Here is a 57,671-nt window from a genome sequence, read left to right as displayed (position 1 = left end):
GGTCCTCCAGGAGGACGATCGGCAGCTCGGGGGCCTTGGCGTGGCGGACGAACTCCTTCCAGGAGCGCTCGCCGCGCAGTGCGTTGGACTCCTTGATGGCCGTGCGGAAGGAGAAGGTCTCGGCGGTGATCGCGAAGACCAGCACGCCGACCGGCCAGTACCAGTGCTTCAGTTCGTGCGGGTGCGCGATCTTCTCGTAGCCCTCGTAGAGGGCGAACAGGCCGCCGACCGAGAACAGCACGATGGAGACGAGGAAGGCGTAGATGTAGCGCTCGCGACCGTAGCCGAAGGGGTGTTGCGGGGTGGCCAGCCGCTGGGCCCGCTTGCCGCCGACCAGCAGCAGGGCCTGGTTGCCGGAGTCGGCGACGGAGTGCACGGATTCGGCGAGCATCGATGAGGAACCGCTGAAGAGGAACGCCACGAACTTCGCTATCGCGATCGCGGCGTTGGCGGCGAGTGCCGCAACGATCGCCTTGGTTCCGCCTGACGCGCTCATGTGTCCGCGTTGTCCCTTCGTCCACCGTGCACGGGCCCGGGTCGGCGCCTTCGTACGCCGCCCGGGCGTTGACCGTGCTGTAACGGGGGGACATTGTTGCAGCACGGTCGGGCTGCGGTGGGCCGGATCGTCGTCACCGGGTGGTCAGGCGACGACCGTTGCCCTGAACAGTGTTCCGGTACCGGATACTTCGGCCTTTTCGCCTGCGGGGACGAACACGGAGGTGCCCGGGGACAGCTGGTGCTCGCCCGCGCGTACGGAGCCGGCCGTGCAGAGCAGGATCTGGGGGGCGGCCAGGGTGAGGTCGCGGGTGGTGCCGCCGGCGGGCAGGACGTAGCGGGAGAGCCGGAACTCGTCGGTGGGGGTGTCGTAGAGCTCCTCGCCGTCCGGTGCGGCCTCCGGGCGCAGCACGCCGGGGTCGCCGGCCTCGAAGCGGACGATGCGCAGGAGTTCGGGGACGTCGACGTGCTTGGGGGTCAGTCCGCAGCGCAGGACGTTGTCGGAGTTGGCCATGATCTCGACGCCGAGACCGTTCAGGTAGGCGTGCGGGACGCCGGCGCCGAGGTAGAGGGCCTCGCCGGGCTGGAGCCGGACGTGGTTGAGGAGCATGGCGGCGATGACGCCGGGGTCGCCCGGGTAGTGGTGGGCGATGTCGGCGTACGGGGCGTGTTCGCCGCCGAGGCGGTCGCAGGCGGCGGCCGCTTCCGTGACGGTGCGGGCCATCTCGTCGCGGTCGGCGGTGAGGATCGCGGTGAGGACCTCGCGCAGGGCCGCTTCCTCGGGGTGGGCGTGCAGCAGGTCGACGTACGGCTTGAGGGAGTCCACGCCGAGGGCATCGAGCAGTTCGGCGGCGCGCAGCGGGGCGCGGAAGCCGCAGAGGCCGTCGAAGTCGGTGAGGGCGCAGACCAGTTCGGGCTTGTGGTTGGCGTCCTTGTAGGTGCGGTGCGCGGCGTCGGCGGGGACGCCACGTCGTTCCTCGTCCGCGTAGCCGGCCTTCGCCTGGTCCAGGTCGGGGTGGACCTGGAGGGACAGCGGCGCGCCGGCGGCGAGGAGCTTGAGGAGGAAGGGCAGGCGCGGACCGAACTTCGCGACCGAGGCCGCGCCGAGTTCCCGCTCCGGGTCGGCGTCGATGACCTCGGCGAGTGTGCCCCGGCCGGTGCGCGAGGGCGCGCCGGGGTGGGCGCCCATCCACATCTCCGCCTGCGGCTCACCGGTCGGTTCGACGCCGAGCAGTTGGGCGATGGCGGTGGTGGAACCCCAGGCGTAGGGGCGGACGGTGTTGTCGAGGCGATCCATGGGGTTCTCTCTGGGGCGTTCGGCAGGTTCTCGGCGAAGGGCAGGGCGGACGCCCCGCAGAAGTCCCGGTCAGGACGTCCGGGTCGGGACGTCCCGGTCAGGACATCCCGTGGGGCTGTCCTTCGCATGATCAGGCTCTCGAAGTGAGCGCCAGGTAAACGGCGGCGAAATCCGTGACGGCGATCAGCTCGGCGAGGGTCTCCAGATCGCCGCCCTCCTCCGGTTCGAGTTCGCTGATCGGTGTGTCGTGGCCGAGGGCCATCTCACGGGCGGCCGGGGCGGCGGTGAGGCCGCCGATCGGGCGGTCGCGGAGCAGTACCACGCGCGCGTGCAGGGCGGGGGTTTCCTCCACGCGGTCGCGGAAGAAGTCGTTCGGGTCGGCGCGGCCGGCGAGCGGGCCGGCCAGCAGGGCGCTGTGCGAGCCGAGAGCCTCGGGGAGTTCGGCGACGACGGCGGGGGTGCCGGACAGTTCCGCGAGCGCGGTGGCGAAGCGGCGGCCCGCCGGGCCGGCCGAGGTGCCCTCGGTCCATACGATGGGCAGCGCGTCGGCGAGTTCGGCGGCCAGGGTCTTGGCGGGGTTGCTGTAGGTGGCGATGGCCGGGCCGCAGCGTTCGGCGATGCGGTCGAGGCGGTCGGCGACCTTCTCCAGGGCGTCCGGCGGGGCGGTGAGCAGGCCGACGCGGTCCAGGAGCGCGAGCAGCGGGGTGAGTAGCGCCCACAGAACTCCGGGGGCGGAGGCGGCGAGGGGTTCGTCCTGCTCGTAGGACGTGGTCGCCATGGGGACGAACAGGCCGTGGGAGCCGCTGACCGTGTCGGCGAGCGGGGTCCGGGCGGGGGCCACGGCGACGACGGCGCAACCGCGGCGGTAGGCCTGTTCGGCGAGCAGGGACAGGCCCGGCTCGGTGCCGTCCGGGGTGGCGATCAGGAGCAGGTCCACGGAACCGGCCCAGCCCGGCAGCTCCCAGCGCAGCGCGCCCGCGGCGGGGGCCACGCCGGTGGGCGCGAGCCGGGTGACGGGACTGCCCGCGCCGGCGAGGGTGCCGATGAGGTCGGCGGTCTGGGTGGCGGCCGCGCCGGGGCCCGCGATGAGAACGGCGCGGGGACGACCGTCGGGTTTGAGGTCGTGGACACCGGCCTCGGCCGCATGCCGCGCGGCGGTGCGGACACAGGCGCCCGCCTCGGCGGCGCCGCGGAGCAACCCGCGGCGGTCGGCCTCGGCGAGGCCCTCCGGTGAGTCGAGCAGCGATTCGTCGAGCATGGGGCGGCTGCCTCCGATCGGCGGGGCGGTCGGTACGCGGGGGGCGGCGGTACGCGGAGCGGCGGGTCGCTGGTGCGCAGGGTCGCCGGATCGTCGTTTACGCGGGGCGGCGGGCCTCGTCGACGAGGAGGACGGGGATGCCGTCACGGACCGGGTACGCCAGGCCGCACTCCTGGTCGGTGCAGATCAGCTCGTTGTCCTGCTCCTTGAGGGAAGAGTGGCAGGCCGGGCAGGCGAGGATCTCCAGGAGGCCGGTTTCCAACGGCATGGGGTGATTCCCTTCGGGGCGGGCGTATGCGGATGCGCCTGGTCAGGGTACCGCCGGTGGGCGGCACGGCGGGCGAGCAGCGGATGTTGGGGCCGGTGCCCCGGTCCGGCGGGGCACGCGGTGGCCGCCGGGTACACGCTCACGGGCCCGTTCGTGGGTGCCGGACGCGGGACCCATTGTCCGGACACGGCCCGCCCATTGTCCGGACACGGGCCGCCCGTTGCCGGACACGGGCCGCCACGGCTTCGGGACGAGCGGCTTGCGCGATGCCCGACATGACTGTGCGCGCGGCAGGCCGATGCGCCCCGGCAGTCACACGGGGGCCGGTCCGTGGGGCACGCTCACGTGCCGGTCCTCGCGGAGCCCGGCCCCGGCGACGCGGATGTCCTCGCGGCGGGGCCGGTAGCCACGCCTCTCCCGGTTTCAAGGCCCGCGCCTCCCCCGCACGGTGCGGACGCCCGACCACCCGCAGCAACGCGGAAGCCATCGGGGGCGGCCCCGGCCGGTCGCACCGAACGGACGGTCCGCAGGCCCCACGCGGGCCGGCCCTCGCGGCACCCGATGCCCGGCGGGCGCAGGCGCCGTTGCAGCGTGCCGTACGGGCCGCTCATCTGTCCGCGGGCCCGGATCAGCCTCGGATGACGGCCAGGGCCTCGTCGCGGATCCTGGTCATGGTGGCCTGGTCGCGGGCCTCCGCGTTCAGGCGCAGGAGGGGTTCCGTGTTGGAGGGGCGGACGTTGAACCACCAGTCGGCGGCGGTGACGGTGAGGCCGTCCAGTTCGTCCAGGGTGATGCCGTCGCGGCCCTCGTACGCGGCCCTGATCGCGGCGAGGCGGGCCGACTGGTCGTCGACCGTGGAGTTGATCTCGCCGGAGCCCGCGTAGCGGTCGTACTGGTCGACCAGGGCGGACAGGGTGCCCTGCTGGCCGCCGAGGGCGGCGAGGACGTGCAGGGCGGCGAGCATGCCCGTGTCGGCGTTCCAGAAGTCGCGGAAGTAGTAGTGCGCCGAGTGCTCGCCGCCGAAGATCGCGCCGCTGGTGGCCATCTCGGCCTTGATGAAGGAGTGACCCACGCGGGTGCGTACCGGTGTGCCGCCGTTCTCCTCGACGACCTCCGGCACCGACCAGGAGGTGATCAGGTTGTGGATGATCGTGCCCTTGCCGCCGTTGCGGGCGAGTTCGCGGGAGGCGACCAGGGCGGTGATCGCGGACGGGGAGACCGGTTCGCCGCGCTCGTCGACGACGAAGCAGCGGTCGGCGTCGCCGTCGAAGGCGAGACCGAGGTCGGCGCCCTCCTCGCGAACCCGCCGCTGCAGGTCGACGAGGTTGGCCGGGTCGAGCGGGTTGGCCTCGTGGTGGGGGAAGGTGCCGTCGAGTTCGAAGTACATCGGGACGACGGTGAGCGGCAGGCCGGCCAGGACGGAGGGGACGGTGTGGCCGCCCATGCCGTTGCCCGCGTCGACGACGGCCTTCAGGTGCCGGATGGAGGTCAGGTCGACGAGGGAGCGCAGGTGTGTCGCGTAGTCGTCCAGCGTCTCGCGCCGGGTGACGGTTCCCGCCGTGGCAGCCGGCTCGGGGGCGCCCGACTCGCTCCACTTCTCGACGAGTTCGCGGATCTCCGTCAGGCCCGTGTCCTGGCCGACGGGCGCGGCGCCCGCGCGGCACAGCTTGATGCCGTTGTACTGGGCCGGATTGTGCGAGGCGGTGAACATCGCACCGGGCAGGTCCAGGGCGCCGGAGGCGTAGTAGAGCTGGTCCGTGGAGCAGAGGCCGATCTCGGTCACGTCGACGCCTTGGGCCGCGGCGCCGCGGGCGAAGGCGCCCGACAGGCCGGGCGAGGAGGGCCGCATGTCGTGTCCGGTGACGATGGCGCTCGCTCCGGTCACGCGCGCGAAGGCGGCGCCGAAGAGTTCGGCCAGGGACTCGTCCCACTGGTCGGGGACGACCCCGCGTACGTCGTACGCCTTGACGATCTGTGACAGATCAGCAGTCACGGCCAGCCCTTCCGGAGGTCCTGTCGGTCACCACAAACTACCCGCAGAGGGTGACACTCCGCTGCGGGCAGTCCCGTGGTGACCGGCGGGCCCCGTGCCCGGGGGCGACCGACCGGACCCGTGCCCGGTGGCGACCGACCGGGCCCCTGTCCGGCGGCGACCGACCGGACTCACGGACGCCGCCTCGGGTCAGGGCAGCATCCACCCGAGCACGAAGGTGCTCTGCCCCACCACGATCAGACACATGACGAACAGCAGGCCGAGGCTCCAGGGCAGCACCTTGCGCAGCAGGTCCCCTTCCTTGCCCGCCAGTCCGACGGCGGCGCAGGCGATGGTGAGGTTCTGCGGCGAGATCATCTTGCCGAGGACACCGCCCGAACTGTTCGCGGCCGCGAGCAGGTCGGGCGGCAGTCCGGACTCCCGTGCGGCGGTCACCTGGAGGGCGCCGAAGAGCGCGTTGGCCGAGGTGTCCGAGCCGGTGACGGCGACGCCGAACCAGCCGAGGACGGGTGACAGGAAGGCGAGTCCGGCACCGGCGGCGGCCACGAAGTAGCCGATCGTCGCCGCCTGGCCGGAGAGGTTCATGACGTAGGCGAGCGCCAGCACCGAGGTCACCGTGAGGATCGCGAACCGCAGTTCGTACACGGTCGCGAGCCATTCCCTGACCGCCACGCGCGCGTGCAGGCCGAGCACGACCGCGGTGGCCACGCCGGCGAACAGGACGAGGGTGCCGCCGGTGGAGACGACGGGCCAGGTGAACACGTTGGCGCCGACCGGTTCGCCGTTCGGCGCGGCGACGTCGAGGAGGGGCCAGTCGAACTTCCGGGTCGCCCCGGCCAGCCAGTCCTTGACCACCGGGATCTGCGCGACGGAGAAGATCACCACGATCAGCGCGTACGGGGCGTACGCCCGCACGACCTCGCGGCGGGGGTCCTCCTCGTCCAGCTCCTCGCTGCGCGCACCGGTCAGCACGGAGGTGCGTACGGCCTCGGAGGCGGGCATGCGCGAGTGCGGTACGGCGACCAGGGCGCCCGCGCCGGCCAGGGCCGCGGCGATGTCGGCGAGTTGCGCGGAGACATAGTTGGAGGCGACGAACTGGGCGATGGCGAAGGCGACTCCGCAGGCCGCCGCGGGGATCCAGGTGTCCCGCAGCCCGCGCCGCCCGTCCACCAGCCAGACCAGCACCAGCGGCACCACGAGGGCGAGCAGCGGGGTCTGGCGGCCGACGACGGACGCCACCGAGTCCAGCGGCAGGCCGGTCACCTGGGCGAGCGTGACGACCGGCGTGCCCATGGCGCCGAACGCCACCGGCGCGGTGTTGGCGACGAGCGCGACGACGGCGGCCCGGACCGGGTCGAAACCGAGGGCCACGAGCATCACGGCGGAGATTGCGACGGGGGCTCCGAACCCGGCGAGCGCCTCCAGCAGTGCCCCGAAGCAGAAGGCGACGACCAGGGCCTGGATCCGCGGGTCGTCGGAGAGCCGTCCGAAGGAGCGGCGCAGGATGTCGAAGTGCTGGGTGCGGACCGTCATCCGGTACACCCAGAGCGCGTTGACGACGATCCACATGATGGGGAAAAGGCCGAAGACCGCTCCCTGGACGGCGCTGGAGAGTGTCTGGTCCAGAGGCATGCGGTAGGCCAGGCAGGCCACAAGAACGGCACCTAACAGGCCGATCAGGCCCGCCAGGTGCGCTTTCATGCGCAGGCCGCCGAGCAGGACGAGGACGATCACGAGGGGCAGCGCCGCCACGAGGGCGGACAGACCGAGTGAGTCGGCGACGGGTTCCAGTTCCTGGACGTACACGGACGCGCCTCCTGGATTCCGCAATGCGGAGGAAGAATCTCGCTACGTCCTCGGAATGGTCGTGTCCTCGACAAGCGCGCGTCAATGGGCGTGCGGCACCTTACTCACGGGACAGGTGGGACGGGAGGGAGGAAGGAACCGCGAACACGGACACCCGGCACGACCATGTGAACGGCCGTGCTCGCGACGGCAGTTCAGCACTCAGGCGTCAGAGCTCAAGCACGGTTGTCCGGCATCAGTTGTCGGGAGAGCGGAGCACGCGCAGGTGACCGCGTCGCGCGACCTCCATCGGGTCCGCGCCGCGCCCCGCACCGTCGGCCGACCGCTCCCGGGGGCGGGCCGCTTCACGCACCGCGTCCGCGAGCGCTTCGAGATCGTCTCCGCTGGGCCGCGCGGGGGCCGAACCGTCGAGCAGACGGACGACCTCCCAGCCGCGCGGCGCGGTGAGGCGCTCGGAGTGCTCGGCGCACAGGTCGTAGCAGTGGGGTTCGGCATAGGTGGCGAGCGGGCCGAGGACCGCGGTCGAGTCGGCGTAGACGTACGTCAGCGTCGCGACGGCGGGACGGCCGCAAGCGGTGCGCGAACAGCGACGTACAGGGCTCACGATGTTGGACGGTACCGCACTCTTGAGCGGGCCGCGACGACTCCCCTCCTGCGCGTTCCCCCGTGTCGTGGCCTGAAAGGTCCCCTACGCCCCTGTCGCCACACGCCGTTGACCTGCTCCGACGCTCACCTGCGGAACGCCTGCGGCTTCCCCTCCGGTCATCACTTGGTACAAACACCGTCAAATACCTTGAGATCACCGACCCATGAAAGATATGGAATCGAGTCGAACCTTGGCCGGAATGGTCATGCGACGACATGCCGATCCGGACGGTCCGCCACCGCGCCCCGGCGCCGCGCCCCGACGCCGTACGGAGCGGTGTTCCGGCGCCGCGCGGGAGCCGGGATCCGAAGCGGGTGGGGAGCAGGATGCCGACCCTGTGCGAGGTCGAGGTCCGAAGCCGTGTGGGAGTCGGGCGCGTCGGACCGGCGGAGACTACGCTTCACCCTGATGGACACCCCTGTGACGCCCCGTGCCGCCGACCGTGGGCCCCGCCGTCGTGATCGCCACGGCCGGGGCATGCGCGGGCCGATCGCGCCGCCCCAGGTGCCGCTGGCCGCCAGCCGCGCGGAGACGTTCGCGGATCTGGTGCAGGACTCCGTGGAACGGCTGGAGCGTCGGTGGCCGCAGCTGGCCGACATCGACTTCCTCGTGCTGGAGGTCCCGCGCCTGGACGCGCCCGGAGCGGGGTGGAGCGACGAGACGGTGCCGCTGGGCGGCACCGTGCCGACCCGCGAGGGGCACCCCGCGCGGGTCGTGGTCTACCGTCGGCCGGTGGAGATCCGCACCAAGGGGCGCGACGAGCGGGCGGCGCTGGTCCACGAGGTCGTCGTGGAGCAGGTCGCCGAACTGCTGGGCCTGACGCCGGAGACCGTGGATCCCCGATACGGCGAGGACTGACGCACCAAGCCCCGAGCAACCGCTCCGGCGCCCGCACGGGGTGAACCCGCCGTGCGGACACCGGCGCGGTTCACCCCGTGCGTCCCGCCGTACGGGCGCCGGCGGCTCCTGCTCCCGGCGGCTCCCGCTCCTGGCTGTTCCTACTTCTGCAGGACCGACAGGTTCTCCTCCGCCTGCGGTACCGCCACCATGCCCCGGTCGTCGGAGAGGGTCTGGACGGTGAAGGCGGGGACGCCGTCGTCCGGGGCGGTGAGGGTCCGGGAGGCGTAGACGGGGGCGTCGTCCGACTCGGGCTCGACCGTCAGCGCGTACGTGCCCTCGACGTCGTCCGGGACCGGGACCTCGATGTTCTGGGTGGTACCGGCCTTGATCGTGTACGTCTCGGTCGCCGACGCACCGCCCTCGGTGCCCGCGGACACGGTGACCTTGACCTTGGCGGCACCCTCGGGTGCGGTCACGGCGAGGGTGCTGCCCTTGGCCGTGTTGTCGACGGACGTCGCCCGCAGGCCGACCTCGCGGGCCGCCGGAACGAAGGCCGACTCCTGGTTGTCGCCCTTGCCACGCAACACCCGGACGGCCGCCACGACGGGCACCGAGCGGTCCGTCGGCGTGAGGACCAGGGAGCCCGCCTCGCCGCGCATGACGTCGCCGAGGTCGACGGCGGTCGTCATCCCGCCCTTCACATGCACCGTCTCGTTGCCGGCCGGTGTGATCAGCCCGGAGGGCGACGCCAGCTGCACCTTCAGATCGGCGTCGACATTGCCGGGGGTGAAGACGACCAGGCGTACGGCGGTGGCGTCCTTGGGGATGCCGGGCAGGACCAGGCCGGCCGCCGGATCGGCCGACGCGGCCAGCCAGTCCCCGCCCAGCGAGTTGTCCAAGGCCTGCACGGCCGCGCCGACCCGCCCGCTGCGGACGACGACGTGGACCGTCACATCGGTCTGCTCCTCGTCGGTGAGCGTGGACAGCAGCACCGGCTCGGAGGAGTGCGGCTTGACCGTGATGCCCTCCCCCACCTCGGTCTCGAGAGCACCGTCCTTGCCGTAGACCTCGATGTCCACGACGGCGGCGGAGTCGTCGGGGTTGGTCAGGTGGACGTAGTCGGTGCGCTCGGTCGCGGTGCTCGCACCGGGGAACCAGAATTCCGTGTCCGGGGCGGTGCAGGTGACGCCCTGGAGGCCCCGGCCGGTGCCCGCGGCGACCTCGGTGGTCTGCTGCACGGTCCAGCCGGGAGCGAAGCGGCCCTCGGCGGTGCCGAGGAGCGCGGGTGCCTCGCCTCCGGAGACGTCCGCGGTGACCGGCTTGCCGGGTTCCTTCTTGTGCTCCAGCACCGGCTTCTCGGGCTTCGCGGACTCGGCGGTCTTCTTCCCGTCGCCGTCCTTCTCACCGCCCTTCTCGCTCTCCTCCGTGCCCTCCTCCGCGGGCTGTCCCGCGGTGGCCGGCCGGAGTTCGGCACTGCCCTCGCTCTCCGTGCCCTTCGTGACGGGCGTGAAGGACGTGTACGTCGTCTCGGCGAGGTCGGAGCTGCTGGGCGTCGGGCACAGCAGGCTCGAACGTTCCACGGGCAGGTGGGCCGCCGCCGTCGCGACGCCGTCGTCCGCGGCCGTGGGGTCCGGCGCGGTCAGGACGGCGAAGCCGGTGACGGCGGCGAGCGCGGTGGCTCCCGCGATCAGGGACAGGGTGGTGCGGTTCACTGCTGGCTCCCGTCGGGACGCTCACTGCCCGGCTGGGGGCGGTGCGGCTGCTCGGGGTCGTACGACGCGTCGTAGCCCTGCGCGTAGGTCTGGTCGTGGCCGTCGTAACCCTCGTAGCCCTGTCCGTACGCCGACGGGTCGTACGTCGTCGGGTCGTACGTCGTCGGGTCGTACCGCGGCTGCTGGGACGTGCCGTCGTAGGCGTACGGGTCGTACTGGCCGCCCTGGCCGCCCTGGTACGGGTCCGCCTGGTACGGCTGTCCGTAACCGTCCGTCGCGTACTGTTGCTGTTGCTGCTGCTCCTGTCGCTCCTGTTGCGACGGCGGCTGCCGCTGTTCCTGCGGGTACGAGGCGCCGGGGTAGGCGCCGTCGTACTCGGGGTCCGGATTCGGATCCGGGTGGCTCGACGCGTCCCATTCGTCGTAGGGCCGCTGCTGCGGAATGGCCACGGGCTCCGGCGGGGCGTCGAACCCGTCGTCCGCGGCCTCGGCCACGCCGTCGTCCACACCCCGGTCCGTGCCCGCCTCCTCGGCTGCCGCGGCTTCCGCCTCCGCCTGGGCACGCAGGCGGCGGGCGCGGCGGCCGTCGCCGACGAGCGCCTCGGCGGGGACGTCCGGCTCCTCCGGCAGGTCGTCGTCGACGTCGCGGCGGCGGCCGGGCAGGGCGAGCACGACGAGGAATACGGCGAGCAGACCCTGCGCCCACAGCCAGGCGGTGTGGGTGAACGACTCCTCGTAGGTGACGACCAGCTGTCCGCCGGTGGCGGGGAGCTGGAAGCCCTGGGCCCAGCCGTCGACCGTGGTGCGGGTCAGCGGCTCGCCGTCGAGGGTGGCGGTCCAGCCGTCGGCCGCGGCGTCGGCCAGGCGCAGGACGCGTCCCTCGGCGCCGTCGGGGATCTCGATGCCGATCTCGACGGGTCCGGCGGCCACGGCCTGCGGCTCGCCCTCACCGCCCTTGGCGCCCTTGGCGGGGACGATGGTCGCGCGGGCCACGTTCTGGTCGACGCGCCACAGCGCGCCACCCGCCTGCTGGCTGAGCCGGGTCAGGCCGGGCGTGGCGTCCAGGACGCGGGTGACGTCGCGGGGCGCGCCCGGGTGGACGAGGACGTAGCGCACCGCGAATCCGCCGAGCTGGTCGGCCTGGTCGGCCCCGGAGCCGGCGACGAGATTGGCGACGACCTTGTCGAGCCCGGTGTTCACACCGGCCGAGGCGGCGATCTCGGCGTCGCCCATGCGGGCACCGGAGCCGCGGACCAGCACGTAGTCGACGCGGGCGGCGGAGTCGCTGTCGAGGACAAGGGTGCGGGCCTGGTCGCGGGTGCCGCTCTCCTCGGCGACGAACGCGGGCACCTGCACGGGATCGCGTCGCTCGAGCGGCCCGTCGGCGCCGCGGATCACCCAGCCGGCGGCGACCAGCAGCGGGCCGGCCGCGCAGGCGAGGGCGATCAGCACGGCGACCGGCTGGCGCCAGCCGAAGCTCTGCTCGGCGACCCGCGAGCGCGCCCCGTCGGCGCCGAGTGCGGCCGCGGCCAGCAGGGCGATGCCGTAGACGAGCGTCGCGGGCCCGGCCCAGGTGGAGCCGTTGGACAGGACCGCGAAGACGAGTCCGACCAGGGCGACCGCCCAGGCGGCGCGGATGGCGAGCAGGCGCTCGGAGCGGAGCAGGGCCGCGAGGGCGGCGAGCACGAGGCCGATGAGCACCAGCCCGCCGGCCGCGCCGGGGCCGCCGGGGCTCGCGCCGAGCAGGTCGAGGGCGGAGGCCGCGGAGGCGCCGTACTCCAGGCCCGCCTCCTGGAAGAAACCGAACGGGAGCAGCGACAGCGACCAGGGGGCGAGGACCAGCAGCGGGGTGCCGAGCTGGGCCAGGAAGCGGAGCCCGTGGGCCGGGAGGTCGGACCTGCGCAGGACGAGGACGCCGAGGCCGAGGAGCAGGGCGATGGGCCAGACGATCGGGGTGAACGCGGTGGCGAGGGTGAGCAGCAGCGTGTACGCCCAGGTCGCCCGCCAACTGCCGCGGAGGCCGGGGGCGTGGGTGAGCCCGCCGGCGGCGATGCCCGCGCGGGCGATCAGCGGCAGCAGGACGGCGAGCACGGCGGTGCCGATCCGGCCGCCGGCGAGGGCACCGGCGACGGCGGGCAGGAAGGCGTAGGTGATGGCGGCCCAGGCGCGCAGCAGCCGGGACTCGACGAGCGGGCGGGAGGCGAAGTACGCGCTGAGGCCGGCCAGCGGCACCGAGCCGATGAGCAGGACCGTCACGGCGAGTCCGGTCGAGCCGAGCATCAGGGTGGCCAGGGACGCCACGACGGCGAGGTAGGGGGGTGCGGAGCCGGTGCCGCCGGCGCCCACCGCGTGCCAGGTGTCCGTGTACCGCGCCCACAGTTCGCCGGAGCCGGCGCTCGCGGGCAGCAGGGCGCCGCCCGCGAGCGCGCCGCTGCCGAGGAGGGCGCGGCAGGCCGCGAGGGAGACGAGCAGCAGGAGCAGGAAGAGCAGCGGGCCGGGTTTGCGGGCGATCCGCTTGAGCCGGGCGAACTGTTCGACCTCGATGAAGTCGGCGTCGTCACCGCCGGGTCCGGACTCGACGGCGCCGCCGTGCCGTCCGGCGCCGGTGGTGACTTCGGGGTCGGAGCGGCCGACGAGGTTGCTCGCGGCCTGTTCGACGGTGACGCGGACGGTCGCGCCGGGCGGCGGGAACAGCGCCCGCAGTTCGCCCTTGTCGATCTGCGGGCTGCCGCGGCGGCGCCGTCCGGCGAGGATGCGTTCGGGCCGCAGCAGGGTGCCCACGAGGCCGCGTATCTCGTCGACGGCCTGCCCCGGGACCTTGCCGACGAGATAGGCGAAGGTCCGCAGCACGGTGCCGAGGACGAGCCGCAGCAGCACCCAGGGCAGTGCCGCGGTACGGGTGTTGACGAGCAGGGTGTGGACGGCACCCGCCTTGTCCACTTTGTGCGGGGAGGCGGCGGTGCGGCCCACGCAGTCGACGGCGCGGCGCTCACGGGAGGCGGCCTCGGCGTGCCGTACGACCGCGTCGGGGGCGACCAGGACCCGGTGTCCGGCCGTGTGCGCGCGCCAGCACAGGTCGACGTCGTCCCGCATCAGGGGCAGGTGCCGGTCGAATCCGCCGAGTTCGTCGAAGACATCCCGGCGGATCAGCATGCCGGCGGTGGACACCGACAGGACGGACCGGACCTGGTCGTGCTGGCCCTGGTCCTGTTCACGGCGGTCCAGGCCGGTCCAGCGGCGGCCGGAGTTGGCGATGGAGACACCGACCTCCAGCAGTTGCCGGCGGTCGTACCAGCCGCGGAGCTTGGGGCCGACGACGGCGACGTCGTCACGGCCGGCTTCGTACTCGTTCTCCACGACGCCCAGCAGCCGGGCCAGCGCGTCGGGTTCGGGGGCGCAGTCGTCGTGCAGCAGCCACAGCCACTGCACCGGCTCCCCGTGCGGGAGGTCGGGCAGGTCGTACGCGTCGTCGTGCCAACTGCGCGTGACCGGGTCCCAGCCGCTGGGCCGCTTCAGGTAGGGCAGGTCGTCCGGGGTGAGGTGCGGCGCGGCGCGGTGGCACTCCTCGACGGCCTGGCCGAAGCCGGTGCGCCGGGCGAGGTGCAGGACGTGGTCGTCGCCGAGGGCTTCGGTGACCAGCCGGGCGGAGTCGTCCGCACTGCCTGTGTCGGCTCCCATGGCGAACTGGACGGGGCGTTCCTGGCCGATCAGCCCGGCGAGCGCGTCGGGCAGCCAGCGGGCTCCGTCATGGGAGACGAGGACCGCGGTCACCACATGACGCGGGAACTCTGGTGCGGCAGCGGCGTCTTGACGGGCTGCCGGGTGACTGTGCACGGACATCGAGGTACGGGCCCCGGTTCAGTGGACTGTGGGGGACGCCCGTGCCCGGTGGGGGCGGCGTGGCGTCTCGGACGAGCAACCACACTATCGGCTGGACGACAAGGCGGCCCGCCGCCTGTGGACAACCCGCACATGACGGGCCGTAAGCGATACATGCCGGACGTATGCACACACCCGGCATGCATGACGCATGCAAGGACAAGGCGCGCGCGGATGCCACGAACGGGGCGCGCACGCGGATGGGCGCGCGTGAAGCGCCGCCCCTCAGACCGCGGCCTTCTTCAGTCGGCGGCGCTCCCGCTCGGACAGACCGCCCCAGATGCCGAAGCGCTCGTCGTTGGCGAGGGCGTATTCGAGGCACTCGGAGCGGACCTCGCAAGCGAGGCAGACCTTCTTGGCCTCCCGGGTGGAGCCGCCCTTCTCGGGAAAGAACGACTCGGGGTCGGTCTGGGCGCACAGCGCGCGCTCCTGCCAGCCGAGTTCCTCGTCCGCGTCGTCGACCAGCAGTTGCTGCACCAGCTCCGTCATGTGCGCCCCTCGTCTGTCTTTCGCGTCCCCGTGATGCTGCCGTTACCGATTCCGGCCGAACGACACGAGTGAAATTACAAGTGTGCTCATCCGGGCGAGTCAAGCCGAGATCTGCTATTGGCCCCCTTATTCACTCTGCGGAACCAAGCTCAAGCCGAAAGTGTTCAAATCGCCATAAACGTTGACGCACAGACGGGCCGCACGAGCAGCCCGTCCCGCACAGACCGTTCACGGAGTGAGATGCCCGGTCGATCGATCCCGTTGACACACCAACGCCACGGCGACCCGGATCACCTTCGGATCACAGGACCGCAACGGCACTGGTGCGCCCGGCCATGTGCGCCTTGTGTCCCGGAAATCACGTGAGCAAACCTTTCGTCTCGCAGTGAACCGGATGGGGTGAACCGTGCCCACAATCCGTGGGTCAAGTTGACACTGGAGGCATGAGCCGCTGTCCTTATGGGCATGCTCGCGAACTTGGCACTCACCTCGACCCGCTCCGCCGGGTCCCTCGGTGCTGCCCGCGCTCGCTGTAGCTGTCACTGTTCCGGTTGTTGAGCCCAACGCGCTCCTGCCCTTCGGGTCACCCTCGACTCGACCGCTGTTTCCTCCGCTCTCATCAGGGCACTTCCCGCCGCCGTCCGTGACCCGGACCCACGCGGCACGTCGTCTCCGGCAGGCCGGCTCTCCGCGCGGCCTCGCACGACGGCCTCACCCCCACTGCTTCCCGACCGCTTCTCCGCCGAGGAACCACCGCATCCATGAACAGCGACAGTGACCTCCAGATCGCCGGCGACATCCTCGAAGTACCGCACCTCCTGCAGACCCCGCGCGAGCACCCGGCCACCGTCGCCGAGTTCGTCGGCCTGGCCCGCTCCCTCGCAGCCGACCGGTCCCTGTGGGAGCACCTGGTGCGGTACGACGCGAGCAGCCGCTGGTACCACCGGTTGCTCACAGTTCCCCGGACTCCCGGCTCCGCTCGAGCCGGGGAGCCCCCCATCGGCTACGAGGTGTGGCTGCTGTCCTGGGTGCCCGGCCAGGGCAGCGGACTGCACGACCACGGCCGCTCCTCCGGTGTCCTGACCGTCCTGGACGGCACCCTCACCGAGCGCACCGAACGCGGCACCCGCGCGCTGACGACGGGCATCGAGCGGGTGTTCGCGCCGGGCTACGCGCATGAGGTCGTCAATGACGCGCTGGAGCCGGCGGTCAGCCTGCACGTGTACTACCCGGGCCTGACCGAGATGCCGATGCACCCGGCCGCCCCGCGCTGCGAGGCGCGTACGGAGCCCCGGACGCTGACCGCCTGACCCACCCCCGTACGCCCTCCGCACGCACCCCTTCTGCGCGCACCCTTGCCCGGCCGTGTGCGTGCCCCCGTGCGTGACCGACCGCCCGGCACGGTGCCGCTGCCCGCCCTGCGGCTGACAGACTGTTCCCATGCGCATTGTGGTTCTGGCAGGCGGCATCGGCGGTGCCCGTTTCCTTCGTGGTCTGAAGCGGGCCGTACCGGACGCGGACATCACGGTCATCGGCAACACCGGGGACGACATCCACCTCTTCGGGCTGAAGGTCTGCCCGGACCTCGACACGGTGATGTACACCCTCGGCGACGGCATCGACGAGGAGCGGGGCTGGGGGCGGACCGACGAGAGCTTCCGGCTCAAGGAGGAGCTCGCGGCGTACGGCGTCGGCCCGGGGTGGTTCGGACTCGGCGACCGGGACTTCGCCACCCACATCGTGCGGACGCAGATGCTCGCCGCCGGCTATCCGCTGAGCGCGGTGACGGAGGCCCTCTGCGACCGCTGGCAGCCGGGCGTCCGGCTGATCCCGATGACCGACGACCGCGTGGAGACGCATGTCGCCGTCACCCTGCCCGACGACGACCCGGCGGCGGGGCCGTCGGCGGGGTCCGGGACCGGGCGAACCCCGCCGGACTCCGGTACACGCAAGGTGATCCACTTCCAGGAGTACTGGGTGCGGCTGCGGGCGTCGGTCCCGGCCGAGGCGGTGGTGCCGGTCGGCGCGGAGCAGGCGAAGCCGGCGCCGGGTGTGCTGGAGGCGATCGCCGCCGCCGACGTGATCCTCTTCCCGCCGTCCAACCCGGTCGTCTCCATCGGCACGATCCTCGCCGTCCCCGGCATCCGGGAGGCGATCGCCGAGGCGGGCGTGCCGGTGGTCGGCCTGTCGCCGATCGTCGGCAACGCTCCTGTGCGCGGCATGGCCGACAAGGTGCTCGCGGCGGTCGGCGTCGAATCCACGGCGTGGGCGGTGGCCGAGCACTACGGCTCGGGCCTGCTGGACGGCTGGCTGGTCGACACGGTCGACGCGGCCGGTGTGGAGCGCATCGAGGAGGCGGGGATCCGCTGCCGGGCCGTGCCCCTGATGATGACCGACGTCGACGCCACCGCGCGGATGGCCCGGCAGGCGCTCGCCCTCGCGGAGGAGGTGCGGGCGGTTTGAACGGCACGCGTGTGCACGACGACGGCGTCCCCGCGGGTGGCGCGGCGTCCGACGGGTACCGGGTGTGGGCCGTCGCGGGGCTGCCCGAGGTCCGGCGGGGGGACGACCTCGCGAAGCTGATCGCGGCCGCGGAGCCGGGACTGGCCGACGGGGACGTGCTGCTCGTCACCTCCAAGATCGTCTCCAAGGCGGAGGGCCGGATCCTGGAGGCCGCCGACCGGGAGGCCGCGATCGACGCGGAGACGGTACGGGTGGTGGCCCGGCGCGGCCCCCTGCGCATCGTCGAGAACCGGCAGGGCCTCGTCATGGCCGCGGCCGGGGTCGACGCCTCCAACACGCCCTCGGGCACGGTGCTGTTGCTCCCCGAGGATCCGGACGCGTCCGCGCGGGCGATCCGCGAGGGCCTGCGGGACGCCCTCGGGGTCACGGTCGGCGTGCTCGTCACCGACACCTTCGGACGCCCCTGGCGGACGGGGCTGACGGACGTCGCGATCGGCGCCGCGGGCGTCCACGTCCTGGACGACCTGCGCGGCGGGACGGACGCGTACGGCAATCCGCTGAGCGCCACCGTGGTCGCCACCGCCGACGAGATCGCCGCGGCGGGCGACCTGGTCAAGGGCAAGGCCGCAGGCCTGCCGGTGGCCGTCGTGCGCGGGCTGTCCGCCGTGGTGGCTGCCGACGACGAGCACGGCGAGGGTGCGCGGGCCATGGTCCGCGACTCCCGCGACGACATGTTCCGCCTCGGTACGTCGGAGGCGGTACGGCAGGCGGTGACCCAGCGCCGCACGGTACGGGCCTTCACCGACGAGCCGGTCGACCCGGGGGCGGTGCGCCGCGCGGTGGCCGCGGCCGTGACGGCTCCGGCGCCGCACCACACCACCCCGTGGCGCTTCGTCCTGCTGGAGTCGCGGGAGTCCCGGACCCGGCTGCTCGACGCGATGCGGGACGCCTGGATCGCGGATCTGCGCCGGGACGGCAAGTCGCAGGAGTCCGTCGCCAAGCGGGTCCGCCGCGGCGACGTCCTGCGCAACGCGCCCTGCCTGGTCGTGCCCTGCCTGGTCATGGAGGGCTCGCACACCTACGGGGACGCGCGGCGGGACGGTGCGGAGCGGGAGATGTTCGTGGTCGCGACGGGTGCCGGCGTGCAGAACTTCCTGGTCGCGCTGGCCGGTGAGCGGCTGGGCTCGGCGTGGGTGTCGTCGACGATGTTCTGCCGGGACGTGGTCCGCGAGGTCCTGGACCTGCCCACGGGCTGGGACCCGATGGGTGCGGTGGCGGTGGGCCACCCCGCCGGGGAACCGCGGCCGCGGCCGGAGCGGGACGCGGCCGCGTTCATCGCCGTGCGGTGAGCGGGACGGCGGTGAGCGGGACGGCGGTGAGCGGGACGGCGGTGAGCGGGACGGAACGCGCGGGGCGCCTACCCTCGTAGGAGCCCCGCCTTTCCCTGCTGCCTCCGCGGCACCCGCCGACTCCGCAGCGCTCCCTACCTTCCACCCCCTCCTCTGGCCTCCGCCCCTCTCACCCCTGGACCCCTCCGTGGCAGGACGTTTCACCCCCCGGCCCGCTTCCCGCCCCGCTCGTACGACCGCGCGAGGCGGGCGGGCCGCCGACCCGGCGGGGGTACCGCGGCAGGCATCGGTCCCGGTATCGGCCCCGCCGTCGGTCCGGACGTGGGTGCCGGAGGGGCCCCTGGACCTCGGGCTGGTCCTCGGACCGCTGCGGCGCGGGTCCGGGGACCCGACGTTCCGCGCGCTGCCGGACGGTTCCGTGTGGCGGACGAGCCTGACACCCGCCGGGCCGGGGACGCTGCGGGTGACGCGGCACGCCGGCGAAGTACGGGGCGAGGCGTGGGGAGCGGGGGCCGGGTGGTTCCTGGACCGGCTGCCGGACCTGCTCGGCGCCGCCGACGACCCGGGGGCGTTCGTCCCCCGGCACAAGCTGCTGGCGCTCACCCGGCACCGACGGCCGGGACTGCGGCTGGCCCGGACCGGGCTGGTGCTGGAGTCGTTGATCCCGTCGGTCCTGGAACAGAAGGTCACCACCGGTGAGGCGTACCGGGCGTGGCGGCTGCTGGTACGGAAGTACGGGGAGCCGGCCCCCGGGCCCGCGCCCGAGCGGATGGCGGTCATGCCGTCGCCCCGGACCTGGGCGCTGATCCCCTCCTGGGAGTGGCACCGGGCCGGTGTCGACGACAAGCGGGCGTCCACGGTGCTGCGGGCGGTGCGGGTCGCGGCGCGGCTGGAGGAGGCGGCCGGGATGACTCCGGCGGCGGCGCGGGCGCGGTTGGAGCTGGTGCCGGGCATCGGGCCGTGGACGTCGGCGGAGACGGTGCAGCGCAGTCATGGCGCGCCGGACGAGGTGACCACGGGGGACCTGCACCTGCCGGGCATCGTGGGGTGGGCGCTGGCCGGGGACCGGTACGCGGACGACGCGGCGATGCTGGAACTGCTGGAGCCGTATGCCGGTCAGCGGCACCGGGCGGCCCGGCTGATCCTGCTGAGCGGGAGAACGCCGGCGCGGCGGGCGCCGAAGATGCCGTACGGGGACATCGGACGGCTGTGAGGCCCGCGCCTCCAGCCGTCCGAGCCCCGCACCGGACCGCACGTGCGTCCGCATCGCAGTCGCACCCGAACCGCGCGCCCGGTTCCGCCCGGCCGCCTCGTCCACCGGGCTACTCGGCCACCGGGCTCCTCGGCTACTCGGCTACTCGGCTACTCGGCTACTCGTCCGAGGAGAACCGCACCGACCCCGCCGGGATCCGCGCGTCGCACCAGACCCTGACCCCGTCCCGGAGTTCGTTGCGGGCGCCGACGACCGCGCCGTCGCCTATCACCGTCCCGGTGAGGACCGACCGCTCCCCCACCCGCGCGCGCGTGCCGATCAGCGAGTCGGTGACGACCGCGCCGGGTTCGATGACCGCGCCCGGCAGGATCGTGCTGCCGAAGACGCGCGCGCCCTCCGCCACGAACGCGCCCTCGCCCACCACGGTCCCGCCCGCCAGCTTGGCGTCCGGTGCCACCCTCGCCGTCGGCAGGACCAGCCGGTCGCCGCAGTTCCCCGGGACCGCCGGGGACGGGGCACGGCCCAGCACCAGGTCCGCGGAGCCCCGCACGAAGGCCGCCGGGGTGCCGAGGTCCAGCCAGTACGTGGAGTCGACCAGGCCCTGGAGATGGGCTCCGGCCGCCAGCAGGTCCGGGAACGTCTCCCGCTCCACCGACACCGGCCGGCCCGTCGGGATCGTGTCGATGACGGAGCGGCGGAAGACGTACGCCCCCGCGTTGATCTGGTCGGTGACGATCTCCTCGGGTGTCTGGGGTTTCTCCAGGAACGCCAGGACGCGGCCCGTGCCGTCGGTGGGGACCAGGCCGTACGCCCTCGGGTCCGTCACCTTCGTCAGATGCAGCGAGACGTCCGCGCCCGTCGTTCGATGGGTGCGCACCAGCGCCCGGATGTCCAGGCCCGTGAGGATGTCGCCGTTGAAGATCAGCACCGGTTCGTCCGGGCCGGAGCGCAGCCGGGAGGCGACGTTGCGGATGGCGCCGCCCGTGCCGAGCGGCTCCTCCTCCGTCACGTACTCGATGTGCAGCCCCAGCGACGAGCCGTCGCCGAAGTACGGTTCGAAGACCTCGGCCAGATAGGACGTGGCCAGGACGATGTGCTCGACGCCCGCCGCTCTCGCTCTCGCCAGCTGGTGCGTGAGGAAGGGCACCCCGGCCGCCCGGACCATGGGCTTCGGGGTGTGCACCGTGAGCGGGCGCAACCGTGTGCCCTTGCCGCCGACCAGGAGAATCGCTTCTGTCACCTGTCGTCTCTGCTTCCTGCCGGGACCGGCCGAACTGTTTTTCGGCCGGCCAGTGTATGCAGACCGTCGCACAGCGGTTTCGACGGCGGTGTCTCCGGCAGGAAGGAACCTGGGCCCGGCGGCCCGCCGCTCTCAGCGGCCCTGGTAACCGGCCGCCGCGGAGCGGGCGGTGCCGAGCTTGTCGTAGAGCTTCCCCCCTGGGCACTCGGTGTTGAACCCGTCCCGGTGACCGGAGATCACGTCCAGTCGTACCTTCGTGCCTTTTTCGTAGAGATTGCCACCACCGGACGTCAGATATGTCTTCGCGCTCGGATCCATGCCGTACAGCCCGAGCTTCCACGCGGTGAGCTGGGCAATGCCCGTCACCGCGGCGGACGGGGGGTCCGTGGAGCTGAAGGTGCCGAGAACCGCCACGCCCATGGTGTCGCTGTTGAATCCCATAGTGTGGGCGCCCAGGACCGGGTTGGCCACTCCCCCGGCACGGCCCTCGTAGATCTTGCCGCACTTGTCGACGAGGAAGTTGTAGCCGATGTCCCGCCAGCCCATGCTCTCCGTGTGGTAGCGGTAGATACCGCGGATGACCGAAGGGGCCTGCTCGCACGTGTAGTTGTTGCCGGAGGCGCTGTGGTGCACGAAGGCCGCGCCGACCTTGCCGGTGTACACGAACGTCTCCTCCCGCAGGCTCTCGTCCGCACCCCAGCCGCCGCGCGTGACGATGCCGGGGCGCGGGCCGATGTACGGCTCCGCCTGTGGCTGCCCGCCGGTGTCCGCCTCCTGCCCGGCCGTGTCCCGCTGCTGCCCGGCCGTCTCGGCGCCACGCAGGGCGTGGTATTCCTCCTCGGTCTCCGCCCGGGTCAGCGCCGGGATCTCGGCGGCTCCCAGGGGAACGAGCGGGGCGTCGGCGGCGGAGGCGGCGGTCGCCTCGGCGCTCATCACACTGGTACGGGGGGCGTCCGCCGGGGTGCCCGCGGACCCGTCGGCGGGGTGGCGACCGGGGTTCTCGTCGGGGCTCTCGGCAGCGCTGCCCTCGGACGGGGCGGCCTCGGACGGAGGGTCCTCCCCCGGGTCGACGAGTTCGAGGCGCATCCCGGACGGCAGCAGCGGGGCGGCCTCCTCGGCACCTTTCCCGGCGCCTTCCCCGGCGGTGGAACCGGCGGACCCGGAACCGGCCTTCGGCTCCGGCTCCGAGTCGGGTCCGGCTTCCGCCCGGACCCGGATCTCCACACCGTCCGACGCGCCCACCCACAGCGGTGCGGTGGCGCCGCGGACCCGGTCCGAGGCGCGTTCCGCGGTCTCGGGGTCGGCCGCGTGGTCGGCGTTGTGGGCCTCGACGTCCTGCCAGTCGGACCAGGCACCGGTGTCCGCCGCGCGGGCACGGACCTGGACCTGGCCGTGGAGTTCGGCGGCGGGGTCGTCCCAGATGACGCCGACGAGGGAGAAGTGCCGTACGGACCGCGGGGCGAGGCCGAACGTGGCGGCGCCGGAGGCACGGTCGGGGTCGAGGGGCTGCAGGGGCAGCGACTGGGTGCTGCCGGGGGTACTGGATCCGGTCGTCACCGCTGTGTGCGGGGCCGTCGGCGCCGTCCCGCCCGGGCCCGCGGCCGCCACGACGGCGGACGGGGCGAGGGGCAGGGCGAGTACGGCCGCACAGGTGACACCGATGGAGGAAGCAAGAGTTCTCCGCATGCCCCTGAGCTTGGGCATAGTCATACAAATATGTCCATCGGGGAATTGACGGGCTGTCGGGCCCCGTTCCCCCGAACCGGTGCCCCGGGCACGCGGTGCGCGCGGCCGTGTCCGCGTACGCTTGCGCAGGTGAACGCCACCGACCGCACCCCCGCCGACCTGCTGGGTTCCGCGCTCGCCGCGGACCCGGGCCGCCCCCTGGTGACCTTCTACGACGACGCCACGGGCGAACGTGTCGAATTGTCCGTGGCCACCTTCGCCAATTGGGTGGCCAAGACCGCGAACCTGCTCCAGGACGAACTGGCCGCCGAGCCCGGTGACCGCGTGGCGTTGCTGCTGCCCGCGCACTGGCAGACGGCCGTGTGGCTGCTGGCGTGCGCGTCGGTGGGCGTGGTCGCGGACGTGTCCGGCGACCCGGCGGCGGCCGAGGTCGTGGTGAGCGGGCCGGACGCGCTGGAGAGAGCGCGGGCCTGCCCGGGCGCACGGATCGCGCTGGCCCTCAGGCCGCTCGGCGGACGGTTCCCGCAACCTCCGGAGGGCTTCGCCGACTACGCCGTGGAGGTCCCGGGACAGGGCGACCGGTTCGCACCGTACGCGCCGGTCGACCCCGAGGCGCCGGCCCTGATCGTGGCGGGCCGGGAGTTCACCGGGGCCGAGGTGGTGCAGCGGGCCCGCGCGGAGGCGACGGAGCTCGGGCTGACCGGACCGGCCTCGCGCATTCTGTCGGGGCTGCCGTACGACACCTGGGAGGGTCTCCGCGCAGGCCTGTACGGGCCGCTGGCGACCGGAGGCTCGGTGGTGCTGTGCCGGAACCTGGACCGGCTCGGGGACGGTGCCCTGGACAAGCGGGTCGAGAGCGAACGGGTCACCGCCATCGCCCGCTGAGGCCTGCCCGCCCCGCCGCCACACCCACACCCCGGCGGAACCGGGGCCGGCACCGGGACCCGAACGGGACCAGGCCCGGACCGGCCGCCCCCACCGAACCCGCCGGGCCGTCCCTCGTCCGGCACGCCCCCTCCCCCGTTCGGCTCAGCAGCGCCCGCCGCCACCGCGTATCCGGGTTCATCGTCGTATCAGCGGCGCGCCCGGCACGCGGCAGGCGGCGCCTGCCGGGCGCGCCGGGCACCGCGCGCCCCGACGCCCGTACACCGTCCCGTATGTCCGTACGCCGTCCCGCAGTTCCGTATGCCGCCGCAAGCGTCGCGTACGCAGTGAGGGGGTGGACCGGTCATGAGCGGCACCGCAGGCGCGCCCCCCGCCGGCCCGGCGGGCGGGGGCACCCTCGGGCCGGGGGCGGGGGCCTCGGCGAGCGGGGCGGGGCTGCCGCGGCGCAGACGGCGGCGGTGGACGGCCGGTGCCGGGCTCGGTCTCGCGGCACTGCTCGCCGTGACCGCCGGGGCAGGGTGGGCGGCGTACGTGAAGCTCGACGGGAACATCACCGCGGACGAGGCGGCCGCGGCCGAGCTCGCGCGGTTCGAGAGGGAGCGGCCCACGACGCTGGTCAAGGACGCCCGGAACATCCTGCTGATCGGCTCGGATTCGCGAGCCGGGGACGAGAACGGCCGCTATGGCCGGGACCCGGGGACGGAGCGGTCCGACACCGTGATCCTGCTGCATCTGCCGGCGGACCGGGGCAGCGCCATCGCGGTGTCCCTGCCCCGGGACCTGATGGTGGACGTGCCGGGCTGTCCGCGCCGGGACGGCACCCGCGTCGAGCCCGCGTTCACGATGTTCAACCAGGCCTTCCAGCAGGGCGGTTCCGCCTGCGCCATCCGCACCGTGGAGAAACTCACCGGCATTCGCGTGGACCATCACATCGTCGTGGACTTCCACGGCTTCAAGGAGATGGTCGAGGCGGTCGACGGCGTCGAGGTGTGTCTGCACGACCCCATTGACGACAAGGCGGCCAAACTGAAGCTGCCCGCGGGCCGGGCGACCCTGAACGGGGAACAGGCCCTCGGTTATGTCCGCGTCCGCAAGCCTCTCGGTGACGGCAGCGATACGCACCGTATGGAACGTCAGCAGCGGTTCCTCGGGGCGCTCGTCAACAAGGTGAGCGGCAATGACGTTCTGCTGAATCCGGCCAAGCTGTATCCCGTTCTGAACGCGGCCACTTCGGCACTGACGACCGACCCGAAACTGGCGAGTCTGCGGGGTTTGTACGAACTCGTCCGCGGGCTCCGCGACATCCCCACGGAACATGTGCAATTCCTCACCGTCCCCCGGGAGCCGTACACGAACGACGCCAACCGGGACCAGCTTTCACAGCCCGCGGCGGAGGAGCTGTTCGAGCGGCTGCGCAGGGACGCGCCGGTCGCGGTCGCACAGGGCGCGGCGCGGAGTTCCGTCACGGAAGCCGAGTCCGGCACTCCGTCCGGGAATTCGGACGGTGAAAACACGGAGAGTGGCGGAAAGGTCACTCGAAATGAATCCGGGGAGCAGGCGGAGGGAGCGCCCGAAGCGGCTTCCCCCGCGCCGACGTTCTCCGGGAACACGGCCGCCGAGGACGCCTGCGCGTAAGGCCGGCGCTCAGGTGACTCCCGAACCGTGAAGTCTCGTCAAGAGATATGAGTGAATTGCCCAGTTGTATGGATGTGGAATGCGCCACGGGCGTCGCCGAAGGCCGTTCCGTGCCGTTAGTGTGAGCGCTCCCGGTGCGCGCACTCCTGAGATTCACCCGACAGTCGCGCACTGTGTGACCGACAGAGCGCCTGGGAGGGGAAAGGCGCCGCGTGGCACCGACGGAGGATTCAAACGACCGTGGACGCGCAAGGCCGTAGACGGGGTGGCGACATCGACCCCGCAGACCAGTGGGTACTCAATCCGGACACCGGCGATTACGAACTGCGACTGAACGATTCCGCACCGCAGCCGTCGGTCCCCTCTCCCCGTAGACCGCGTTCCGCCGGTGCGGGCGAGGGCGCGGGTGCGCCGCGCGGCCGTACCGGTGCTCCCGGGCGCACGGCGGAGCGGCCCGCGGGCCGCAGGGCGCCCGAGCGCGGGACACCCGAATCCGGAACATCCGAGCGCGGGACATCCGAGCGCGAAGGGCCGCCGCGCAGACGCCGGGACGCGCCCGAGGAGCCGTCAGCGGGCCGGCGCGGACGCCGGCCGGTGAAGAAGAAGTCGAAGGCGAAGAAGGCCCTGCTGTGGACCGGCGGGACGATGGCGTTCGTGGTGCTCGCCACCGCCGTGGGCGGCTATCTGTATCTGGAGCACCTCAACAACAACATCAACACGGTCTCCGACGACGGCGCGAGCACCGGTGGCTTCCAGAAGGACAGGGCCATCAACATCCTGCTGATCGGCACCGACAAGCGCACCGGTGAGGGAAACGACGGGTACGGCGACAAGGACAGTGCCGGTCATGCCGACACCACGCTCCTGCTGCACGTCTCCAAGGACCGTACGAACGCCACCGCGCTCAGCATCCCGCGCGACCTCATCGTCGACATCCCCGACTGCCCCACGACGATGGAGGACGGGACGGAGAAGGTGATCCCGGGGCTGCAGGGCGCCCGCTTCAACCGGAGCCTCGGCCAGAGCGAGCGCACGCCGAGCTGCACCATGCGGACGGTCACCGAGCTGACCGGGATCACGCCGGACAACTTCATGGTGGCCGACTTCAACGCGATCAAGACGCTGACCACGGCGGTCGGCGGGGTCGATGTCTGTGTCGCCGAGGACGTCAACGACAAGGACTCCAAGCTCGAACTGTCCAAGGGCCCCCACACCATCCAGGGCGAACAGGCCCTGGCGTTCGTCCGCACCCGGCACTCGTGGGGCAACAAGGGCGACCTCGACCGCATCAAGGTGCAGCAGCAGTTCCTCGGCGCGCTGATGCGACAGCTGAAGTCCAATGACACGCTCACCAGCCCGACGAAGATGGTCAAGCTCGCGGAGGCGGGCACCGAGGCGCTCACGGTCGACTCCCAGCTGGACAACATCAACAAGCTGAAGGACCTCGGTCTGGAGCTGGGCAAACTCAACGTCAAGAACCTGGCGTTCATCACGCTGCCGGTGAAGGACAACCCCGCGGAGACGACGGTGAAGGCGACCGTCATCGTGGACGACTCCAAGGCACCGGAGGTATTCGACCTGATCCAGAACGACGTGTCGTTCACCGAGGTCAAGCAGCAGGAGAAGAAGGAGAAGGCCGCCGTCGCCGCCCGCCTCAAGGGCGCCAAGGCACCGGCCTCCGAGGTCCGGGTGCAGGTCTACAACGGCGGCGCCCCGGCGGGCAGTGCCCAGGACATGCTCAGGTGGCTCCAGGTCAACGAGGGCGTCAGCAAGTCGGAGAACGCCGGGAACGCCGACGGGACGCTGAAGAAGACCACCCTCGAGTACGCCCCCGACCAGGCCGACCAGGCCCGCCGCCTCGCCGACATCCTGGGCCTGTCCGGCTCGGGGATGAAGCCCGGCGAGAGCGTCACCAACGCCCAGGGGCTGCCCGCGATGACGCTGACCCTCGGCAAGGACTTCAAGGGTGCGGGCATCTCCCTGACCCCTCCGTCCAAGGCATCGGACGACATCAAGGATTCCACGTCCACGGCGGACAAGGTCGAGTGCGCGCAGTGACGCGACGCACGTCGCGCCTTGCGGTGCCTTGCGGTGCATTGCGGTGCATTGCGGTGCGGTGCGCGAGCGAAGCCTCCGCGGAACGCCGGGTGACCCGACGGGCGGGCCCGTCAGGCGTCCCGCGGGGCGCTCGGCGGGTCCATGCGCGGCGCGCACGGACGGTGTGAGCCCTGCGGAGGACGGTTACCCCATGGCGTCATTTCCCCACCCATTGGGGCGGTTTACCCCTTTTCGCGGACGAGGAATTCGTCACTGAAGCCCCGTCCCGCTCAGGTCGGCGGCTAGTGTGAACGCTCCAGTGCCCCGGCCGCGAGGACCGTTCTGGCGTCGCGCGCACGGTGGTGACCAGTACGCGCGGACGCCCTCCGGAGGGGGGAGGGTGCCGTGTGGCCCCGACGGAGGATCGGACGAGCGTGGACGCGCAGAGCCGTGGGCGGGCGGACAACGTCGACCCCGCAGACCAATGGGTACTCAATCCGACCACCGGTGAATACGAACTGCGACTGGGCCCTTCCGCACCGCAGCCGCCCGTCCCCGGCCCCCGCAGAGGCTCCCCGCACACCGCGAACCACCCCGCCGGTCCCGGCGGCACGGGCCACCCGTACGGTGCCGTGCCCGGCGGTCCACCGCGGGCACCCGGCCGCGAGGTCCCGCCGCCGCGGCGGCGCGGTGCCCCCGAGCCGCCGCCCGGACGGCGCGGAGGCCAGCCGGGGCAACGGAAGCCGAGGTCGAGGAAGGCCCTGCTGTGGGCCGGCGGGACGATGGCGTTCGTGGTGCTCGCCACCGGCACGGCCGGCTACGCCTATCTGAAGCATCTCGAGGGCAACGTCGACACGACCGACATCGGCGACGCGGGCTCGGGCGACTTCAGCAAGGACGAGGCCTTCAACATCCTCGTCCTCGGCACCGACAAGCGCACCGGCTCGGGCAACGACGGCTACGGGGACGCGGGCAGCGTGGGACATGCCGACACCACGATCCTGCTGCACGTCTCCAAGGACCGCACGAACGCCACCGCGCTCAGCATCCCGCGCGACCTGATAGTCGACATCCCCGACTGTCCGACGAAGCTGGAGGACGGGACGGAGAAGGTGATCCCGGGGCTGCAGGGCGCCCGCTTCAACCGGAGCCTCGGTGAGGGCAGCCGGGACCCGGGCTGCACGATGCGCACGGTGGAGGAGGTCACCGGTATCAAGCCCGACCACTTCATGATGGCCGACTTCAACGCGGTCAAGACCCTCACCTCGGCCGTCGACGGCGTCGACGTGTGCGTGGAACACGCGGTGAACGACAAGCAGTCGAAGCTGGAGCTGCCCGCGGGCAAGTCGAAGGTGGAGGGCGAACAGGCCCTCGCCTTCGTCCGGACCCGGCACAGTTTCGGCAACAAGGGCGACCTCGACCGGATCAAGGTGCAGCAGTACTTCCTGGCCTCGCTGATGCGCAAGATGTCCTCGGGCGACACCCTCACCAGCCCCACCAAACTGGTGAAACTGGCCGAGGCCGCCACCGACGCGCTGACCGTGGACACCGGCATCGGCAACGTGAGCACGCTCAAGGACGTCGCCCTGGAGCTGAAGAAGGTACCGCCGAAGAACATCTCGTTCACCACGGTGCCGGTGAAGGACAACCCCGCGGAGACGGTGAAGGCGACGGTCGTCGTGGACGAGTTCCAGGCGCCGCAACTGTTCGACCTGATCCAGAACGACGTGTCGCTGTCCGAGGTCGAGAAGAAGAATGAGAGGAAGGAGAAGGCCGCCGTCGCCGCCCGCCTCGAGGGCGCCAAGGCACCGGCCTCCGAGGTCCGGGTGCAGGTCTACAACGGCGGTGCCCCGGCGGGCAGTGCCCAGGAGACGCTCAGGTGGCTCCAGGTCGACGAGGGCGTCGTCAAGTCGGAGAACGCCGGGAACGCCCCCGAGAAGCTGAAGAAGACCACCCTCGAGTACGCCCCCGACCAGGCCGACCAGGCCCGCCGCCTCGCCACCATCCTGGGTCTGTCCGGTTCCGCGCTGAAGCCCGGCGAGAGCGTCACCAACTCCCAGGGGCTGCCCACGATGACGCTGACCCTCGGCAAGGACTTCACGGGCGCCGGCTCCTCGCTCGACGGCTCCGCGGCAGGGCCTTTGGACGTGCCGAAGTCCACGGCGGACAAGGTCGAATGCGCGAGCTGAGGCTCAACCGGGCCGTGTCCGGGGGCTCCTCGAAAGTTGTTGCCGTGGAATTGCGCTCCTGGGGCAACTGACAGGCCTGTCGTGCGTCTAACAAGAGCAGGACAGGCCAGGCCAGTTCCATGAGGCGAGGAGTACCAGGGGTGGGGAGGGCAACGGAAGTGACGCAGCGCGCCGCTCGGAAAACGCTCCACGACGACCGGCGTGACCCGGGCCCGGACGACGGTCCCTCCGTCGTCCCGGCCGACGACGGCGGGAACGCGGCGGGCGGTGACGACAGCGGCGGGACGCCCACGTCGGACGGTGACGACGGCGACATATCCGCGTCCGGCGAGGACGCGCCCGCCCCCGGTGGAGGCGGCGGCCGCCCGCGGCGCCGGGTGCTCAAGTGGGTCGCCGCGGTCCTCGCGGTGTCCCTCCTCGGCTCGGCCGGGGCCGGCTACGTCTACTACCGGCACCTGAACGGCAACATCAAGCAGAACCCCCTGAACCTGGGTGACAACAAGGTCACCGCGCCCACCCCGAACGCCGCCGGGCAGACCCCGCTGAACATCCTGCTGGTCGGCTCCGACGCCCGGGACAGCAAGGAGAACCAGGAACTCGGCGGCGCCCGCGAGACCTTCGGCTCGACACCGCTGGCCGATGTGCAGATGCTGCTGCACCTGTCCGCCGACCGGACCAACATGTCCGTGATCAGCATGCCCCGCGACACCCTCGTCCAGATCCCGAAGTGCACCGACCCCGAGGACGGGACGGTGTACGAGGCGAGCAACGGGCGGATCATGACCAACCGGAGCCTCGGGCACGGCGGTCCGGGCTGCACCGTGGCCACCTGGCAGGAGCTCACCGGCATCCACATCGACCACTTCATCATGGTCGACTTCGCCGGTGTGGTCGCCATGGCCGACGCCGTCGGCGGCGTCCCCGTGTGCGTGGACGCCAACATCCTCTCGCGCGACAGCCAGGGCCACGGCTCCGGACTGAAGCTGCCCGAGGGCACCCACCCGGTCAAGGGCGAGCAGGCCCTGCAGTGGCTGCGTACGCGCTACGGCTTCGAGGACGGCAGCGACCTCGCCCGCGCCAAGGCCCAGCACATGTACATGAACTCCCTGGCCCGCGAGCTGCGCGAGAACACCGACCTGAGCAACCCCAACAAGCTGCGCAGGCTGGCCGAGGAGGCCACCCGGGCGCTCACCGTCGACCCCGGCCTCGACACCGTCAAGAAGCTGTACGACCTCAGCAGCGAGCTGCGCGGGGTGAAGCCGGAGCGCATCACCATGACCACGATGCCCAACCGGTACGTGGGGGCCCGCGTGGAGCCGACCGAGGACGCCGAGCAGTTGTTCCGGCTGGTCCGCGACGACATCGCGCTGGACGGCAAGGACGAGAAGCCCGCACAGGCCGAGAAAGCAGCCGCGGACGCGGCGAGGGGGGAGAGGCCGGCCCTGTCCGTCGAGCCGGCCGCCCCCGACGACAAGATCGCGGTCCAGGTCGTCAACGGCACCCGGGCCGACACCCTCGGCGCGGCGTCCGGCCGCGCGAGCGCCGTGGCCGGGATGCTTCAGGAGAAGGGGTTCACCGGCGCGACCGCCGACACCGCCGGCTCCCTGAGCGAGCGGCTGACGCTGGTGCGCTACCCGAGCGCCGATCTGAAGGGCGACGCCCTGCGTGTCGCCGAGTCGCTGGGCATTCCGGAGAGTTCGGTACGGCAGTCCACCGATGTCTCCGGTGTCACGCTCGTCGTCGGCGCCGACTGGCGCGAGGGGACGGCGTACGAGGCGCCCGAACAGGACGACACGACTCCCGAGTCGGCCAAGGCCCTCAACGGGGCGGACGACTCCGCCTGTATGGAAGTCGACCCGAGCTACACCTGGTCCTGACCGGATTCCCGTCCCGCGCGGCGGGGCGGGCTCCGACTGCCACCTGCCACCTGCCACCTGCCGTTTGCCCCGACGACGTCGAGCCGGGCGGGGACCGCGAAGAATCAGCCATTCATGATCCATGAAGAGACATGAGTGGATCATCCTGATGATCTTGCGGGCTTCTCGGTGGGGGGACCACTGCGCGCAGTGGTCCCCCCACCGAGAAGAGGCACAGGGGAGTTCAGGAACAAGGCCGTCGGGAACACCGCGTCGGTAGCGCTCATGCCGGCGGGCACCACAGCCTTCTCCCCGGCCACCGCCCCCGCCGCGTACGGCTGCAACGGTTCTCGGATCGACGGCTGGAACAGCACCTGCAACGGACCCACATACGCCACGACACCCCTGTTCCGGGACGGTACCTGCAACCGTGTCGCGGCGGTGAAGCGCGGTTCGTGCCACGGGGTCGAGTCCCGCATCGCGGTGCAGGCCCGGACGAACACCGACGGCTACGTCGGCGAGGACGACGGCGGAGCCTGAACGGCAACGACATCATCCGGGACCACGTACCCGGCTCGGGCTGCTTCCACTGCGGCTGAACCCGCCGGTGACGAGGCTCCCTTTCCCACGCACCGTGCAGGTCGGGGCACAGACCGTTCGCCCTGTGGTGGTCATGGGACAAGGGGCGTAGGACTGAAGGACGGAGGCCGGTCCGCGGCCCCCGTCGTTCCCCTGGGAGGAATCATGACCCAGCAGTCTGCCACCGCGGCCCCCATGAGCAAGGAGATGCAGGACTGCGTCCAGACGTGCATGGCCTGCCACAGCACGTGCGAGGAGACCATGAGCTCCTGTCTGCGGATGGGCGGCCGGGCCCCCGCGCAGGTCATGGGAGCCCTCATGGACTGCGCCGACATGACCCGCATGTGCGCCGACATGATGATGCGCCGCTCGCCGCTGGCCGCCGAGATGTGCGCGATGTGCGCCACGGCCTGTGACCTGTGCGCCGAGGCGTGCATGTCCATGCCGGACGACGCGCAGATGATGCGCTGCGCGGAGTCCTGTCGCCGCTGTGCCGAGTCCTGCCGCGCCATGGCGGGCGCCACGATGTGACGCGCCGGACGCCGACGCCGGAACACGCCGGGCACCGGACGCCGGACGCCGGACACAGTCGAGGGCACCCCGTGGGGCGCCCTCGGTCGTTCTCCCGCCCCGCCTGCCCGTCCGCCGCCGGCGCCGCGGGGTTCAGTTGCCCTTGACGGTGACCTTCTCGTCGTTCTTCAGCTCGTTCACCAGCTGCTTGACCTTCGCCTTGTCCCAGAGCAGGTTGCCGCCGGAGGAGCCCGCGAGGGGCATGTTCAGGGAGGTGCCGTCACCGCCGCTGACGCCCTTCATCGACCAGAACATGTCGGCCAGGCCGAACAGGCTCATGTCCTCGTCGACGACCAGCGCGTCCAGACCCGCGCCCAGGGTCGGGTACAGCTTGAACGGGTTCAGGACCGTGCCCGGCGTCGCCACCTGGCTCGCGAGGGCGGAGAGGAACTTCTGCTGGTTCTTCGTACGGTCCAGGTCGGAACCGGCCAGCGCGTACCGGGTGCGGACGAAGGCGAGGGCCTCCTCGCCGTTCAGCGTCTGCTTGCCCTTCTTGAAGTCGGCGCCGGACTTGGTGTCCTTGATGTCCTGCGGGATGTCCAACTCGACGCCGCCGACCGCGTCCACGATGTTCGCGAAGCCGGCGAAGCCGATCTCCACGTAGTGGTCGATGCGCAGGCCGGTGTTGAACTCGACCGTGCGGACCAGGAGTTCGGGCCCGTCCTCGGCGTAGGCGGCGTTCAGCTTCACCTGCCGGCCCGTGCCCTGGTACGTCTTGCCGGACTCGGAGCCCTTGAAGGTGGGTATCTCCACGTTCGAGTCGCGGGGCAGCGATATCAGGGTGGGGCCGTTGCTGCCGGTGTGCAGGATCATCACGGAGTCCGTGCGCTTGCCCTCGGCGGACCCGGTACGCAGCTTCTTCTTCTGCTCGTCGGTCAGCCCGGCCCGGCTGTCGGAGCCGACGATCAGGTAGTTCGTCCCCTCGCCCGCCTCCGGCCGGTCGAGCACGATCGACAGGTCGACCTCGCGGTTGAGCTTCGAGTCGGCCCAGAAGTAGGTGCCCACGGTCGTCACGATCAGCACGACCGCGACCGTGATCGACGTCACCTTGATCCGGCGGCGCCAGTCCGGCGCGGGACGCTGCGCGTAGCGGCCGTCGTCGCCCGGACCGCCGGGACCGCCGCCGCCCGGGGAGCCGTAGACCTGGCCCGTGTTGTAGCCGCCGCCGTCCACGTACGACGGCTGCTGCGGCACCGGGCCTCCGTAGGCTCCCTGGCCGGGCGGGGCCACCGGGCCGCGGCGGACCTGGCGCATGACGCGGGCGCTCTCCGGCTGTGCGCTCGCGCTGCCGCGTCCGTAGCGGGGGCCGCGGTTGTCGTTGGGCCGTGCCTCGGGCCATTCAGTCATGCGCAATAGTGTGCAGGTCCGGGGCCTGCGCCGTACCAGTCCTCGGGAAATAGAAGCAGCGCTGTTGCGAAGCTGACACAAATTCCCCGGCTGGCACCTCGGCATAAGGTGGAGGCCATGACAGATCAGGCTCCGGCCCCACCTACGGAGAATCCCGACAGTCCCGACATCCCGGGCAAGCCCGTCTCGGCGTCGCGGACGACCCTCAGCCACATCATGACCCACAGCGACACCAACCTCCTGGGTACGGTGCACGGCGGCGTGATCATGAAACTCGTCGACGACGCGGCGGGCGCGGTCGCCGGACGGCACTCCGGTGGCCCCGCCGTCACCGCGTCGATGGACGAGATGGCCTTCCTCGAACCGGTCCGTGTCGGCGACCTGGTCCATGTGAAGGCGCAGGTCAACTGGACCGGCCGGACGTCCATGGAGGTCGGCGTGCGGGTCCTGGCCGAGCGGTGGAACGAGTCCGCCCCGGCCACTCAGGTCGGCTCGGCGTATCTCGTCTTCGCGGCCGTCGACGCGGACGGCAAGCCGCGCCGCGTGCCGCCGGTGATATCGGAGAGCGAGCGGGACCGGCGCCGCAACCAGGAGGCCCAGATCCGCCGCACCCACCGCCTGGCCCGCCGCCGGGCGATCGTGGAGCTGCGCGAGAGGCGGGCGGCGGAGGGGATCGAGGACTGACCGCGAGGATGTGTGGTGGCTTCTCCGCCGGGTCCGACTCACGGACCGACCGACGCTGATCCACCCCGCACTCCCCGCGGCCCCGGCAGCCCCCGCGGGGCCGGGGTCTTCCCTCTGGATCAGGCCGGATCCCGTGAGTCCGGCATGATCCGGACACCAGGCCCTACGAGCAGCCCACCTCGTCGCCCCGCACCACCCCGAACTCGCCCTTCCCGGGGTCCTCGGCCCGGACCTTGCGGACCTTCTCGAAGTCGGTACCGGCGATCACCCTCAACGTGGCGCCCTGGCCCTTCACCGCACGCAGCTCGCTGCCCGGCAGAGCGGCGGCGAGGGACTTCGCGGAGCGGTCCCAGCGGGGGTCGTAGGCGACGACGGTCCGCTGCACGGAGCGGTCCGCCGCGTTGACCGGAACGTGGGTGGTGTTGAAACCGGTGGCCGCGAGGGCCGCGTCCACGCGGCGGCCGAGGCCCTTCGTCTCCGTGCCGTTCTCGACCTGGACGCGGATCTGCCGGGGGGCCACCGGGACGCGCCGTGCCGCATCGGGCGACGGGTGTGCGGAGAGCGGCTTGTCCTCGCGCAGCGCCTCGAAGAGGTTCTCGGACTTCTCGGGATCCCACTTCAGCGTCGACCCGATGCCCTTGACCGTGTGTCCCTCCCTGCCGAGCGGCACGGTGGTGAACTCGGACGAGGCGGGCGAGAAGGTGCGCATCGCCCGCCCCAGGTCCAGCAGTTCGCCGGTGCTGAAGCCCTTGTCCGCGCGAACCGAGCCGAGCACGGCACGGGTCACGTCCCGGAACTTCATCGGGTTCAGCAGAATCCCGGAGGACGTGGCCCGGTCCAGCAGGGCGGCCATGAAGTGCTGCTGGCGTTTCATCCGGCCGAGGTCGGCGGCGCCGTCGACGTACCGGGCGCGCACGTACTGCAGGGCCTCTCCGCCCCCCAGGGTGTGCCGGCCGGCCGGCAGGTCGAGGCCGGTGTGACTGTCCTTCAGAGGTTCGGTGGTGCACAGCTCGACGCCGCCGACCACATCCACGGTCTTCATGAAGCTGGTGAAATCGAGCTCCAGGTAGTGGTCGATCTTCACCCGGGTCATCTTCTCCACCGTGCGCACGGTCAGCTGCGGCCCGCCCTCCGCGTACGCCGCGTTGAGCTTGACGGGGTGCCCCTCGTGCTCCTCGCCGCTCACCTGGTCGGTGTGCGCGGGCATCATGGCGTACGAGTCGCGCGGCAGGCTGACGACGCTGGCCCGCTCCCGGTCCTCGGAGATGTGCACGATCATGATCGTGTCGGTGCAGTTGCAGGGCGCCCCGCCGAGCCGGTACTTTCGCCGCGCCTCCGCGCCGATCTTCTCGCGGCCGTCCGTGCCGACGAGCAGGACGTTCATGCCGTGGCCCGCCTCGGGACGGTTCTTCATGTCCCGGAACGGGTCGACCCGGTCGATTCCCGCGTCGAGGCCGCTGACCACCGCGTGCCCGATCCCGGCCGAGGCGAGCACCAGGACCGACAGGGTGGTCACCGCCCGCGGGCCCCAGCGCGGTCTCCGGCGTCCCGGTGGTCGCGGGCCGCCCTCCCGCGGTGGCTGCGGTCGGCGCTGCGACGCGGTGCGGGGCCGGGGGGAACGTGACGACACGGGCAAGAGGGACACACCTCCGGACGAGGGCCGTACGAGGGGGACGTAAAAGAGGGGAGGCAAGAGGAGAGCGGGACGTGGACGGGGAACAGGAGAGGGGGGAGGGAGAGGGGAAGGGGAAGCCTGCGGGCAGGGGTGCAGGGGGCGTACGGGGTCGTACACGGGATCCTGAGCACCGTAAGCCGATACGATCTGCGGCCCGGCGCAGCCGCACCCGGCACGCACACCGCTGTCCCCCGTTCGCGGTAACGTGAGGCTCCTATGAACGCCAATCCCGACGTGCGGCTCCCCGCCGTTTCCGTGATCATGCCCGTGCTCAACGAGGAGCGGCATCTGCGTGGTGCCGTCCACGCGATCCTCGCCCAGGAGTACTCCGGCGAGATGGAGGTCGTGATCGCCCTCGGTCCGTCCACGGACCGCACGGACGAGATCGCCGCCGAACTCATGGCCGAGGACCCGCGGGTGCACACCGTGCCCAACCCGACCGGCCGCACCCCGGCCGCCCTCAACGCGGCGATCGGGGCCTCGCGCCATCCGGTCGTGGTCCGCGTCGACGGGCACGGGATCCTCTCGCCGGGCTACATCGCCACCGCGGTACGGCTCCTGGAGGAGACCGGCGCGCAGAACGTCGGCGGCATCATGCACGCCGAGGGCGAGAACGACTGGGAGCACGCGGTCGCCGCCGCGATGACGTCCCGGATAGGTGTCGGCAACGCCGCCTTCCACACCGGTGGCGCGGCGGCTCCCGCCGAGACCGTCTACCTCGGGGTGTTCCGGCGCGAGGCACTGGAGCGGCAGGGCGGCTACAACGTGGAGTTCATCCGCGCCCAGGACTGGGAGCTGAACTTCCGCATCCGCGAGGCCGGCGGGCTGATCTGGTTCTCGCCGGAGCTGAAGGTGTCGTACCGGCCCCGGCCGAGCATGCGGGCGCTGGCCAAGCAGTACAAGGACTACGGCCGTTGGCGGCACGTCGTCGCCCGCTACCACTCGGGTTCCATCAACCTGCGCTACCTGGCCCCGCCGGCCGCGGTGTGCGCGATCACGGCCGGGATCCTGATCGGCGCTCTGCTCACCCCGTGGGGTTTCGTCGTACCCGGCGGCTACCTCGCGGCGATCGTGCTCGGCTCGATACCCGCGGGCAAGGGTCTGCCGCTGAGGGCGCGGCTGCAGATCCCGGTGGCGCTGGCCACCATGCACATGTCGTGGGGCTGGGGCTTCCTCACCAGCCCGCGCTCACTCGCGAAAAGGGTCATCGCCTCCCGCCGGCCCGCGGTCCACACGAACACGGACGCGGACGCCCCGGCTTCCTGACCCGCGCTCAGCAGCACGGCAGGACCCCCACCCGGACGGGAAAAGACCGAAGGGTGCCCGAGTACGCGTACTCGGGCACCCTTCGGCCGTCCGTGCGCCGGGTCAGGGAAGGTTCCTGGCCATGACGATCCGCTGGACCTGGTTGGTGCCCTCGTAGATCTGGGTGATCTTCGCGTCGCGCATCATCCGCTCCACCGGGTAGTCGCGGGTGTAGCCGTAGCCGCCGAGGAGCTGGACGGCGTCGGTGGTGACCTCCATGGCGACGTCGGAGGCGAAGCACTTGGCGGCGGCGCCCTGGAAGGTCAGGTCTCCCTCTCCACCTCCGGCGGCGACGCGCTCGGACTTGGCGGCGGCCGCGTAGGTGAGCTGGCGGGCGGCCTCGATCTTCATGGCCATGTCGGCGAGCATGAACTGGATGCCCTGGAAGTCGGCGATCGGCTTGCCGAACTGCCTGCGCTCCTTGACGTAGCCCTTGGCGTAGTCGAGGGCGCCCTGGGCGATGCCGAGGGCCTGGGCGGCGATGGTGATGCGGGTGTGGTCCAGGGTCCGCATCGCGGTGGCGAAGCCGGTGCCCTCCTCGCCGATCATGCGGTCGGCCGGGATGCGGACCTGGTCCAGGTAGACCTCGCGGGTCGGGGAGCCCTTGATGCCGAGCTTCCGCTCCGGGGCGCCGAAGGAGACGCCCGGATCGGACTTCTCCACGACGAACGCCGATATGCCCTTGGAGCGCCGGGTGGGGTCGGTGACCGCCATCACCGTGTAGTACTCGGAGACGCCGGCGTTGGTGATCCAGCGCTTGACGCCGCTCAGGACGTAGGCGTCGCCGTCGCGGACCGCCCTGGTCTTCATGCCGGCCGCGTCCGAGCCGGCGTCCGGCTCGGAGAGGCAGTAGGAGAACATCCCCTCGCCCCGGGCGAGCGGGGTCAGATACTGCTTCTTCAGCGCCTCGGAACCGGAGAGGAGCACCGGCAGGGAGCCGAGCTTGTTCACGGCGGGGATGAGCGAGGAGGACGCGCAGACCCGGGCCACCTCCTCGATCACGATGACGGTGGCGAGCGCGTCGGCGCCCGCGCCGCCGTACTGTTCGGGCACGTGCACGGCGTGCAGGTCGTTCGCCAGGAGCGCGTCGAGCGCCTCCTGCGGGAAGCGGGCGTCCTCGTCCACCGCCGCGGCGTGCGGCGCGATCTTCGCCTCGGCCAGCGAGCGGACGGCGTCACGGAGCATGTCGTGCTCCTCGGACGGGCGGTACAGGTCGAAATCAGCCGATCCGGCCAAGGTCTCTCACTCCAAAGACGACGAGGTGCGACGAGAGGCGACGCCCTGATGATGCTAACTACCGTTAAGTAACTCCCATTTTAGAACTCCTGCCCATGCGGTAGTACGTGAGTTTGGTGACAACGGGACGGCTACGGAGCCGCAATGAGCGGGAACGAGCGGGATCGCCCCGTGCGGCGTTCTCGGCAGCCCCGGATATGCTCAGCCCGCACTGGCTTCCGTAGACCCCTGGAGCACGCATGGCCCTCAAGATCACCGTGATCGGCACCGGTTATCTCGGTGCGACCCACGCGGCGGCCATGGCGGAGCTCGGGTTCGAGGTGCTGGGCCTCGACGTCGTGCCGGAGAAGATCGACATGCTCCGGCGGGGCGAGGTCCCGATGTACGAACCGGGGCTCGAGGAGCTGCTGCGCCGGCACGTGGCGGGGATCGAGGGGTCCACCGGCCGGCTCCGGTTCACCATGGACTGGGCCGAGGTAGGCGAGTTCGGCGACATCCACTTCGTCTGTGTGAACACTCCGCAGCGGCACGGCGAGTACGCCTGCGACATGTCGTACGTCGACTCCGCCTTCGCCTCGCTGGCCCCGCACCTCACCGGCCCCGCACTGGTCGTCGGCAAGTCGACCGTGCCGGTGGGCTCGGCCGACCGGCTGGCCGCCTACCTGGCCGAGCACGCGCCGGCCGGCGAGGACGCCGAGCTGGCCTGGAACCCGGAGTTCCTGCGCGAGGGCTTCGCCGTCCAGGACACGCTGCACCCGGACCGGGTCGTGGTGGGGGTCCGGAGCGAGCGGGCCCAGAAGCTGCTGCGGGAGGTGTACGCGACGCCGGTCGCCGAGGGCACCCCGTTCGTGGTGACCGACTTCCCGACCGCGGAGCTGGTGAAGACCTCCGCGAACTCCTTCCTCGCCACCAAGATCTCCTTCATCAACGCCATGGCCGAGCTGTGCGAGGCCACGGGCGGTGACGTGGCCCGGCTGGCCGAGGCCATCGGGTACGACGACCGGATCGGCCCGAAGTTCCTGCGCGCCGGGATCGGCTTCGGCGGCGGGTGCCTGCCGAAGGACATCCGGGCGTTCATGGCGCGCGCCGGTGAGCTGGGCGCGGACCAGGCGCTGACGTTCCTGCGGGAGATCGACTCGATCAACATGCGCCAGCGCGGCCGGATGGTGGAGCTGACCCGGCAGGCGCTGGGCGGCGGGGCCTTCCTGGGCAAGCGGGTCGCGGTGCTGGGAGCCACCTTCAAGCCGGACTCGGACGACGTGCGGGACTCGCCGGCGCTGAACGTCGCGGGCCAGATACACCTCCAGGGCGGCCAGGTCACCGTGTACGACCCGAAGGGCATGGACAACGCCCGGCGGCTCTTCCCCACCCTCGGGTACGCGGACTCGGCGCTGGCCGCGGTGCGGGGCGCGGACGTGGTGCTGCACCTGACGGAGTGGCGGGAGTTCCGCGAGCTGGATCCGGCGGCGCTGGGCGAGGTCGTGGCCCAGCGGCTGGTCCTGGACGGGCGCAACGCGCTCGACGCCGAGGTGTGGCGCCGGGCCGGCTGGCGCTACCGCGCGATGGGACGCCCCACCGCCTGACGGAACGGGTGACGCCGGTTCGGCCGAGGCTCAGTCGGCCGAACCGGCGTCTGCCTGCATTCTGCACCACGGGGCGGGTCCGGTGGGGCCGCTGTGACGCCTACGACTCCCTCGGCTCCGGATCCGCCGCCCGCTTCGGCTCCTGCCGCGTCCGGGCCTGATCCGGCTGCGGCCGCTTCGAGCGGTAGCGGCGCATCTTGGCGCGGGCTCCGCACACCTGCATGGAGCACCAGCGGCCGCGTCCCGCCGGGCTGCGGTCGTAGTACGCCCAGTGGCAGTCGGTGGCCTCGCAGGCCTTCAGCCTGGTCCAGGTACCCGCCGCGACCGCTTCCGCCACGGCCGCCGCGACCCGGGAGAGCAGGGGCCCCCGGTCGACGGGTACGAGGGCGGCAAAGCCGTCCGCCGGGTCGACGGTGACCACCAGGGGGGCCTGTGCGAGCAGCGTGCCGAGCGGGACGACCGCGCGGTGCGGCGGATGGCCGGCGTGGGCGAGCAGGGCCGCGCGCAGCGCCTCGCGCAGGGTGCGCGCCGACTCGACGCCGGCCGCTTCGCCCTCCGGAAGCCCGAAGCGGGCGCGGCCGTCCGCCGTGTCCAGCGCGTCGGCGCCCGACTCGAGGTCGAGCGTGTTGACCAGGTCCTGGACCAGGACCAGCCCACCGGGCGCGGCCGATCTCCCACTCATGTCCGGACGGTACCTCTCGCGTCCCCCGCATTTTCCCTTGCGACGCTACCCCCCGTGCGGCAGCATGCAGTAACGGTTACCGGCTGTCCGCTTCTGCCGGTAACCGGAAGAGTCGGGGATCAGGGATTCGAGGAGGAAGTCATGCCTGTTGCCAAGGTGGGCGCCGTCGTCCTGGACTGCGCCGATCCGCACGCGCTGGCCGGTTTCTACGCCGAACTGGTGGGCGGCACGGTCAAGGACGAGGGCGACTGGGTGGACCTCCAGGTGCCCGGCGGGCCGGTGCTCGCGTTCCAGGAGGCCCCCGGACACGTGCCGCCGCGCTGGCCGGCGCCGGACCACTCCCAGCAGTTCCACCTGGACCTGGCCGTCGAGGACCTGGACGCCGCCGAGAAGAAGGTGCTGGCACTCGGCGCGAAGCCGCTGGAGGCGGAGGACCGCTCGCGGAGCTTCCGGGTTTACGCGGACCCGGCGGGGCACCCCTTCTGTCTGTGCGCCTGCTGACACCGGGAGGACCCATGGCCGCCGTGGCCCGTCTGCGCTCCGTCGTCGTCGACTGTCCCGAGCCGCGCGAACTGGCCCGCTTCTACGCGGCCGTCGGGGGCGGCATGCCCGAGGAGGAGGACCCGGACCGGGTGGTGCTCCAGATCCCCGCCGGGCCCCGGCTGGCCTTCCAGCGGGCGCCCGGGTACGGCCCGCCCGACTGGCCGCGGGCCGGCCACGGCTCGCAGCAGTTCCACCTCGACTTCGACGCGGGCGGCACCTGGGAGGAGGTCGACGAGGCCGAGCAGAAGGTGCTGGCGCTGGGAGCCCGGGTGCTGGACCGGGAGGACCGCGAGAAGAAGGACTTCCGGGTGTACGCCGATCCGGCAGGGCATCCGTTCTGCCTCTGCCGGATCGAGCAGCCGTAGGGGTCCGGTCCGTCCCAGCCGTAGGGGTCTGTCCGGCGGATCCTGCCGGACGGACCCAGGCCGGGCCGCTGCGGCTCTCGTGCCGGTGGTGACCGGGCGGCCTCAGCCGTCGAGGGACTCCAGGGTCGCGTTCGACGGGGCGGTGGTCGCCCGGAGCTCGCGGGCGGTGTCCTCGGCGGCGCCCAGCACCCGTACCGCGTTCTGCCAGGTCAGCTTGGCCAGGTCGGTCCTGGACCAGCCGCGGTCGTGCAGCTCGGCGATGAGGTTCGGGTAGCCGGAGACGTCGCGCAGGCCGTCGGGGGTGAAGGCGGTGCCGTCGTAGTCGCCGCCGATGCCGAGGTGGTCGATGCCGGCGACCTCGCGCATGTGGTCCAGGTGGTCGGCCACCGTGGACACGGTGGCGACCGGACGCGGGCGGGCCTCCTCGAAGGCGGCGTGCACCTTCATCGCCTCCGCGCTGGTGTCCAGGTGGTGGAAACCGTGGGCGCGCATGTTGTCGTCGGCCTCGTTCGTCCAGTCGACGGCCGCCTGGAGCACGAACTTCGGTACGAACGTCACCATCGCGACGCCGCCGTTGGCGGGCAGCCGCTCCAGTACGTCGTCCGGGATGTTGCGCGGGTGGTCGCAGACCGCGCGGGCGGAGGAGTGCGAGAAGATCACCGGCGCGGACGTGGTGTCCAGCGCGTCCCGCATCGTCGTGGCGGCGACGTGCGAGAGGTCGACCAGCATGCCGAGCCGGTTCATCTCCCGGACCACCTCACGGCCGAACGCCGACAGGCCGCCCACGCCGGGCTCGTCCGTCGCCGAGTCCGCCCAGGCCACGTTGTAGTTGTGGGTGAGGGTCAGGTAGCGCACCCCGAGGTCGTACAACCCGCGCAGAGTACCGAGGGAGTTGGCGATGGAGTGGCCGCCCTCCGCCCCCATCAGGGAGGCGATACGGCCCTGTCCACGCGCCGCCTCCATGTCGGCGGCGGTCAACGCGGGTGCCAGGTCCTCGGGATGACGGGCCAGCAACTGCCGTACGCAGTCGATCTGTTCGAGGGTGGCCGGCACCGCGTCGGGCAGGTCCGCGCGGACGTACACCGACCAGAACTGCGCGCCGACGCCGCCCGCGCGCAGGCGCGGGATGTCGGTGTGCAGGTGGGCGGTTTGGTCACCGGCGATGTCCAGGGCGTCGAGGTCGTAGCGGACCTTCTCGCGCAGCGCCCAGGGCAGGTCGTTGTGCCCGTCGACGACGGGGAACTCGGCCAGCAGCGCGCGGGCGGCCTCGAACGACGCGGAGTCGCGCGACCCGGAGTCGGAGGATGTCATGGGGCTCACTTCCCGAAGCCGTTGCCGGAGCCTTCGGCCCTGGCACGCAGGCGTTTGCCCTTCTCCATGGCCTGCTCCTTCAGCTCCTGCTGGAACTCCCGCATCCGGCCCAGGAGTTCGTCGTCGTGGGCGGCGAGCATGCGGACCGCCAGCAGGCCCGCGTTGCGGGCGCCGCCCACCGAGACGGTGGCGACCGGGACACCGGCCGGCATCTGCACGATGGAGAGCAGGCTGTCCATGCCGTCGAGGTGCTTCAGCGGCACGGGGACGCCGATGACGGGCAGCGGGGTGACCGAGGCGAGCATGCCGGGCAGATGGGCGGCGCCGCCCGCACCCGCGATGATCACCTTCAGTCCGCGGTCCGCGGCCTGCTCGCCGTACGCGATCATCTCGCGGGGCATCCGGTGCGCGGAGACGACGTCGACCTCGTGGTCGATCTCGAACTCGTCGAGGGCCTGGGCCGCGGCCTCCATGACGGGCCAGTCGGAGTCCGATCCCATGACGATGCCGACTACGGGGCTGGGGCTCATTCGGTGATCGTGCCTCTCAGGTAGCCGGCTGCGTGACGGGCGCGTTCCAGCACGTCGTCCAGGTCGTCGCCGTAGGTGTTGACGTGGCCGACCTTGCGGCCGGGCTTCACGTCCTTGCCGTACATGTGGATCTTCAGCTGGGGATCGCGGGCCATGCAGTGCAGGTACGCGGAGTACATGTCGGGGTAGTCGCCGCCCAGGACGTTGACCATCACCGTCCACGGGGCGCGCGGGCGGGGGTCGCCGAGCGGGAGGTCGAGGACGGCGCGGACGTGGTTGGCGAACTGCGAGGTGATCGCGCCGTCCATGGTCCAGTGGCCGGAGTTGTGCGGGCGCATGGCGAGCTCGTTGACGAGGATGCGGCCGTCGCGGGTCTGGAACAGCTCCACGGCGAGATGGCCGACGACGCCGAGTTCCTTGGCGATGCCGAGCGCCATCTCCTCCGCGCGCAGGGCGAGGCCCTCGTCGAGACCGGGCGCGGGCGCGATGACCGTGTCGCAGACGCCGTTCACCTGCCGCGACTCGACGACCGGGTAGGCGACGGCCTGGCCGTGCGGGGAGCGGACCACGTTGGCGGCCAGCTCGCGCACGAAGTCGACCTTCTCCTCGGCCAGCACCGGGACCCCGGCCCGGAACGGCTCGGCGGCCTCCCCGACGGAGTCGACGACCCACACGCCCTTGCCGTCGTAGCCACCGCGGACGGTCTTGAGGACGACCGGGAAGCCCTCGCCCTCGGCCGCGAAGGCGGCCACGTCCGCGGGGTCCGTGACGATGCGGTGCCGCGGACAGGGCACGCCGATCGCGTCGAGCCGGGCGCGCATCACGCCCTTGTCCTGGGCATGCACCAGCGCCTCGGGGCCGGGGCGGACGGGGATGCCGTCCGCCTCCAGAGCCCGGAGGTGCTCGGTGGGCACATGCTCGTGATCGAAGGTGATCACGTCGCAGCCGCGGGCGAACGCGCGCAGCGTGTCCAGGTCGCGGTAGTCGCCGACGACGACATCACCGACGACCTGCGCCGCGGAATCCTGCGGAGTGTCACTGAGGAGCTTGAATCTGATGCCGAGCGGGATGCCCGCCTCGTGTGTCATACGAGCGAGCTGGCCCCCGCCGACCATGCCGACTACCGGGAACGTCACTCCCCCAGGGTATCGGTCGAGCCATGGTGGCCGATTCCACGGCCGTTCCCGGCCTGTCCACGGCCGTTCCCGGACAGGTCTGCGGCCGTTCCCGGACAGGTCTGCGGCTCAGGACCCCTCGAAAGCCCCCTGGCGTCCCTCCGCAGGAAGATTGCGCGGACGGATGGTTAGCATGGTCTGGTTGACGCCACCTCGGCGCTACGACGCCACTCCACGGACGGGGGCCGGCACGACCATGGGACGCGGTTCCTCGGGGCCTTCGACGGGCGCCCCGGCCCCGCGCGGCTCCATGCGGCAGCGCCTCGACCGGCTCGTCCGTGAAGCCGTGAAGTTCGGCGCGGTCGGCGGGGCGGGGCTGCTGGTCAATCTCCTCGTGTTCAACCTGGTCCGGCAGGTGACCGATCTCCAGGTGGTGCGGGCGAGCGTCATCGCGACCGTCGTCGCGATCGTCTTCAACTACCTGGGCTTCCGCTACTTCACGTACCGGGACCGCGACAAGTCCGGGCGCACCAAGGAAATGTCGCTGTTCCTGCTGTTCAGCGCGGTCGGCCTGGTGATCGAGAACGGCCTGCTGTACGCGGCGACCTACGGGTTCGGCTGGGACAGCCCGCTGCAGAGCAACATCTTCAAGTTCCTCGGCATCGGGATCGCCACCCTGTTCCGGTTCTGGTCCTACCGCACGTGGGTGTTCCGCGCACTGCCGGGGGCCACGGCAGTGGCGAGGGGTCCCGTCGCGGAGGGCGGGCACGGGCCCGTGGGGCCGCCCTCCCCGCAGCGCGTGCCGTAGGCAGCGGGTCCCGGGCCTGGACCGGCACCCGCACGTACGCCCTCGTGCTCCCTGTTCACCGCACCGTTCGGCGGTCGTCGTCCCGGGATTTCTGCGGCGGAGTGCGGGACAGGAACAGGCCGAAGACCGCGGGCGAGGCTTGGAGCATCTCCAGCCGGCCACCGTCCGCCTCCGCGAGGTCGCGGGCGACCGCGAGGCCGATGCCGGTGGAGTTGTGGCCGCTGATCGCGCGCTCGAAGATGCGGGCGCCCAGGTCGGTGGGGACTCCGGGGCCCTCGTCCGTGACCTCGATGACGGCCTGGTTCCCGGTGACCCGGGTGCGCAGGGCGACCGTACCGCCCCCGTGCATGAGCGAGTTCTCGATCAGCGCAGCCAGCACCTGGGCGACCGCGCCCGGCGTGCCGACGGCCCGCAGATGCCGCTTGCCGGAGGTGACGATCGCGCGGCCGACACTGCGGTAGGCGGGGCGCCACTCCGCGAGCTGCTGCTGGATCACCTCGTCGAGGTCGAAGGTGACGGCCGAGCCGGTCTGCGGGTCGCGGGAGTTGGTCAGCAGCCGCTGCACCACGTCCGTCAGGCGTTCCACCTGCGCCAGCGCGATCGTCGCCTCCTCCTTCACCGTCTCGGGGTCGTCGGTGAGGGTGATCTCCTCCAGCCGCATGGACAGCGCGGTGAGCGGGGTGCGCAGCTGGTGGGAGGCGTCGGCGGCGAGCCGCCGTTCGGCGGTCAACATGCGGCCGATGCGCTCGGCGGAGGAGTCCAGCACGTCCGCGACCCGGTCCAGCTCGGGAACGCCGTAGCGCCGGTGGCGGGGGCGCGGGTCCCCCGAGCCGAGGCGCTCGGCGGTCTCCGCGAGGTCGGTCAGCGGCGAGGCGAGCCGGTTCGCCTGGCGCACTGCCAGCAGCACCGCCGCGATCACCGCCAGCAGCGCCACCAGTCCGATGATCAGCAGTGTGCGGCCGACCTCCCGGGTCACCGAGGAGTGCGGCTCCTGGACGGTGACCGTCTCGCCCTCCTCGCCGGGCGCCGAGGCGCTGATGACGTCGCCCTTCGGCTTGTCGCCGATCTCGATGGGCGCCCTGCCGGGCAGGTGTACGACGGCGTAGCGGTCCTCGGTGACCTGGTCCCTGAGGACCCCGGCGGTGACCTTCTCGTCGACGAGCAGCCTGCTGTCGACGATGCTGGCGAGCCGTACCGCCTCGGACTCGACCCGCTCCCTGGCGCTTTCGGTGATCGTACGGGTCTCCACGAGCACCAGGGACACGCCGAACACGGCGATCACGACGAGTACGACGGCGAGCGTGGACTGGATCAGTCGGCGGCGCATGTCCTCATATCCGAACCTGGATCACGACGTACGGGGTGGGGGGTTCAGCTCTTCTCGAAACGGAACCCCACGCCTCGTACGGTCGCGATGTAGCGGGGGTTGGCCGCGTCGTCGCCGAGCTTCTTGCGCAGCCAGGAGATGTGCATGTCGAGGGTCTTGGTGGACGACCACCAGGTGGTGTCCCAGACCTCGCGCATCAGCTGGTCGCGGGTGACGACCCGGCCCGCGTCGCGCACCAGGACCCGCAACAGGTCGAACTCCTTGGCGGTGAGCTGGAGTTCCTCCTCGCCCATCCATGCCCGGTGCGACTCGACGTCGATGCGCACCCCGTGCGTCGCGGGCGGCTGCTGCGGTTCGGTGGCACCGCGCCGCAGCAGGGCCCGTACCCGGGCGAGCAGTTCGGCGAGCCGGAACGGCTTGGTGACGTAGTCGTCGGCGCCGGCGTCCAGGCCGACGACGGTGTCGACCTCGTCGGCACGCGCGGTAAGAATCAGGATCGGCACCGTGTGGCCGTCGGAACGCAGCCGACGGGCGACCTCCAGGCCGTCCATGCCCGGCAGTCCGAGGTCCAGCACCACCAGGTCGATGCCGCCCTGCAGGCCTGCGTCGAGCGCGCTGGGTCCGTCCTCACGCACCTCCACCTCGTAGCCCTCCCGGCGCAGGGCGCGGGCCAGCGGCTCCGAGATGGACGCGTCGTCCTCGGCGAGCAGTACACGGGTCATGGACTGATGGTAGTCCCGCGCCGACACGGCCCGGGGTGTGATCACCGGCGCCGGTTCTTACCCGACACACACCGGATTCTCACGTCCGGGGTCCGTGGGCCGCGCCTGGAGGTGGGGGGTGCAACCCTGGAAAGAACCTTCGATTGAGTGATCGCGGTTCCCTCGAAGCCTGTGATCCATGTCTCAAGTCCTTCCATATCGGGCACTGTCCTGCCGTATGGTGAACCAACGCCTGTTGCACCACGGGGGCCTTTGGCGCAGTTGACGCCGAAGGTCTCTTTCGTGTGCGGGCCGGCTTCCCGCCAGCCTTTCCTGGCTGGTCCCCCCGGCCCCGTAAGGAATGACCTGTGGCCGGGCCTCTCCGCACATAGACGCGCGTAGAGGCGTGGATCCCGGTGGTCACCGTCCGCCGCTCCGTGATCGGAGCGGGCTCCCAGGGGCGTGGGGGTGGAGGGCAGGGCCCGCCGGTGCCGGCCAGCCCCCCACCGGGCGCGTACGCACTCACGCGACGCGTCCCGACCAGCAAGGAACGACCCATGGCGTCCAGCCTGACGAAGGACTCGGTCTCACCGGGCACCCCCGGTTCCGAGAAGACCTTCTTCGGCCACCCCCGCGGACTGGCCACTCTCTTCATGACCGAGATGTGGGAGCGGTTCTCCTACTACGGCATGAGGGCCCTGCTCCCGCTGTACCTCGTCGCCCCGGGCGGCATGGCCATGAACGCCGGTACCGCGACGGCCATCTACTCGGTGTACCTGTCGCTGGTGTACCTGCTCACGATGCCGGGCGGCTGGTTCGCCGACCGGGTCCTCGGTCCGCGCAAGACCGTCACCGTCGCCGCCGTGGTCATCATGCTCGGCCATCTGACGCTGGCCCTGCCGTCCGCCGGCACCTTCTACGCCGGTCTCGGTCTGGTCGCGATCGGCTCCGGCCTCCTGAAGGCCAACATCTCCACGATGGTCGGCCAGTTGTACGCCGGTCCGGACGACCCGCGTCGCGACGGCGGCTTCACCGTCTTCTACATGGGCATCAACCTCGGCGCCTTCGCCGCACCGCTGATCATCGGCACCGTCGGTGAGAACGTCGGCTGGCACTTCGGCTTCGCGCTCGCCGCGGTCGGCATGGGGCTCGGCCTGATCCAGTTCCTGCTGGGCAGCCGTCACCTCTCCCCGCAGTCCAGCGTCGTACCCAAGCCGCTGTCCGCCGCCGAGAAGTCCGCCACGCTGCGCAAGTCCGCCTTCTGGGCCGGCATCGCCGTCGTCGCGTACGCCGTCGTCGGTTTCTCGGGCCACTACACGCTGAACTGGATCCTGGTCCCGCTGACGCTGCTCGGTTTGATCATTCCTGTGCTGGTGCTGGTGCGGATCAAGCGCGACCGGGACCTGGACCAGACCGAGCAGTCGAAGATGTCCGCGTACATCTGGTTCTTCGTGGCCGCGGCCGTGTTCTGGATGATCTACGACCAGGGCGGCTCGACCCTGTCGCTCTTCGCCGACGCGTCGGCCAACAACAGCGTCCTCGGCTGGAAGTTCCCGGTCTCCTGGTACCAGTCGGTCAACCCGGTCCTGATCATGGCGCTGGCCCCGGTCTTCGCCTGGTTCTGGCTGGCGCTGAACCGGCGCGGCAAGGAGCCCAGCACGATCGTGAAGTTCGGCTCCGGTCTGGTGCTGGTCGGCGCGTCCTTCTTCCTGTTCCTCGCCCCGCTGTCCATCGCCGAGGGCGGTCACAAGGCGGCGGCGGCCTGGCTGGTGGCGATCTACTTCGTGCAGACCGTCGGTGAGCTGCTGCTCTCCCCGGTCGGCCTGTCGGTGACCACGAAGATGGCGCCCGCGAAGTACGCCTCGCAGATGATGGGCGTCTGGTTCCTGGCCGTCACCGCCGGTGACGCCACGACCGGCCTGCTCTCCATCTTCGGTGTCGACCTGAACGGGTCCGGCGTCGTCGCGTTGGAGGCCACCCTCGCGGTGGTCGCCGGTGTCGCGGTGTGGATGTACCGCAGCAAGGTCAAGGAACTGATGGGCGGCGTCCGCTGACACCGTGCGCCCGACGCCGTACGGCATGACGCCGTGCGGCCGTGACCCGGTCGGCTCGCCGCCGCGGTCACACTCACGAGCCGGAGGGCCCCGCACCCGTACGTACAGCAGTACGTACGCGGATGCGGGGCCCTCCGGGCGTTCTCGCGGCGGACACGGGCGGGCACGCCGTGTTCACGGGGCGGGGTGCGGAGCCCGCATCGGCGTCGGCTCCGACCAGCGGGGGCCCGGGGCCGTCGGCGCCGGTCCCGGGGGGTGTACGTAGCCCACCACGGCCGGCCCCGCGCGGAAGACGGCAACCGGTACGACCAGGAGGACCATGGCCCGGAAGGGGGTCGCTCCCCAGGGACGGGGCCAGGGCCTCTCGTGTGGATCGGGCCGGTTCAGGGAGCGGGGTCCGGCGCCGGGGTCGCCGCTCACGCCCTTCGGGCAGTGGGGCCCCGCAGGGCGGAGGGGGGAGCCTGTGGGGGGTCTCCCCTGCTCACGGGGGTCCCCCCTGCTCACGGGGGTCCCTACCCATGGGGGTCTCCCTGCCCATGAGGTCCCCTGCTCATGGATGTCCCCCCGCTCATAGAGCCCCCGCTCACGGGGGTCCCTGCCCATGGGGGTCCCCCCGCTCATAGAGCCCCCCGCTCACGGGGATCCCTGCTCACGGGGGTCCCGCTCATGGAGCCCCCTGCCCATGAAGGTCCCCCCGCTCGAGCGGAGCCGGGGGTGGGGGAAAGGTCGAGAGCTCGGGGAGGGAGCCCCGGGGACCGACGGCAACGCGGCGAGGTGTGGTGCCGGGGCCCGCGAGGCCGGCCTGATCCACACGAGAGGCCCCACAGGGCCAGGGCTGCTCCGTGAAGACCTTGCCACCGTGCTTCGGGGAAACCGGGTGGTCGCCGTACGCACCGGCCGTGCCGCCCGGCGGGACGGTGCCCTCCCAGGGCCGGCCCCTCCCACTGCGGGGCATGGACGCCGTAGGACGTGCCGACCTGGAAGACGGGGTTCTCCACGGGGGACGTCCGGTGTTGCCGACGGAACATTCCTGACGTCGCATCAAACCTGGTGACCCGTCAGGGTATGCCGGGGGCAGGAGAAGGAAGACACGGTGCGCACCGGATCCGTGACGATCCGGTGCACGTGCGGTGGGGCGCGGCGGGGGCGCGACAAGTGGAGTCGCGGAAGGCGGAGGCTCCGCCGGTCAGGCGGGCACCCCGAGTTCCGCCCATACGGTCTTGCCCGCGATGCCCTGGACACGTACGACGCCCCAGTCCAGGCAGAGCCGCTGGACGATGAACATGCCGTGCCCGCCGGGCCGGCCCGCCCGGTGCGGGGTACGCGGTGCCGGCTGGCCGGCGCCCCGGTCGGTGACCTCGAGCCGGATCACCTTGTTGTCGCAGACGATGCCCAGCTGGTCCGGCCCCTCGGCGTGCAGGCAGGCGTTGGTGACCAGTTCGGACACGACGAGCAGGACGTCCTCGGCGGCGGCCCTCCGGTCGGCGGTGGCGGCGGGCAGCCAGCCCCACGCATGCAGCGCCTGGCGGGTGAAATCACGGGCCAGGGGAACGACGCCGCTTTGGTCCTCGAAGCTCAGCCGACGGACCTGACGCCCTCCCGGCGAACCCGAGGGCCCCGACGCCTCCGGCGACCCCGTCGGCATGGACGCCGCCGCGGCCTGCGCCCCGGACGGCGGCGCGGCCACGTCCCCCTCCGGCGCGCCGCCCCCGGGCACCCCGGAACCGCCGCTGGGCTCCGGACCACGGTCGCCCGGCAAGTAGGGCCGGGTGGTGCTCATCAGCGCTTCACCTCACCGATTCACCAGTTCACCAGTTCAAAAATCCGTACTCACTCAGTCACGCCGTGCGGGGTCGTCCGGCTCTCGGCGTCCCCTCGACCGTGACAACGGACACGTTCAGCTTGTCTCCTGCCCGAGGCGGCCGAGGCGACACCCCCGCGTTCGCACAAGAAAGGCGCAACGCTCCGGGAGCGGCTCGAAGAGGGCCCGCGGAAAGAACCGCGGGGTGCCACATCGCTCGACGCACCGGAAGGAGAACGCCCGCCCACGGACCCGCCGCGGGGTGGCACCGGCCTGCCCACGCGGTCATCCGGAATCGTCGGCCAGGGCCGCCTCGAGGTTGTCATGGAGGGTGAACACCGCTTCCGCCCCCGTGATCTCGAACACACGCGCGACCACGGGCTGCATTCCCGCGAGATGCACCCCGCCCCCGGCGGCGTCGGCCTTCAGCCTGGCGCCGAGCAGCACATTGAGCCCGGTGGAGTCGCAGAACTCCAGGCCGGAGCAGTCGATGACAAGCCGCTTGAATCCCTTGGCGAGGCAGCTCTCCAGTGGCTCACGCAACAGATCGGCGGTGTGGTGATCCAACTCACCCGCCGGAGTCACGACGGCGCTGGGGCCCTCTTCTCGCACCTCGACCAGAAGCCGGCCCGACTGTGCGCTGCCGACCGTCCCGCGGTCCATGCCGTCTCTCTCTCCCACCAGTCATGGCTACTACTGACGCCGTCGAACATTACGCCTTCCGAGCACACTCCGACAGCCGAACAATCAGCAGTAAACGGACACATGCCAACAGAACTCACTTGCGGTGGGCTTGCGAAACCGGGTAGGGCTAGAAGGGACACGTACTCGACACGGTCGGCTTCGGAGGCGCCGCACACCGCAGTGCACGAAACGGCATCGGCAGCCATACGCCGAGAACGATGGAGGACATCATGTCACCCCGGCTCGACGCATCGCGTACCCAGAAAGCGACGTCGACACTCCCTCCGGAACATCTGACTCCCATCGAGCAGGACGATGCGGGTGTCGTCCCGGACGACGATCTACTCGCCGGGCTCCCGGAGATCCCCCCTTTTGACGAGGTGGGCCCGGTCGACGCACGGGCGCTGTCCAAGACCCTCTTCGAGCGGCTGGAGTCGTTGGAGGAAGGCACCCACGAATATGCGTACGTACGCAACACGCTCGTCGAACTGAACCTGGCCCTGGTCAAGTTCGCCGCCTCCCGCTTCCGCTCGCGCAGCGAGCCGATGGAGGACATCATCCAGGTCGGCACCATCGGTCTGATCAAGGCGATCGACCGCTTCGAGCTTTCGCGCGGCGTGGAGTTCCCCACCTTCGCGATGCCGACCATCATCGGTGAGATCAAGCGCTTCTTCCGTGACACCTCGTGGTCCGTGCGCGTACCGCGCCGACTGCAGGAGCTGCGGCTCGACCTGGCCAAGGCGGGTGACGAGCTGGCGCAGCAGCTCGACCGGTCCCCGACGGTGGGCGAACTGGCCGAGCGCCTGGGCATCTCCAGGGACGAGGTCGTCGAAGGCATGGCGGCGTCGAACGCCTACACCGCTTCCTCGCTCGACGCCCAGCCGGAGGAGGACGACGCCGAGGGCGCGCTGTCGGACCGGATCGGTTACGAGGACCACGGCCTCGAAGGCATCGAGTACGTCGAGTCGTTGAAGCCGCTGATCGCCGAACTGCTGCCGCGCGACCGGAAGATCCTCTCGCTGCGCTTCGTGGCCGGCATGACCCAGTCGGAGATCGGCGAGGAACTGGGCATTTCGCAGATGCACGTGTCACGACTGCTGTCACGAACACTGGTCCGGCTGCGCAAGGGGCTGACCCTCGAGGAATGACGGGTGACCGCGCCCTGCGCCCTTCACTCCGCTCCCCCCTCCCCCTGACGGCCCGCACTCAGCGCCTCACACGTCGCGCCCCGCACTCCGCCGACGCCGGATGCCCTTCCCGGGCCCCGGGCGCCGGCCGAGCGCGGGGCGCGCCGCGTTACCCACGGTCACCCCTTTCCCTACGAGCCTTCTTCCTCCACTATGGGCACGCCCAGACCGGCTGGTATGTCAGGACGACGGGTCCGACGGCCAGGGATGAGGGCCTGTCGTTTGGATCGTGCCGGGCTCACGGGCCCCGGCACCGCACCTCGCTTCCTGATGCGGCCTGATCCCGGCGAAAGACCCTAGGAGGCGGTGCATGACTCGGGGCGACGGAACCGTCGACGACAACGAGGTCGGCGGCGGACACACAGGTGCGCACACGGATGCCTCCGACATCCGGCTGACCGAGATGCTGCGCGCCGACACCTCGGCCGCGTACGCGGCACTTCAGGAACTCCGCGCCCGGCACGGCCCGCCCGTGCTCGCCTACGCCCGCCGGTGCACCACGGGCGATTCCAGCGCGCGTCAACTCGCCGCGCAGGCCTTCACCCACGCCGCCCGCGAAACCGCCCGCGGCACCGATCCCGGCGGCCCCCTGCGCCACCAACTCCTCCTGCTGACCGTCCGGGTGGCAGCGACCTGGGCCGCCGACGGGCGGGCCGGCGGACTGGACGCCGGACTGCACCTCGTACTGAGTTCGTCCGGCCCCGACGGCCCGGTCCCGTCCATGCTCGCCGCGTTCCGGACACTGCCGTACCGGGCGCAGGGCCTCATCTGGTACGGGATCGTGGACCAGGAGCCCGCGGACCGCACGGCGACGCTTCTCGGCCTCAGCCGTCAGGACGTGGCCTACGACACCCGGTCCGCACTGCAGTCGCTGGGCCAGGCCTGTCTGCGGGCCCGGCTGGCCGCCTCGGACGATCCCCGGTGCGCCGACTTCCGCCGGCTCATCGAGGAGTCGGTACGGCCCGACGGCCCCCGCGACAGCGCCGACCTGCACACCCACATGGCCCACTGCGGGCACTGCACCGCGGCGTACGAGGAACTGTGCGCCCTGCGGGACGAGCCGCGCACCACCCTGGCCGAGGGGCTGCTGCCATGGGCGGGCACGGCGTACACCGCCCCCGTACCCGCACCGGCCGGGCCGTCCGTCGGCGCCGGTAGCGCGGTCGGGACGTGGCCGGTGTCCCGGCGCCTGGTGCTGGCCTCGACGGCACTCGGCGTTGCCGTGGTGCCGCTGCTGCTCCTGCTGTGGTCACCGGCCGGCACGCCGGCCGGGCACACCTCGGAATCCGTCCCCACCGTGGCGGCCCCGCCGCCGGTGACCGTGACGGCCACGCCCCCACCGCCCCCCACCGCGTCCGCGACGCGGTCCCCCTCACCGTCCCCTTCGAAGTCTTCGAAGACTTCGAAGCCCAGCCCTTCCCACCCTCCACGCCCCACGCCGTCGCCCACGCCCACCTATCCGCCGCCGGGCGGCGCATACGCACAAGTGGTGAATCTGGCGTCGGGCCTGTGCCTGGACATCGACGGCGACCTGGAGAACCGCGCGGACGTCGTCACGGCAGCCTGCGACTCCTCCCGCTCCCAGCGGTGGCGGGTCGACGCGGAGCGCGGTGTGCTGCAGGCCTACGCCGACTCCGACTACTGCCTGGACAGCCGCGGCGCGGTGAGCCGGGGCGTCGGCATCTGGGAGTGCGACTCGGTGGACGGGCGCAATGGACAGAACCTGCGCTTCGCCGTCGACGCCCGGGGAGTGATCCGCCCGGCCATCGCGCCGGACCATGCGGTGACGGCGGCCGGGGACGGCTCGGTGTCCCTGGGCAGGGAGGCGGGGCGGACGGATCAGCGGTGGCGTGCCGGGGCCTGATCCCACTGGTCAGAGCACGCGGACACCGCGCCGCCATACGCCCGTGACCAGGGGGACGCCGGGGCGGTAGGCCAGGTGGACGTGGCTCGGGGCGTCGAGGAGGACGAGGTCGGCGCGGGCCCCGGGGGTGAGCCGGCCGATGTCGGTGCGGCGCAGGGCGGCCGCACCGCCCGCGGTGACCGACCAGAGGGCCTCGTCGGGCGTCATGCCCATGTCCCGCACGGCCAGTGCGACGCAGAACGGCACCGAGGAAGTGAAGGACGACCCCGGGTTGCAGTCCGTGGACAGCGCGACGGTGACGCCCGCGTCGAGCAGTCTGCGGGCGTCCGGCCAGGCGGCCCGGGTGGAGAACTCGGCGCCCGGCAGCAGGGTCGCGACCGTACGGCTGTGGGCGAGGGCGTCCACGTCGGCGTCGGTGAGGTGCGTGCAGTGGTCGGCGCTGGCCGCGTCGAGTTCGACGGCGAGCTGCACGCCGGGGCCGTGGGTGAGCTGGTTGGCGTGGATGCGCGGGTGCAGGCCCTTCGCCAGGCCCGCGGTGAGGACGGCGCGCGCCTGGTCGCCGTCGAAGGCGCCCTTCTCGCAGAAGACGTCGACCCAGCGGGCGTGCGGCGCGCACGCGTCCAGCATTTTTCCCGTGACCAGGTCCACATAACCGGCCGGGTCGTCGGCGTACTCGGGGGCGACGATGTGGGCGCCGAGGTAGGTGACCTCGTCGGTGTGACGGGCGGCCAGCCGCAGGGCGCGGGCCTCGTCCTCGAGGGTCAGGCCGTAGCCGGACTTGGTTTCGACGGTCGTGGTGCCCTGGCGCAGCGCCTCGGTGAGGAAACGGGTCAGGTTCGCCTCGAGTTCCGCGTCGCTCGCGGCCCGGGTGGCGGCGACGGTGGTGCGGATGCCGCCCGCGCTGTAGGGGCGGCCGGACATCCGGGCGTTGAACTCGTCGGTGCGGTCGCCCGCGAAGACCAGGTGGGAGTGCGAGTCGACGAAGCCCGGGATCACCGCCCGGCCTGCGGCGTCGACCCGGTTGTCAGTGGCGGGTGCTTTGCTTGATCCACCGGTCCACGCGACGCGGTCGCCGTCGATGACGACGGCCGCGTCCCGGACCTGCCCGAGGGGAGACGAGTCACCGAGGGAGGGATCGTTGGTGACCAGCGTGGCGATGTTGACGATGGCGGTGCTGCTCATGGCGTCCTCGTGGATGGCGGGGGCGGGCGCGGGGTCGCGGCCGGCGTTCAGGTCCTCAGTGCCCCGACAGCGCGCGCGAGGGCGTGCGGCACATCGGGTACGAGGGTGTGCGCCCCGTCGCGTACGACGTGCCGCCCCGCCACGATCGTGTGCCGTACGTCGGCCGCCGTCGCGGCGAATACGGCGGTCTCGGCGCCGAGCCGGTGCGGTGGCCCCGCTGTTCTGACCGACTCCAGGGTGAGGGTGGTCAGGTCGGCGAGGGCGCCGGGTTCGATGGTGCCCGCCCGGTCCCAGCCGAGGGCGGCGTGACCGTCGGCGGTGGCCGCCCGCAGCAGTGCGTTCGCCGTCCAGTGGCCGCGGGTGCGGGTGCGCAGGCGCTCGTTCAGCTCCAGGGCGCGCGCCTCCTCCAGCAGGTCGATGACGGCATGGCTGTCCGAGCCGAGGGAGAGCGGGGAGCCCCGGCGCTGGAGGGCGGCCGCGGGGCCGATGCCGTCGGCCAGGTCGCGTTCCGTGGTGGGGCACATGCAGGTGCCGGTGCCGCTGCCGCCGATGAGCGCGATGTCCTGGCGGGTGAGGTGCGTGTTGTGGATGCCGGTGGTGCGCGGTCCGAGCACGCCGTGGTCGGCGAGGAGGCGGGTCGGGGTGCGGCCGTGCGCCTCCTGGCAGGCCGCGTTCTCGGCGGTCTGCTCCGACAGATGCACATGCAGCGGGGCCCGCCGCTCCTCCGCCCAGCGTGCCACGGTCTCCAGCTCCCGGGCGGGCACGGCCCGTACGGAGTGGATGGCGGCACCGATCCGCGCGTGACCCCGTTCCTTGAGAACTGAACAGCGTTCGGCCCAGGCCTCGGCGGTGCCGTCGGAGAAGCGGCGCTGGTGGACGGTGGGCGGCTCGCCGAAGCCGGCGGACAGGTAGGCGGTGTCGAGGAGGGTGATGCGGACACCGGCCTCGGCGGCGGCCGCGATGAGCGCCTCCCCCATGGCGTTGGGGTCGGCGTAGGGGGCGCCGCCGGGGGCGTGGTGCAGGTAGTGGAACTCGCCGACGGCGGTGATGCCGGCGAGGGCCATCTCCGCGTACACGGCGCGGGCGAGCCGGTGGTAGGTCTCGGGGGTCAGCCGGTCGGCGATCGAGTACATCACCTCGCGCCAGGTCCAGAAGGTGCCGGTACCGACTTGGACGGTGCCGCGCAGTGCGCGGTGAAAAGCGTGCGAGTGGGCGTTGGCCAGCCCGGGGAGGGTCAGCCCGCGCAGGATCTCCGCCCCGGGGGGCGGGGCGGGGACGGCGGTGGTGACGGCGGTGATGCGGC

Annotated in this window: 46 protein-coding genes (1 of these 46 running past the window's edge); 21 read left to right on the top strand and 25 right to left on the bottom strand. The window is 71.9% G+C overall.

Annotation, left to right across the window (positions count from 1 at the left end; genetic code table 11):
• From ACFP2V_RS17015 to ACFP2V_RS16985, 7 genes are all read right to left on the bottom strand, one after another.
• On the bottom strand, positions 1-496 hold the 5' portion of the coding sequence (locus ACFP2V_RS17015; RefSeq protein WP_381212413.1) for a cation diffusion facilitator family transporter. The gene continues 479 nt to the left of window position 1, outside the view; 496 of the gene's 975 nt are visible here — the first part of the coding sequence; its start codon is at positions 494-496; its stop codon lies beyond the left edge, outside the window.
• A gap of 144 nt (positions 497-640) precedes the next feature.
• Positions 641-1,792, bottom strand: coding sequence for a mannose-6-phosphate isomerase, class I (gene manA / locus ACFP2V_RS17010; protein WP_381212410.1), 1,152 nt, complete (start codon positions 1,790-1,792; stop codon positions 641-643).
• Positions 1,793-1,922: 130 nt separating this feature from the next.
• Positions 1,923-3,050, bottom strand: coding sequence for an SIS domain-containing protein (locus ACFP2V_RS17005; RefSeq protein WP_381212407.1), 1,128 nt, complete (start codon positions 3,048-3,050; stop codon positions 1,923-1,925).
• A 97-nt stretch (positions 3,051-3,147) separates the two neighbouring features.
• On the bottom strand, positions 3,148-3,318 hold the full coding sequence (locus tag ACFP2V_RS17000; protein WP_381212404.1) for a Trm112 family protein: 171 nt from the start codon (positions 3,316-3,318) through the stop codon (positions 3,148-3,150).
• 628 nt (positions 3,319-3,946) lie between these two features.
• Positions 3,947-5,311, bottom strand: a complete 1,365-nt coding sequence (locus ACFP2V_RS16995; protein WP_381212401.1) for a phosphomannomutase/phosphoglucomutase — start codon at positions 5,309-5,311, stop codon at positions 3,947-3,949.
• A 189-nt stretch (positions 5,312-5,500) separates the two neighbouring features.
• Entirely contained in the window at positions 5,501-7,117 is a 1,617-nt protein-coding gene (locus ACFP2V_RS16990) for an L-lactate permease (protein ID WP_381212398.1), read from the bottom strand.
• A gap of 235 nt (positions 7,118-7,352) precedes the next feature.
• Complete coding sequence (locus ACFP2V_RS16985; protein WP_381212442.1) at positions 7,353-7,724, bottom strand: DUF3499 domain-containing protein; 372 nt, start codon at positions 7,722-7,724, stop codon at positions 7,353-7,355.
• A 447-nt stretch (positions 7,725-8,171) separates the two neighbouring features.
• Between ACFP2V_RS16985 and ACFP2V_RS16980 the strand changes: the two genes are divergently transcribed.
• On the top strand, positions 8,172-8,621 hold the full coding sequence (locus ACFP2V_RS16980) for a metallopeptidase family protein (RefSeq protein ID WP_381212395.1): 450 nt from the start codon (positions 8,172-8,174) through the stop codon (positions 8,619-8,621).
• Positions 8,622-8,761: 140 nt separating this feature from the next.
• Here the strand turns inward: ACFP2V_RS16980 and ACFP2V_RS16975 are convergent, their stop codons facing one another.
• From ACFP2V_RS16975 to ACFP2V_RS16965, 3 genes are all read right to left on the bottom strand, one after another.
• Positions 8,762-10,315, bottom strand: a complete 1,554-nt coding sequence (locus ACFP2V_RS16975) for a DUF5719 family protein (protein WP_381212392.1) — start codon at positions 10,313-10,315, stop codon at positions 8,762-8,764.
• Complete coding sequence (locus tag ACFP2V_RS16970) at positions 10,312-14,088, bottom strand: glycosyltransferase family 2 protein (RefSeq protein ID WP_465269204.1); 3,777 nt, start codon at positions 14,086-14,088, stop codon at positions 10,312-10,314. Before ACFP2V_RS16970 ends, ACFP2V_RS16975 begins: the two co-directional genes overlap by 4 nt.
• Positions 14,089-14,418: 330 nt before the next feature.
• Positions 14,419-14,682, bottom strand: a complete 264-nt coding sequence (locus tag ACFP2V_RS16965; RefSeq protein WP_003975777.1) for a WhiB family transcriptional regulator — start codon at positions 14,680-14,682, stop codon at positions 14,419-14,421.
• Positions 14,683-15,443: 761 nt separating this feature from the next.
• Between ACFP2V_RS16965 and ACFP2V_RS16960 the strand changes: the two genes are divergently transcribed.
• From ACFP2V_RS16960 to ACFP2V_RS16945, 4 genes are all read left to right on the top strand, one after another.
• On the top strand, positions 15,444-15,992 hold the full coding sequence (locus ACFP2V_RS16960; protein WP_381212386.1) for a cysteine dioxygenase: 549 nt from the start codon (positions 15,444-15,446) through the stop codon (positions 15,990-15,992).
• Positions 15,993-16,122: 130 nt separating this feature from the next.
• Positions 16,123-17,145: a 2-phospho-L-lactate transferase gene (locus tag ACFP2V_RS16955; RefSeq protein ID WP_381212383.1), complete on the top strand. Its 1,023-nt coding sequence runs from the start codon at positions 16,123-16,125 to the stop codon at positions 17,143-17,145.
• On the top strand, positions 17,142-18,494 hold the full coding sequence (locus ACFP2V_RS16950; protein ID WP_381212380.1) for a coenzyme F420-0:L-glutamate ligase: 1,353 nt from the start codon (positions 17,142-17,144) through the stop codon (positions 18,492-18,494). Before ACFP2V_RS16955 ends, ACFP2V_RS16950 begins: the two co-directional genes overlap by 4 nt.
• Before the next feature lie 187 nt (positions 18,495-18,681).
• Entirely contained in the window at positions 18,682-19,707 is a 1,026-nt protein-coding gene (locus ACFP2V_RS16945) for a DNA-3-methyladenine glycosylase family protein (protein ID WP_381212377.1), read from the top strand.
• A gap of 157 nt (positions 19,708-19,864) precedes the next feature.
• Here the strand turns inward: ACFP2V_RS16945 and manB are convergent, their stop codons facing one another.
• Both manB and ACFP2V_RS16935 read right to left on the bottom strand, forming a co-directional pair.
• A complete protein-coding gene (gene manB / locus ACFP2V_RS16940; RefSeq protein ID WP_381212374.1) occupies positions 19,865-20,947 on the bottom strand; it encodes a mannose-1-phosphate guanylyltransferase in 1,083 nt (360 codons plus the stop codon).
• Positions 20,948-21,079: 132 nt separating this feature from the next.
• On the bottom strand, positions 21,080-22,633 hold the full coding sequence (locus tag ACFP2V_RS16935; protein ID WP_381212371.1) for an N-acetylmuramoyl-L-alanine amidase: 1,554 nt from the start codon (positions 22,631-22,633) through the stop codon (positions 21,080-21,082).
• Positions 22,634-22,762: 129 nt separating this feature from the next.
• Here ACFP2V_RS16935 and ACFP2V_RS16930 point away from each other — a divergent pair, with 129 nt between their 5' ends.
• From ACFP2V_RS16930 to ACFP2V_RS16900, 7 genes are all read left to right on the top strand, one after another.
• Positions 22,763-23,518: a TIGR03089 family protein gene (locus ACFP2V_RS16930; RefSeq protein WP_381212368.1), complete on the top strand. Its 756-nt coding sequence runs from the start codon at positions 22,763-22,765 to the stop codon at positions 23,516-23,518.
• 345 nt (positions 23,519-23,863) lie between these two features.
• A complete protein-coding gene (locus tag ACFP2V_RS16925) occupies positions 23,864-25,153 on the top strand; it encodes an LCP family protein (protein ID WP_381212364.1) in 1,290 nt (429 codons plus the stop codon).
• Positions 25,154-25,393: 240 nt separating this feature from the next.
• The gene (locus ACFP2V_RS16920) at positions 25,394-27,211 is read left to right on the top strand and encodes an LCP family protein (RefSeq protein WP_381212361.1); all 1,818 of its coding nucleotides are present in this window, start codon (positions 25,394-25,396) and stop codon (positions 27,209-27,211) included.
• 413 nt (positions 27,212-27,624) lie between these two features.
• Positions 27,625-29,379 (top strand): LCP family protein, encoded by a 1,755-nt coding sequence (locus ACFP2V_RS16915; RefSeq protein ID WP_381212358.1) that lies wholly within the window; start codon positions 27,625-27,627, stop codon positions 29,377-29,379.
• 158 nt (positions 29,380-29,537) lie between these two features.
• Positions 29,538-31,256 (top strand): LCP family protein, encoded by a 1,719-nt coding sequence (locus ACFP2V_RS16910; protein WP_381212355.1) that lies wholly within the window; start codon positions 29,538-29,540, stop codon positions 31,254-31,256.
• A gap of 264 nt (positions 31,257-31,520) precedes the next feature.
• Positions 31,521-31,775: a hypothetical protein gene (locus tag ACFP2V_RS16905; RefSeq protein WP_381212352.1), complete on the top strand. Its 255-nt coding sequence runs from the start codon at positions 31,521-31,523 to the stop codon at positions 31,773-31,775.
• Positions 31,776-31,979: 204 nt separating this feature from the next.
• Positions 31,980-32,345: a four-helix bundle copper-binding protein gene (locus ACFP2V_RS16900; protein WP_381212349.1), complete on the top strand. Its 366-nt coding sequence runs from the start codon at positions 31,980-31,982 to the stop codon at positions 32,343-32,345.
• Between the two features lie 132 nt (positions 32,346-32,477).
• Here ACFP2V_RS16900 and ACFP2V_RS16895 read toward each other — a convergent pair whose 3' ends face one another.
• The gene (locus ACFP2V_RS16895; protein ID WP_381212346.1) at positions 32,478-33,731 is read right to left on the bottom strand and encodes an LCP family protein; all 1,254 of its coding nucleotides are present in this window, start codon (positions 33,729-33,731) and stop codon (positions 32,478-32,480) included.
• 117 nt (positions 33,732-33,848) lie between these two features.
• Between ACFP2V_RS16895 and ACFP2V_RS16890 the strand changes: the two genes are divergently transcribed.
• The gene (locus ACFP2V_RS16890) at positions 33,849-34,415 is read left to right on the top strand and encodes an acyl-CoA thioesterase (RefSeq protein WP_381212343.1); all 567 of its coding nucleotides are present in this window, start codon (positions 33,849-33,851) and stop codon (positions 34,413-34,415) included.
• Between the two features lie 163 nt (positions 34,416-34,578).
• Here ACFP2V_RS16890 and ACFP2V_RS16885 read toward each other — a convergent pair whose 3' ends face one another.
• Complete coding sequence (locus ACFP2V_RS16885; protein WP_461089800.1) at positions 34,579-36,051, bottom strand: LCP family protein; 1,473 nt, start codon at positions 36,049-36,051, stop codon at positions 34,579-34,581.
• Between the two features lie 255 nt (positions 36,052-36,306).
• Here ACFP2V_RS16885 and ACFP2V_RS16880 point away from each other — a divergent pair, with 255 nt between their 5' ends.
• Positions 36,307-37,356 carry a glycosyltransferase family 2 protein gene (locus tag ACFP2V_RS16880; protein ID WP_381212337.1) on the top strand — a complete coding sequence of 350 codons (1,050 nt, stop codon included), beginning with the start codon at positions 36,307-36,309 and terminating at the stop codon, positions 37,354-37,356.
• A gap of 102 nt (positions 37,357-37,458) precedes the next feature.
• On the opposite strand, the gene ACFP2V_RS16875 is transcribed toward ACFP2V_RS16880, so the two are convergent.
• Positions 37,459-38,631 carry an acyl-CoA dehydrogenase family protein gene (locus ACFP2V_RS16875; RefSeq protein ID WP_381212334.1) on the bottom strand — a complete coding sequence of 391 codons (1,173 nt, stop codon included), beginning with the start codon at positions 38,629-38,631 and terminating at the stop codon, positions 37,459-37,461.
• A gap of 239 nt (positions 38,632-38,870) precedes the next feature.
• Here ACFP2V_RS16875 and ACFP2V_RS16870 point away from each other — a divergent pair, with 239 nt between their 5' ends.
• Entirely contained in the window at positions 38,871-40,214 is a 1,344-nt protein-coding gene (locus tag ACFP2V_RS16870; RefSeq protein ID WP_381212331.1) for a UDP-glucose dehydrogenase family protein, read from the top strand.
• Between the two features lie 100 nt (positions 40,215-40,314).
• On the opposite strand, the gene ACFP2V_RS16865 is transcribed toward ACFP2V_RS16870, so the two are convergent.
• Positions 40,315-40,896 (bottom strand): CGNR zinc finger domain-containing protein, encoded by a 582-nt coding sequence (locus ACFP2V_RS16865; RefSeq protein WP_381212328.1) that lies wholly within the window; start codon positions 40,894-40,896, stop codon positions 40,315-40,317.
• 141 nt (positions 40,897-41,037) lie between these two features.
• Here ACFP2V_RS16865 and ACFP2V_RS16860 point away from each other — a divergent pair, with 141 nt between their 5' ends.
• On the top strand, positions 41,038-41,397 hold the full coding sequence (locus tag ACFP2V_RS16860) for a VOC family protein (RefSeq protein WP_381212325.1): 360 nt from the start codon (positions 41,038-41,040) through the stop codon (positions 41,395-41,397).
• A 14-nt stretch (positions 41,398-41,411) separates the two neighbouring features.
• Positions 41,412-41,804, top strand: coding sequence for a VOC family protein (locus tag ACFP2V_RS16855; RefSeq protein ID WP_381212322.1), 393 nt, complete (start codon positions 41,412-41,414; stop codon positions 41,802-41,804).
• Between the two features lie 102 nt (positions 41,805-41,906).
• Here ACFP2V_RS16855 and ACFP2V_RS16850 read toward each other — a convergent pair whose 3' ends face one another.
• From ACFP2V_RS16850 to ACFP2V_RS16840, 3 genes are read right to left on the bottom strand one after another with little or no spacing between them, the layout of a single operon-like run.
• Complete coding sequence (locus tag ACFP2V_RS16850) at positions 41,907-43,115, bottom strand: dipeptidase (protein WP_381212320.1); 1,209 nt, start codon at positions 43,113-43,115, stop codon at positions 41,907-41,909.
• Between the two features lie 5 nt (positions 43,116-43,120).
• The gene (gene purE, locus ACFP2V_RS16845; protein WP_381212439.1) at positions 43,121-43,615 is read right to left on the bottom strand and encodes a 5-(carboxyamino)imidazole ribonucleotide mutase; all 495 of its coding nucleotides are present in this window, start codon (positions 43,613-43,615) and stop codon (positions 43,121-43,123) included.
• 26 nt (positions 43,616-43,641) lie between these two features.
• A complete protein-coding gene (locus tag ACFP2V_RS16840; RefSeq protein ID WP_381212317.1) occupies positions 43,642-44,781 on the bottom strand; it encodes a 5-(carboxyamino)imidazole ribonucleotide synthase in 1,140 nt (379 codons plus the stop codon).
• Between the two features lie 235 nt (positions 44,782-45,016).
• Between ACFP2V_RS16840 and ACFP2V_RS16835 the strand changes: the two genes are divergently transcribed.
• Entirely contained in the window at positions 45,017-45,568 is a 552-nt protein-coding gene (locus ACFP2V_RS16835; RefSeq protein WP_381212436.1) for a GtrA family protein, read from the top strand.
• A 55-nt stretch (positions 45,569-45,623) separates the two neighbouring features.
• Here ACFP2V_RS16835 and ACFP2V_RS16830 read toward each other — a convergent pair whose 3' ends face one another.
• On the bottom strand, positions 45,624-46,895 hold the full coding sequence (locus tag ACFP2V_RS16830) for an ATP-binding protein (RefSeq protein ID WP_381212315.1): 1,272 nt from the start codon (positions 46,893-46,895) through the stop codon (positions 45,624-45,626).
• 44 nt (positions 46,896-46,939) lie between these two features.
• Complete coding sequence (locus ACFP2V_RS16825) at positions 46,940-47,617, bottom strand: response regulator transcription factor (protein ID WP_109383624.1); 678 nt, start codon at positions 47,615-47,617, stop codon at positions 46,940-46,942.
• A 536-nt stretch (positions 47,618-48,153) separates the two neighbouring features.
• On the opposite strand from ACFP2V_RS16825, the gene ACFP2V_RS16820 reads away from it, so the two are divergent.
• Entirely contained in the window at positions 48,154-49,650 is a 1,497-nt protein-coding gene (locus ACFP2V_RS16820; protein ID WP_381212311.1) for an oligopeptide:H+ symporter, read from the top strand.
• Positions 49,651-50,836: 1,186 nt separating this feature from the next.
• Here the strand turns inward: ACFP2V_RS16820 and ACFP2V_RS16815 are convergent.
• Together ACFP2V_RS16815 and ACFP2V_RS16810 are read right to left on the bottom strand one after the other, a co-directional pair.
• Positions 50,837-51,430 carry an ATP-binding protein gene (locus ACFP2V_RS16815; RefSeq protein WP_381212308.1) on the bottom strand — a complete coding sequence of 198 codons (594 nt, stop codon included), beginning with the start codon at positions 51,428-51,430 and terminating at the stop codon, positions 50,837-50,839.
• Positions 51,431-51,736: 306 nt separating this feature from the next.
• A complete protein-coding gene (locus ACFP2V_RS16810) occupies positions 51,737-52,114 on the bottom strand; it encodes an STAS domain-containing protein (protein WP_381212433.1) in 378 nt (125 codons plus the stop codon).
• 239 nt (positions 52,115-52,353) lie between these two features.
• Between ACFP2V_RS16810 and ACFP2V_RS16805 the strand changes: the two genes are divergently transcribed.
• On the top strand, positions 52,354-53,283 hold the full coding sequence (locus tag ACFP2V_RS16805; protein ID WP_381212305.1) for an RNA polymerase sigma factor SigF: 930 nt from the start codon (positions 52,354-52,356) through the stop codon (positions 53,281-53,283).
• 349 nt (positions 53,284-53,632) lie between these two features.
• Positions 53,633-55,186, top strand: coding sequence for a ricin-type beta-trefoil lectin domain protein (locus tag ACFP2V_RS16800; RefSeq protein ID WP_381212302.1), 1,554 nt, complete (start codon positions 53,633-53,635; stop codon positions 55,184-55,186).
• Between the two features lie 9 nt (positions 55,187-55,195).
• Here the strand turns inward: ACFP2V_RS16800 and hutI are convergent, their stop codons facing one another.
• Positions 55,196-56,368: an imidazolonepropionase gene (hutI, locus tag ACFP2V_RS16795; protein WP_381212299.1), complete on the bottom strand. Its 1,173-nt coding sequence runs from the start codon at positions 56,366-56,368 to the stop codon at positions 55,196-55,198.
• A gap of 47 nt (positions 56,369-56,415) precedes the next feature.
• Positions 56,416-57,671, bottom strand: a 1,256-nt coding sequence (locus ACFP2V_RS16790; RefSeq protein WP_381212296.1) for a formimidoylglutamate deiminase, incomplete at its 5' end; no start/stop codon positions are given.

It is taken from the genome of Streptomyces incanus, from assembly GCF_042656345.1.
GTDB lineage: Bacteria > Actinomycetota > Actinomycetes > Streptomycetales > Streptomycetaceae > Streptomyces > Streptomyces incanus.
Note: the sequence above shows the minus strand (reverse complement) of the source record. Positions and strands in the feature narration are given on the sequence as shown.

Bases quoted from the DNA above. Each gene is read 5' to 3' on its own strand.
- manA (WP_381212410.1), bottom strand. From the start codon at position 1,792: ATGGATCGCCTCGACAACACCGTCCGCCCCTACGCCTGGGGTTCCACC.
- ACFP2V_RS17005 (WP_381212407.1), bottom strand. From the start codon at position 3,050: ATGCTCGACGAATCGCTGCTCGACTCACCGGAGGGCCTCGCCGAGGCC.
- ACFP2V_RS17000 (WP_381212404.1), bottom strand. From the start codon at position 3,318: ATGCCGTTGGAAACCGGCCTCCTGGAGATCCTCGCCTGCCCGGCCTGC.
- ACFP2V_RS16980 (WP_381212395.1), top strand. From the start codon at position 8,172: ATGGACACCCCTGTGACGCCCCGTGCCGCCGACCGTGGGCCCCGCCGT.
- ACFP2V_RS16965 (WP_003975777.1), bottom strand. From the start codon at position 14,682: ATGACGGAGCTGGTGCAGCAACTGCTGGTCGACGACGCGGACGAGGAA.
- ACFP2V_RS16960 (WP_381212386.1), top strand. From the start codon at position 15,444: ATGAACAGCGACAGTGACCTCCAGATCGCCGGCGACATCCTCGAAGTA.
- ACFP2V_RS16955 (WP_381212383.1), top strand. From the start codon at position 16,123: ATGCGCATTGTGGTTCTGGCAGGCGGCATCGGCGGTGCCCGTTTCCTT.
- ACFP2V_RS16935 (WP_381212371.1), bottom strand. From the start codon at position 22,633: ATGCGGAGAACTCTTGCTTCCTCCATCGGTGTCACCTGTGCGGCCGTA.
- ACFP2V_RS16925 (WP_381212364.1), top strand. From the start codon at position 23,864: ATGAGCGGCACCGCAGGCGCGCCCCCCGCCGGCCCGGCGGGCGGGGGC.
- ACFP2V_RS16905 (WP_381212352.1), top strand. From the start codon at position 31,521: ATGCCGGCGGGCACCACAGCCTTCTCCCCGGCCACCGCCCCCGCCGCG.
- ACFP2V_RS16900 (WP_381212349.1), top strand. From the start codon at position 31,980: ATGACCCAGCAGTCTGCCACCGCGGCCCCCATGAGCAAGGAGATGCAG.
- ACFP2V_RS16895 (WP_381212346.1), bottom strand. From the start codon at position 33,731: ATGACTGAATGGCCCGAGGCACGGCCCAACGACAACCGCGGCCCCCGC.
- ACFP2V_RS16890 (WP_381212343.1), top strand. From the start codon at position 33,849: ATGACAGATCAGGCTCCGGCCCCACCTACGGAGAATCCCGACAGTCCC.
- ACFP2V_RS16880 (WP_381212337.1), top strand. From the start codon at position 36,307: ATGAACGCCAATCCCGACGTGCGGCTCCCCGCCGTTTCCGTGATCATG.
- ACFP2V_RS16870 (WP_381212331.1), top strand. From the start codon at position 38,871: ATGGCCCTCAAGATCACCGTGATCGGCACCGGTTATCTCGGTGCGACC.
- ACFP2V_RS16865 (WP_381212328.1), bottom strand. From the start codon at position 40,896: ATGAGTGGGAGATCGGCCGCGCCCGGTGGGCTGGTCCTGGTCCAGGAC.
- ACFP2V_RS16860 (WP_381212325.1), top strand. From the start codon at position 41,038: ATGCCTGTTGCCAAGGTGGGCGCCGTCGTCCTGGACTGCGCCGATCCG.
- ACFP2V_RS16855 (WP_381212322.1), top strand. From the start codon at position 41,412: ATGGCCGCCGTGGCCCGTCTGCGCTCCGTCGTCGTCGACTGTCCCGAG.
- ACFP2V_RS16850 (WP_381212320.1), bottom strand. From the start codon at position 43,115: ATGACATCCTCCGACTCCGGGTCGCGCGACTCCGCGTCGTTCGAGGCC.
- purE (WP_381212439.1), bottom strand. From the start codon at position 43,615: ATGGGATCGGACTCCGACTGGCCCGTCATGGAGGCCGCGGCCCAGGCC.
- ACFP2V_RS16835 (WP_381212436.1), top strand. From the start codon at position 45,017: ATGGGACGCGGTTCCTCGGGGCCTTCGACGGGCGCCCCGGCCCCGCGC.
- ACFP2V_RS16830 (WP_381212315.1), bottom strand. From the start codon at position 46,895: ATGCGCCGCCGACTGATCCAGTCCACGCTCGCCGTCGTACTCGTCGTG.
- ACFP2V_RS16825 (WP_109383624.1), bottom strand. From the start codon at position 47,617: ATGACCCGTGTACTGCTCGCCGAGGACGACGCGTCCATCTCGGAGCCG.
- ACFP2V_RS16820 (WP_381212311.1), top strand. From the start codon at position 48,154: ATGGCGTCCAGCCTGACGAAGGACTCGGTCTCACCGGGCACCCCCGGT.
- ACFP2V_RS16815 (WP_381212308.1), bottom strand. From the start codon at position 51,430: ATGAGCACCACCCGGCCCTACTTGCCGGGCGACCGTGGTCCGGAGCCC.
- ACFP2V_RS16810 (WP_381212433.1), bottom strand. From the start codon at position 52,114: ATGGACCGCGGGACGGTCGGCAGCGCACAGTCGGGCCGGCTTCTGGTC.
- ACFP2V_RS16805 (WP_381212305.1), top strand. From the start codon at position 52,354: ATGGAGGACATCATGTCACCCCGGCTCGACGCATCGCGTACCCAGAAA.
- ACFP2V_RS16800 (WP_381212302.1), top strand. From the start codon at position 53,633: ATGACTCGGGGCGACGGAACCGTCGACGACAACGAGGTCGGCGGCGGA.
- hutI (WP_381212299.1), bottom strand. From the start codon at position 56,368: ATGAGCAGCACCGCCATCGTCAACATCGCCACGCTGGTCACCAACGAT.